This window comes from Herbiconiux daphne, assembly GCF_024979295.1.
Taxonomy (GTDB): domain Bacteria; phylum Actinomycetota; class Actinomycetes; order Actinomycetales; family Microbacteriaceae; genus Herbiconiux; species Herbiconiux daphnes.
Genome location: NZ_JANLCJ010000008.1, coordinates 56,677 through 113,941, shown reverse-complemented (window position 1 = coordinate 113,941; position 57,265 = coordinate 56,677). Strand labels below are relative to the sequence as shown.

At 64.5% G+C, this 57,265-nt stretch carries 54 protein-coding genes (2 of these 54 running past the window's edge); 18 read left to right on the top strand and 36 right to left on the bottom strand.

Features of this window, described 5'->3' with window-relative positions; all coding sequences use genetic code 11:
- From N1032_RS18605 to N1032_RS18590, 4 genes are all read right to left on the bottom strand, one after another.
- A protein-coding gene (locus N1032_RS18605) for a biotin transporter BioY (protein ID WP_259540809.1) crosses the window boundary here: on the bottom strand, nt 1-563 show its 5' portion. It extends 25 nt beyond the left edge of the window; the window shows 563 of its 588 coding nt (coding positions 1-563); the start codon lies at nt 561-563; its stop codon lies off the left edge, out of view.
- Between the two features lie 49 nt (nt 564-612).
- Nucleotides 613-4,026: a pyruvate carboxylase gene (locus tag N1032_RS18600; protein ID WP_259540807.1), complete on the bottom strand. Its 3,414-nt coding sequence runs from the start codon at nt 4,024-4,026 to the stop codon at nt 613-615.
- A gap of 72 nt (nt 4,027-4,098) precedes the next feature.
- Entirely contained in the window at nt 4,099-5,298 is a 1,200-nt protein-coding gene (locus N1032_RS18595) for an acetyl-CoA C-acetyltransferase (RefSeq protein ID WP_259540800.1), read from the bottom strand.
- 34 nt (nt 5,299-5,332) lie between these two features.
- Nucleotides 5,333-6,205 carry a 3-hydroxyacyl-CoA dehydrogenase family protein gene (locus N1032_RS18590; protein WP_259540798.1) on the bottom strand — a complete coding sequence of 291 codons (873 nt, stop codon included), beginning with the start codon at nt 6,203-6,205 and terminating at the stop codon, nt 5,333-5,335.
- 179 nt (nt 6,206-6,384) lie between these two features.
- Between N1032_RS18590 and N1032_RS18585 the strand changes: the two genes are divergently transcribed.
- Together N1032_RS18585 and N1032_RS18580 are read left to right on the top strand one after the other, a co-directional pair.
- The gene (locus N1032_RS18585; RefSeq protein ID WP_259540796.1) at nt 6,385-7,572 is read left to right on the top strand and encodes an acyl-CoA dehydrogenase family protein; all 1,188 of its coding nucleotides are present in this window, start codon (nt 6,385-6,387) and stop codon (nt 7,570-7,572) included.
- 14 nt (nt 7,573-7,586) lie between these two features.
- Entirely contained in the window at nt 7,587-8,756 is a 1,170-nt protein-coding gene (locus N1032_RS18580) for a CaiB/BaiF CoA transferase family protein (protein WP_259540781.1), read from the top strand.
- A gap of 8 nt (nt 8,757-8,764) precedes the next feature.
- On the opposite strand, the gene N1032_RS18575 is transcribed toward N1032_RS18580, so the two are convergent.
- The 9 genes from N1032_RS18575 to N1032_RS18535 form a co-directional block, all read right to left on the bottom strand.
- On the bottom strand, nt 8,765-9,667 hold the full coding sequence (locus N1032_RS18575; RefSeq protein ID WP_259540779.1) for a LysR substrate-binding domain-containing protein: 903 nt from the start codon (nt 9,665-9,667) through the stop codon (nt 8,765-8,767).
- A 171-nt stretch (nt 9,668-9,838) separates the two neighbouring features.
- Entirely contained in the window at nt 9,839-10,909 is a 1,071-nt protein-coding gene (locus N1032_RS18570) for an LLM class flavin-dependent oxidoreductase (RefSeq protein ID WP_259540777.1), read from the bottom strand.
- A gap of 83 nt (nt 10,910-10,992) precedes the next feature.
- Nucleotides 10,993-12,153 (bottom strand): FAD-dependent oxidoreductase, encoded by a 1,161-nt coding sequence (locus tag N1032_RS18565; protein WP_259540775.1) that lies wholly within the window; start codon nt 12,151-12,153, stop codon nt 10,993-10,995.
- A 37-nt stretch (nt 12,154-12,190) separates the two neighbouring features.
- Entirely contained in the window at nt 12,191-13,300 is a 1,110-nt protein-coding gene (locus N1032_RS18560) for a M24 family metallopeptidase (protein WP_259540773.1), read from the bottom strand.
- A gap of 4 nt (nt 13,301-13,304) precedes the next feature.
- Complete coding sequence (fgd, locus tag N1032_RS18555; RefSeq protein WP_259540757.1) at nt 13,305-14,357, bottom strand: glucose-6-phosphate dehydrogenase (coenzyme-F420); 1,053 nt, start codon at nt 14,355-14,357, stop codon at nt 13,305-13,307.
- Between the two features lie 37 nt (nt 14,358-14,394).
- The gene (locus N1032_RS18550) at nt 14,395-15,153 is read right to left on the bottom strand and encodes a cyclase family protein (RefSeq protein WP_259540756.1); all 759 of its coding nucleotides are present in this window, start codon (nt 15,151-15,153) and stop codon (nt 14,395-14,397) included.
- A gap of 77 nt (nt 15,154-15,230) precedes the next feature.
- Complete coding sequence (locus N1032_RS18545) at nt 15,231-16,382, bottom strand: ABC transporter ATP-binding protein (protein ID WP_259540754.1); 1,152 nt, start codon at nt 16,380-16,382, stop codon at nt 15,231-15,233.
- A gap of 36 nt (nt 16,383-16,418) precedes the next feature.
- Complete coding sequence (locus N1032_RS18540; RefSeq protein WP_259540752.1) at nt 16,419-17,543, bottom strand: ABC transporter substrate-binding protein; 1,125 nt, start codon at nt 17,541-17,543, stop codon at nt 16,419-16,421.
- Nucleotides 17,544-17,600: 57 nt separating this feature from the next.
- On the bottom strand, nt 17,601-19,367 hold the full coding sequence (locus N1032_RS18535; protein WP_259540750.1) for an ABC transporter permease: 1,767 nt from the start codon (nt 19,365-19,367) through the stop codon (nt 17,601-17,603).
- A 227-nt stretch (nt 19,368-19,594) separates the two neighbouring features.
- Between N1032_RS18535 and N1032_RS18530 the strand changes: the two genes are divergently transcribed.
- Nucleotides 19,595-21,097, top strand: coding sequence for an aldehyde dehydrogenase family protein (locus N1032_RS18530; RefSeq protein ID WP_259540748.1), 1,503 nt, complete (start codon nt 19,595-19,597; stop codon nt 21,095-21,097).
- Between the two features lie 117 nt (nt 21,098-21,214).
- Complete coding sequence (locus tag N1032_RS18525) at nt 21,215-22,312, top strand: alcohol dehydrogenase catalytic domain-containing protein (RefSeq protein WP_259540739.1); 1,098 nt, start codon at nt 21,215-21,217, stop codon at nt 22,310-22,312.
- Between the two features lie 163 nt (nt 22,313-22,475).
- On the opposite strand, the gene N1032_RS18520 is transcribed toward N1032_RS18525, so the two are convergent.
- The 5 genes from N1032_RS18520 to N1032_RS18500 all read right to left on the bottom strand — a co-directional run bounded on the left by N1032_RS18520 (nt 22,476) and on the right by N1032_RS18500 (nt 26,069).
- Complete coding sequence (locus tag N1032_RS18520) at nt 22,476-22,607, bottom strand: hypothetical protein (RefSeq protein WP_259540738.1); 132 nt, start codon at nt 22,605-22,607, stop codon at nt 22,476-22,478.
- 219 nt (nt 22,608-22,826) lie between these two features.
- Nucleotides 22,827-23,939, bottom strand: a complete 1,113-nt coding sequence (locus N1032_RS18515) for an alcohol dehydrogenase catalytic domain-containing protein (protein WP_259540737.1) — start codon at nt 23,937-23,939, stop codon at nt 22,827-22,829.
- A 45-nt stretch (nt 23,940-23,984) separates the two neighbouring features.
- Nucleotides 23,985-24,512 (bottom strand): cupin domain-containing protein, encoded by a 528-nt coding sequence (locus N1032_RS18510; protein WP_259540736.1) that lies wholly within the window; start codon nt 24,510-24,512, stop codon nt 23,985-23,987.
- Nucleotides 24,513-24,684: 172 nt separating this feature from the next.
- On the bottom strand, nt 24,685-25,386 hold the full coding sequence (locus N1032_RS18505) for a GntR family transcriptional regulator (protein ID WP_259540735.1): 702 nt from the start codon (nt 25,384-25,386) through the stop codon (nt 24,685-24,687).
- An 83-nt stretch (nt 25,387-25,469) separates the two neighbouring features.
- Nucleotides 25,470-26,069 carry a VOC family protein gene (locus tag N1032_RS18500; RefSeq protein ID WP_259540734.1) on the bottom strand — a complete coding sequence of 200 codons (600 nt, stop codon included), beginning with the start codon at nt 26,067-26,069 and terminating at the stop codon, nt 25,470-25,472.
- Nucleotides 26,070-26,177: 108 nt separating this feature from the next.
- Between N1032_RS18500 and N1032_RS18495 the strand changes: the two genes are divergently transcribed.
- The 5 genes from N1032_RS18495 (at nt 26,178) to N1032_RS18475 (ending at nt 30,573) form a co-directional block, all read left to right on the top strand.
- Nucleotides 26,178-26,939 carry an IclR family transcriptional regulator gene (locus N1032_RS18495; protein ID WP_259540733.1) on the top strand — a complete coding sequence of 254 codons (762 nt, stop codon included), beginning with the start codon at nt 26,178-26,180 and terminating at the stop codon, nt 26,937-26,939.
- Between the two features lie 108 nt (nt 26,940-27,047).
- The gene (locus tag N1032_RS18490) at nt 27,048-27,905 is read left to right on the top strand and encodes a fumarylacetoacetate hydrolase family protein (RefSeq protein WP_259540732.1); all 858 of its coding nucleotides are present in this window, start codon (nt 27,048-27,050) and stop codon (nt 27,903-27,905) included.
- A complete protein-coding gene (locus N1032_RS18485; RefSeq protein WP_259540731.1) occupies nt 27,902-28,504 on the top strand; it encodes an amino acid synthesis family protein in 603 nt (200 codons plus the stop codon). Before N1032_RS18490 ends, N1032_RS18485 begins: the two co-directional genes overlap by 4 nt.
- 36 nt (nt 28,505-28,540) lie before the next feature.
- Nucleotides 28,541-30,208, top strand: coding sequence for a bifunctional 3-(3-hydroxy-phenyl)propionate/3-hydroxycinnamic acid hydroxylase (locus tag N1032_RS18480; RefSeq protein ID WP_259540730.1), 1,668 nt, complete (start codon nt 28,541-28,543; stop codon nt 30,206-30,208).
- Nucleotides 30,205-30,573 carry a nuclear transport factor 2 family protein gene (locus N1032_RS18475; protein ID WP_259540729.1) on the top strand — a complete coding sequence of 123 codons (369 nt, stop codon included), beginning with the start codon at nt 30,205-30,207 and terminating at the stop codon, nt 30,571-30,573. The genes N1032_RS18480 and N1032_RS18475 overlap by 4 nt, the downstream gene beginning before the upstream one ends.
- A 218-nt stretch (nt 30,574-30,791) precedes the next feature.
- Here N1032_RS18475 and N1032_RS18470 read toward each other — a convergent pair whose 3' ends face one another.
- From N1032_RS18470 to N1032_RS18450, 5 genes are all read right to left on the bottom strand, one after another.
- A complete protein-coding gene (locus N1032_RS18470; protein WP_259540727.1) occupies nt 30,792-31,124 on the bottom strand; it encodes a DUF2218 domain-containing protein in 333 nt (110 codons plus the stop codon).
- A gap of 114 nt (nt 31,125-31,238) precedes the next feature.
- On the bottom strand, nt 31,239-32,099 hold the full coding sequence (locus tag N1032_RS18465) for an ATP-binding cassette domain-containing protein (RefSeq protein WP_259540725.1): 861 nt from the start codon (nt 32,097-32,099) through the stop codon (nt 31,239-31,241).
- On the bottom strand, nt 32,096-33,907 hold the full coding sequence (locus N1032_RS18460) for a dipeptide/oligopeptide/nickel ABC transporter permease/ATP-binding protein (protein WP_259540721.1): 1,812 nt from the start codon (nt 33,905-33,907) through the stop codon (nt 32,096-32,098). Before N1032_RS18460 ends, N1032_RS18465 begins: the two co-directional genes overlap by 4 nt.
- Entirely contained in the window at nt 33,904-34,845 is a 942-nt protein-coding gene (locus tag N1032_RS18455; protein WP_259540718.1) for an ABC transporter permease, read from the bottom strand. Before N1032_RS18455 ends, N1032_RS18460 begins: the two co-directional genes overlap by 4 nt.
- Before the next feature lie 102 nt (nt 34,846-34,947).
- Nucleotides 34,948-36,465, bottom strand: coding sequence for an ABC transporter substrate-binding protein (locus N1032_RS18450; RefSeq protein ID WP_259540716.1), 1,518 nt, complete (start codon nt 36,463-36,465; stop codon nt 34,948-34,950).
- A gap of 267 nt (nt 36,466-36,732) precedes the next feature.
- Here N1032_RS18450 and N1032_RS18445 point away from each other — a divergent pair, with 267 nt between their 5' ends.
- The 6 genes from N1032_RS18445 (at nt 36,733) to N1032_RS18420 (ending at nt 44,026) form a co-directional block, all read left to right on the top strand.
- Nucleotides 36,733-37,344, top strand: coding sequence for a TetR/AcrR family transcriptional regulator (locus N1032_RS18445; protein WP_259540715.1), 612 nt, complete (start codon nt 36,733-36,735; stop codon nt 37,342-37,344).
- Nucleotides 37,345-37,460: 116 nt separating this feature from the next.
- Nucleotides 37,461-39,230, top strand: a complete 1,770-nt coding sequence (locus N1032_RS18440; RefSeq protein WP_259540714.1) for a glycoside hydrolase family 3 protein — start codon at nt 37,461-37,463, stop codon at nt 39,228-39,230.
- A 937-nt stretch (nt 39,231-40,167) separates the two neighbouring features.
- Nucleotides 40,168-41,316 carry an FAD-dependent oxidoreductase gene (locus N1032_RS18435; protein WP_259540710.1) on the top strand — a complete coding sequence of 383 codons (1,149 nt, stop codon included), beginning with the start codon at nt 40,168-40,170 and terminating at the stop codon, nt 41,314-41,316.
- 39 nt (nt 41,317-41,355) lie between these two features.
- Nucleotides 41,356-42,384: an amidohydrolase family protein gene (locus tag N1032_RS18430; protein WP_259540709.1), complete on the top strand. Its 1,029-nt coding sequence runs from the start codon at nt 41,356-41,358 to the stop codon at nt 42,382-42,384.
- 54 nt (nt 42,385-42,438) lie between these two features.
- Nucleotides 42,439-43,347, top strand: a complete 909-nt coding sequence (locus tag N1032_RS18425; protein ID WP_259540708.1) for an ABC transporter substrate-binding protein — start codon at nt 42,439-42,441, stop codon at nt 43,345-43,347.
- A 1-nt stretch (nt 43,348) separates the two neighbouring features.
- Nucleotides 43,349-44,026 (top strand): 4-carboxy-4-hydroxy-2-oxoadipate aldolase/oxaloacetate decarboxylase, encoded by a 678-nt coding sequence (locus N1032_RS18420; protein ID WP_259540707.1) that lies wholly within the window; start codon nt 43,349-43,351, stop codon nt 44,024-44,026.
- A gap of 375 nt (nt 44,027-44,401) precedes the next feature.
- Here the strand turns inward: N1032_RS18420 and N1032_RS28450 are convergent, their stop codons facing one another.
- The 10 genes from N1032_RS28450 to pcaH all read right to left on the bottom strand — a co-directional run bounded on the left by N1032_RS28450 (nt 44,402) and on the right by pcaH (nt 52,119).
- Nucleotides 44,402-44,569 carry a hypothetical protein gene (locus tag N1032_RS28450; RefSeq protein ID WP_407933056.1) on the bottom strand — a complete coding sequence of 56 codons (168 nt, stop codon included), beginning with the start codon at nt 44,567-44,569 and terminating at the stop codon, nt 44,402-44,404.
- Nucleotides 44,570-44,671: 102 nt separating this feature from the next.
- On the bottom strand, nt 44,672-45,283 hold the full coding sequence (locus N1032_RS18415; protein WP_259540706.1) for a substrate-binding domain-containing protein: 612 nt from the start codon (nt 45,281-45,283) through the stop codon (nt 44,672-44,674).
- 258 nt (nt 45,284-45,541) lie between these two features.
- Nucleotides 45,542-46,711, bottom strand: coding sequence for a thiolase family protein (locus N1032_RS18410; RefSeq protein WP_259540705.1), 1,170 nt, complete (start codon nt 46,709-46,711; stop codon nt 45,542-45,544).
- A 3-nt stretch (nt 46,712-46,714) separates the two neighbouring features.
- The gene (locus N1032_RS18405; RefSeq protein WP_259540704.1) at nt 46,715-47,356 is read right to left on the bottom strand and encodes a 3-oxoacid CoA-transferase subunit B; all 642 of its coding nucleotides are present in this window, start codon (nt 47,354-47,356) and stop codon (nt 46,715-46,717) included.
- Entirely contained in the window at nt 47,353-48,090 is a 738-nt protein-coding gene (locus N1032_RS18400; protein ID WP_259540702.1) for a 3-oxoacid CoA-transferase subunit A, read from the bottom strand. The genes N1032_RS18405 and N1032_RS18400 overlap by 4 nt, the downstream gene beginning before the upstream one ends.
- The gene (gene pcaC, locus N1032_RS18395) at nt 48,087-48,500 is read right to left on the bottom strand and encodes a 4-carboxymuconolactone decarboxylase (RefSeq protein ID WP_259540701.1); all 414 of its coding nucleotides are present in this window, start codon (nt 48,498-48,500) and stop codon (nt 48,087-48,089) included. Before pcaC ends, N1032_RS18400 begins: the two co-directional genes overlap by 4 nt.
- Nucleotides 48,497-49,294 carry an alpha/beta fold hydrolase gene (locus N1032_RS18390; protein ID WP_259540697.1) on the bottom strand — a complete coding sequence of 266 codons (798 nt, stop codon included), beginning with the start codon at nt 49,292-49,294 and terminating at the stop codon, nt 48,497-48,499. The genes pcaC and N1032_RS18390 overlap by 4 nt, the downstream gene beginning before the upstream one ends.
- Nucleotides 49,291-50,757 carry a lyase family protein gene (locus N1032_RS18385; RefSeq protein ID WP_259540695.1) on the bottom strand — a complete coding sequence of 489 codons (1,467 nt, stop codon included), beginning with the start codon at nt 50,755-50,757 and terminating at the stop codon, nt 49,291-49,293. The genes N1032_RS18390 and N1032_RS18385 overlap by 4 nt, the downstream gene beginning before the upstream one ends.
- Nucleotides 50,747-51,307 (bottom strand): protocatechuate 3,4-dioxygenase subunit alpha, encoded by a 561-nt coding sequence (pcaG, locus tag N1032_RS18380; RefSeq protein WP_259540693.1) that lies wholly within the window; start codon nt 51,305-51,307, stop codon nt 50,747-50,749. The genes N1032_RS18385 and pcaG overlap by 11 nt, the downstream gene beginning before the upstream one ends.
- 2 nt (nt 51,308-51,309) lie before the next feature.
- On the bottom strand, nt 51,310-52,119 hold the full coding sequence (gene pcaH / locus N1032_RS18375) for a protocatechuate 3,4-dioxygenase subunit beta (protein ID WP_259540691.1): 810 nt from the start codon (nt 52,117-52,119) through the stop codon (nt 51,310-51,312).
- 100 nt (nt 52,120-52,219) lie between these two features.
- On the opposite strand from pcaH, the gene N1032_RS18370 reads away from it, so the two are divergent.
- Entirely contained in the window at nt 52,220-52,987 is a 768-nt protein-coding gene (locus N1032_RS18370; RefSeq protein WP_310795968.1) for an IclR family transcriptional regulator, read from the top strand.
- A gap of 112 nt (nt 52,988-53,099) precedes the next feature.
- Nucleotides 53,100-54,296: a 4-hydroxybenzoate 3-monooxygenase gene (locus N1032_RS18365; RefSeq protein WP_259540690.1), complete on the top strand. Its 1,197-nt coding sequence runs from the start codon at nt 53,100-53,102 to the stop codon at nt 54,294-54,296.
- 208 nt (nt 54,297-54,504) lie between these two features.
- On the opposite strand, the gene N1032_RS18360 is transcribed toward N1032_RS18365, so the two are convergent.
- Nucleotides 54,505-55,173, bottom strand: coding sequence for a TetR family transcriptional regulator (locus tag N1032_RS18360; RefSeq protein ID WP_259540689.1), 669 nt, complete (start codon nt 55,171-55,173; stop codon nt 54,505-54,507).
- 141 nt (nt 55,174-55,314) lie between these two features.
- Between N1032_RS18360 and N1032_RS18355 the strand changes: the two genes are divergently transcribed.
- On the top strand, nt 55,315-56,064 hold the full coding sequence (locus N1032_RS18355; protein ID WP_259540685.1) for an SDR family oxidoreductase: 750 nt from the start codon (nt 55,315-55,317) through the stop codon (nt 56,062-56,064).
- 149 nt (nt 56,065-56,213) lie between these two features.
- Here the strand turns inward: N1032_RS18355 and N1032_RS18350 are convergent, their stop codons facing one another.
- Both N1032_RS18350 and N1032_RS18345 read right to left on the bottom strand, forming a co-directional pair.
- Nucleotides 56,214-56,498, bottom strand: a complete 285-nt coding sequence (locus N1032_RS18350) for a putative quinol monooxygenase (protein WP_259540683.1) — start codon at nt 56,496-56,498, stop codon at nt 56,214-56,216.
- A gap of 646 nt (nt 56,499-57,144) precedes the next feature.
- Nucleotides 57,145-57,265: the final stretch of an ROK family transcriptional regulator gene (locus tag N1032_RS18345; protein WP_259540681.1), read on the bottom strand. Its footprint extends 1,154 nt past the window's final position; only the last 121 of its 1,275 coding nucleotides appear in the window; its start codon lies off the right edge, out of view; it ends in the stop codon at nt 57,145-57,147.

Here is a 57,265-nt window from a genome sequence, read left to right as displayed (position 1 = left end):
CGCCAGGCGAGCGGCATTAGCACCGCGGCCAAAGCTGTCTTGATGACACCACCGACGATGAACGGATAGAGCCCGGCCGCGAGGGTCTGTCCAAGGTCGAGGCCCAAAACCAAAGCCAGCCATGGCAATCCGAAGACGAAGGGAAGCGCCGTTCCCGCTGAAAATACCGCGAGCGAGGGAAGCACACGCCGGTCCCACGCCCGCTCGGCAAACCACCCGGCCAAGCCTGCGGCCGCAATGAAGCCGATGATGTACCCTCCAGTCGGGCCAGCCAGGGTCTGCCAACCCGATGCGGCGTCGCTGAACCAGGGTATCCCCAGCACCCCAGCTGCGGCGTAGAGCAGCAGGGCCAGCGAGCCCCTCAGCGAGCCGAGCGCGCTTCCGACCAGCAACACCGCCAGCGTCTGCCCCGTGATCGGCACCGGCCAAAGCGGTACCGCAATCTGGGCCGCCAAGCCCACGAGACCGGCACCTGCGGTGACCAGGAGAGTGTCGGAGGCGAGGCTTCGTGTGCGGAGCACCCGATCCGCGAATGTCACTGCGCGCGTGGTCGCGATTGTCATAAATACTCCTTCAGTGAGTGGTGAAAGTGTGGGAAATGGTGCAACGGCGTCAGGGCGTGGGGGTCACCACGGCAATCAGGTCGCCGGCTTCGACCTGCTGGGTGGTGGGGATGGCGAGACGGGAAACGGTGCCGGCGACCGGGGTGGTGATCGCCGCTTCCATCTTCATCGCCTCTATGGTCGCGACGGGCGCCCCGGCGGCGACGGTGTCGCCCACCGCGACCTTCACGGTGACGACGCCGGAGAACGGAGCCGGCACCTGCCCGGGCTGGGCCGCATCCGCCTTCTCGGCCGTCTTGGTCTCGACCCTCACCGAGCGGTCGCGCACGTTCACCGGGCGCAGCTGGCCGTTCAAGGTCGTCATGACGGTGCGTTCGCCCTTCTCGTCGACCTCGCCGATGGCCTCGAGGCCGACGAACAGGCGCACGCCGCGGGCGATCTCGACCACGTGCTCGGTGCCCTGCTGGAGGCCGTACAGGTAGTCGACGGTGTCGACCACGGAGAGGTCGCCGAACAGCTCGCGCAGCTGCTCGAAGGTGCGGGTCGGGGCCGGGAACAGGAGCCGGTTCAGGGTCGCGCGCCGTTCGGGGCCGGCCGCATCCGGAGCGATCGCGGCCAGGTCGGCGTCGTCGACCGGGGTGACCCCGACCTTCACGTCGCGGCCCGCGAGCACCTTGGTGCGGAACGGCTCGGGCCAGCCGCCGGGCAGCTCGCCCAGCTCGCCGGCCATGAAGCCGACCACGGAGTCGGGGATGTCGTAGTTGCCCGGGTTCTCTTCGAAGTCTGCCGGGTCGGCCTTGACCGCGGCGAGGTGCAGGGCGAGGTCGCCGACCACCTTCGACGACGGGGTGACCTTCGGGATGCGGCCCAGGATCTTGTTCGCGGCGGCGTACAGGTCCTCCACCCGCTCGAAGTCGTCGGCGAGACCCAGCGCGATCGCCTGCTGACGCAGGTTCGACAGCTGCCCGCCCGGGATCTCGTGGTTGTAGACACGGCCGGTGGGGCCGGCAAGTCCCGACTCGAACGGGCGGTAGACCTGGCGCACGGCCTCCCAGTACGGCTCGAGGTCGCTCACGGCCGCAAGCGACAGGCCCGTGTCGCGCTCGGTGTGGGCGAGCGCGGCGACCAGAGCGGATGCGCTCGGCTGACTCGTGGTGCCGGCCATCGGTGCGCTGGCCACGTCGACCGCGTCCGCGCCCGCTGCACTGGCGGCGAGGAGCGTCGCGAGCTGCCCGCCTGCGGTGTCGTGCGTGTGCACGTGCACCGGTAGATCGAACCGCTCCCGGAGGGCAGACACGAGCTTCGCGGCGGCGGCCGGGCGCAGCAGCCCCGCCATGTCCTTGATCGCCAGCACGTGCGCGCCGGCCCCGACGATCTCGTCGGCCAGGCGCAGGTAGTAGCCGAGCGTATACAGGTCTTCGGCCGGGTCGAGGAGGTCGCCGGTGTAGCAGACGGCGACCTCGGCGATCGTGCTGCCGGTGGCGAGCACCGACTCGATCGCGGGGCGCATCTGCGCCACGTCGTTCAGGGCGTCGAAGATGCGGAAGACGTCGACGCCGGTGGCGGCGGCCTCACGCACGAACGCATCCGTCACCTCGGTGGGGTACGGGGTGTAGCCGACCGTGTTGCGGCCGCGGAGCAGCATCTGGATCGCCACGTTCGGCAGGGCCTCCCGCAGCACGGCGAGGCGCTCCCACGGGTCCTCCCCCAGGAAGCGCAGCGCCACGTCGTAGGTCGCGCCGCCCCACGCCTCGACGCTCCACAGCTCGGGGGTGAGCCGAGCCACGTAGGGCGCGACCGCGACGAGGTCGCGGGTGCGCACGCGGGTCGCCAGGAGCGACTGGTGGGCATCCCGCATCGTCGTCTCGGTCACCGCGAGGGCGGTCTGCGCCCGCAGCGCCTGAGCGAACCCGATCGGACCGAGCTCGAGCAGCTTCTGCCGGCTGCCGGCGGGGGCCGGGATGGTGAGGTCGACGGCGGGGAGCTTGTCGACGGGATGCACGGTGACCGTGCGGGGCCCGTTCTGCTGGTTCACCGTGACGTCGGCCAGCCAGTTCAGGACCTTCGTGCCCCGGTCTTTCGACGGATGACCAGCCAGCAGCTGCGGCCGCTCCTCGATGAAGCTCGTGCTCAGGTCGCCGGCGGCGAACGACGGGTCGTCGAGCACGCCCTGCAGGAACGGGATGTTCGTCGACACACCCCGGATGCGGAACTCCGCCAGCGCACGCCGGGCCCGCCGCACCGCGGCCGGGAAGTCGCGGCCGCGGCAGGTCATTTTGGCGAGCATGGAGTCGAAGTGGGGGCTGATCTGGGCGCCGACGTCGACGGTGCCGCCGTCGAGGCGCACGCCCGCGCCGCCGGGCGAGCGGTAGGCGGCGATCTTGCCGGTGTCGGGTCGGAAACCGGCCGTGGGGTCCTCCGTGGTGATGCGGCACTGCAGGGCGGCGCCGTGCAGCACGATGTCGTCCTGGTGCATTCCGAGCTCGTCGAAGGTGCTGCCGGAGGCGATGAGCATCTGCGACTGCACGAGGTCGACGTCGGTGACCTCCTCGGTGACCGTGTGCTCGACCTGGATGCGAGGGTTCATCTCGATGAACACGTGCTCGCCCGCCCGCTCCCCCACGGTGTCGACCAGGAACTCGACCGTTCCCGCGTTCACGTAGCCGATCGACTTCGCGAACTTGATCGCATCCGAATGTAGCGCCTCACGCAGCTCGTCGCTGATGTTCGGCGCCGGCGCGATCTCGACGACCTTCTGGTTGCGGCGCTGCACCGAGCAGTCGCGCTCGAACAGGTGCAGGGTCTCCCCCGTCGAATCGGCCAAGATCTGCACCTCGATGTGACGCGGCCTGAGCACCGCCTGCTCGAGGAACATCGTCGCGTCGCCGAAGGCGCTGTCAGCTTCCCGCATCGCGGCCTCGAGCGCGCCGCGCAGCTTCTCACGGGTCTCGACCCGGCGCATCCCCCGACCGCCACCGCCCGCGACGGCCTTCGCGAACACGGGGAAGCCGATCTCGTCGGCCGCGGCGATCAGCACGTCGAGATCGGTCGTCGCTGGAGACGACTTCAGCACCGGCACTCCCGCGGCTATCGCGTGCTGCTTCGCGGTGACCTTGTTCCCGGCCATCTCGAGCACGTGCTCGCCCGGGCCGATGAAGGTGATGCCGTTCTCCGCCGCCGCCTTCGCCAGCTCGGGGTTCTCCGACAGGAAGCCGTAGCCGGGGTAGATCGCATCCGCCCCCGCTTCGAGCGCGACGCGGATGATCTCGGAGACGTCGAGGTAGGCGCGCACCGGATGCCCGACCTCGCCGATCTGGTAGGCCTCGTCGGCCTTCAGTCGGTGCATCGAATTGCGGTCTTCATAGGGGAACACCGCGACGGTCTTCGCACCGAGCTCGTACGCGGCCCGGAACGCCCGAATCGCGATCTCCCCACGGTTTGCAACCAGTATCTTCTTGAACACGGTTCCTCCTATCGATCGGGTCTACACAGTGGCGCGGCAACGCACCACTTCGGTCGCTTATCGCCCTACGGGTCACACTTCGAGCAGGAGGGCCTCGCCCTGCCCGCCGCCGCCACAGAGCGCGACGGCGGCACGACCGCCGCCCCGGGCACGCAGAGCGTGCACGGCATGCACGACGAGGCGTGCCCCTGACGCGCCGATGGGGTGGCCCAATGAGATGCCACCGCCCTGGGGGTTGACCTTGTCGTTGGAAACGCCGAGCTCCCTGCTGGAGAACGCTACCACCGCGGCGAAAGCCTCGTTGATCTCGATGTGATCGAGATCGGCCACCGACCAGCCCTGTCGGGCCAGAGCCGCGCGGATCGCCCGGTACGGTTGGGCCAAGAGCGACGTGTCAGGTCCCCCGACCTGGCCCCAGGCCCGGACGGTCGCCAGGATCTCCGCGCCCATCGACGCCGCTCTGGTTCGGGTCGTCAGGATCACGGCGGCCGCGCCGTCGGTGAGCTGACTCGCATTGCCCGCTGTGATGGTCCCGTCCGGTGTGAATGCGGGCCGGAGCCGAGCCAGCGTCTCGATCGTGGTGTCGGGTCTGATGCCCTCGTCCTCGAGAACCGTGGTCGTTGCTCCACGCGACCCCGTGACCACCACGGGAGCAATTTCTACCGTGAAGCCCCCCGAGGTCCTGGCTTCAGCGGCACGATGATGTGAGAGCGCGGCGATCTCGTCTTGCTCGACTCGGGTGATGTGGCCACTGCCCAGGTTGTCGGATTCGGTCGCGAGACCCATCGCCCGCCCATCGAAGGCGTCAGTCAAGCCGTCGCGGGAGACGGTGTCGACCAACGTGACGTCGCCGTAAGCAAGACCCTGCCGAGATGCCACGAGGGCGTGCGGCGCGTTCGTCATGGACTCCTGGCCACCCGCGAGTGCGACCGCACACTCCCCCGTGCCGATCATTCTCGCAGCATCGATGATTGCGGTGAGCCCGGACAGGCAGACCTTGTTGATTGTCACGGCCGGTGAGGTCAGGGGGATTCCCGCAGCAACACCGACCTGCCTCGCCGGGTTCTGGCCGGCTGCGGCTTGGAGCACCTGGCCGAAACTCACCAACTCGATGTCGGACGCGTCGAGCCCCACCGCTCGCTCGATCGCAGACCGAGCGGCCACGGTGCCGAGTTCTACCGCGGTGAGCGATGCGAGCGACCCCTTGAATCGGCCGAACGGTGTGCGGGCGGCGGACACGATGACGACGTCGTGTGGTGAAGGTGCGTTCATGATTCAGGCCTTAGTTCGATGGGGGAATGGATTTTCACGATGTGTAGTCGAACCAGCCGCGCCCGGACTTGCGGCCGAGACGCCCGGCGCGGTAGAGGTCATTCAAGGCTTCGGGAGGAAGATCCGCCGGGTCACCCGTCATCTCGTACGTGGCTTGGTGCATGAGGTAGATCACGTCGAGTCCGACCAGGTCCATCAGCGCAAACGGGCCGAGCGGATGACCAAGAGCAAGGCGCGCGGCCAGGTCGATATCCGCTGGCGTCGCGACGCCTTGCGAGTAGAGGCGAATCGCCTCGTCATTCACCGCGGTCATAAGACGGTTGGCCACGAATCCCGGCACCTCGATTGAAAGCGTCACAGCGCTCTTTCCGATGCCTTTGATGAGCGCCAGAACGGTGGCGATCGTCTCGTCGGAGGTCTCCGGATTGGGCACGACCTCGACCGCCTCCATCACCAGAGCCGGATTGAAGAAGTGGACGTTGCAGACCCTGTCGGGGCGTCCCGACGCCTCTGCGATCCGAGACGAGGGGATGGTGGAGGAATTGGTAGCGAGAATCGTCGTGCTGGGCGTGTGGCGGCCAAGCCGCCCGAAGATGTCCTGCTTCAATTCGAGGCGCTCTGTGGCCGCTTCGATGACGAATCCGGCGGCCGTCGCAGCCGCTTCCAGATCGGTCGTCCATGCCAGTCGCTCGATCGACGACGCAGCCTCCGCTGCGGTCATTGCGCCCTTCTCGCCGAGCCTAGTGAGGCGGGTGGTTGCTTCAGTGCGCGATCTCCCCAAGGCATCCGGCGTGACGTCGCACACCGTCACTCGGTGTCCAGCCCGGGCGAAGACGGCGGCAATCTGTGTTCCCATCGCACCGGCACCCACCACCAGCACCGATTCGGCGGTGTCGCGTGAAGTCATCTGTCGTCCTCCCGTTTCCAGCACAGATCTTGTCCCTGCTCAGGATTGCGGCTGGTGCCTGCACTCGGTACCGGTTGCGGCGACTGATACGGATCCAGTATCAGTCGAACCTGATTTAGGTCGGTCAGCCGTCCACGCGGTGGGACAGACTCGATAGCAGCCCAAGAAGGAGACCTTCCATGACTAGCCCCGCGTTCAATCCCGCCGATCTTCTTGACCTCGATGACGAGTTCGCCGCCGACGAACTCGCCGTGCGCGATCGGGTGCGCGAATTCGTGCAACGCCGCATCCGCCCCAACATTGCCGGATGGTATGCCGACGCGACCTTCCCCCGCGAATTGATCACGGAGTTCGCCGAGCTCGGCCTCCTCGGCATGCACATCCAGGGGTACGGCTGCGCTGGCCGGTCGGCGGTCGAATACGGCATCGCGATGCAAGAGCTCGAAGCAGGCGACTCCGGACTGCGCACCTTCGTCTCCGTGCAAGGGTCCTTGGCGATGTCGGCGATCGCTAAATGGGGGTCCGAGGAGCAGAAGCAACAGTGGCTCCCGTCGATGGCCGCAGGCACGAAGGTCGGCTGTTTCGGGTTGACCGAGCCCGAAGCGGGCTCCGACCCAGCTAGCATGACCACCCGCGCGGTCCGCGACGGCGACGATTGGGTGCTGAACGGGGCCAAGCGCTGGATCGGTCTTGCGTCGATCGCTGACGTCGCGGTCATTTGGGCGAAGGTCGCCGACGACGAAGGGGGTGACCGGGTTCGAGGGTTCCTTGTTCCCACGGACACGCCCGGTTTCACGGCCACTCCGATCGAACCCAAGCTCTCGATGCGCGCCTCGATCCAGTGTGACATCGACCTGGTCGACGTGCGATTGCCGGCCGTCGCGGTGCTGCCCGGTGTCGTCGGGTTACGTGGTCCGTTCTCGTGCCTGAACGAGGCGCGGTACGGAATCGCGTGGGGCGCGATCGGCGCCGCGCGCGACAGCTTCGAGGCCGCCCTGGCCTATTCTTCGAACCGGACCCAGTTCGGCCGCCCGATTGCTTCCTTCCAACTGACGCAGGAGAAGCTCGTCGCGATGGCGCTCGAGATCACGAAGGGCCAGATGGTGGCTCTGCGCCTCGGGCGCCTGAAGGACGCCGGCAAGCTCGAGCACCACATGATCTCGGTGGGTAAACTCAACAACTGTCGCATTGCCATCGACATCGCCCGCCAGGCACGGACGATTCTGGGAGGAAACGGCGTCACGCTCGACTACTCACCCCTCCGGCATGCAAACAACCTGGAGTCGGTCCGCACCTACGAGGGAACCGACGAGGTGCACACCCTGATCCTCGGAGAGCGCATCACCGGTATTCCCGCCTACTTCTGATCCGGGAGATCTCGATGAGCACGCAACCGCCCCGGGCACCCGGGTCCCCTCCCCTGTCCGGACTCGTCGTCGCCGATCTCTCCCGGGTGCTCGCCGGGCCGTACTGCACGATGCTCCTGGCTGATCTGGGTGCCCGGGTGATCAAGATCGAAAGCCCGTCGGGCGACGATACGCGGGCCTGGATCCCGCCCGAGAGAAATGGCGAGGGCACCTACTTTCTTTCGGTGAATCGCAACAAGCAATCGATAGCCCTCGATTTCTCAGATGCCGCCGATCTCGCGACGGCGAAGCAGATTGTCGCGCGAGCCGATGTCGTCGTCGAGAACTTCAAGGTTGGTGGGTTGAAGAAGTTCGGGCTCGACTACGCCAGTTTGAGCGGGAACCGCCCTGAGTTGATCTACGCGTCCATTACCGGCTTCGGCTCGGCGGACGGGGCCGATCTGCCGGGTTATGACCTGATCGCACAAGCGGTGTCAGGGATCATGGACCTCACCGGCCAGGCTCTCGGAGAGCCCACCAAAGTAGGAGTGGCGCTCGTCGATGTCATCACGGGGCTGCACGCTCTGTCGGGGGTCCTCGCGGCCGTGTATGCCCGTGATGCCACCGGGAAGGGTGATCACATCCAGGTGGATTTGCTCAGCTCGGCACTCTCGGGTTTGGTGAATCAGACCGCTGCCTACGTCACGGGAGGCGTGGTACCCCGGCGGATGGGCAACGCCCACCCGAGTCTCTATCCGTACGAGCCGTTCCCGGCCCGCGATAAGGACATCGTGATCGCCGTCGGTAACGACGGACAGTTCAGTCGGCTTTGTCACGTGCTCGGCACGCCGCAACTGGCTCTGGATACGCGCTTCGCGACAATGTCTGCTCGTAACGGCAACCGGCAGGTGCTCCGCGAACTCCTGTGCGAACGTCTCGCCACACGCGACGCTCAGCACTGGTTCGAGGCGTTGAGCGAAGCGCAGGTGCCGGCTGCGCCGATCCTCACCGTCGCGGAAGGCGTGAATTTCGCTGAGAGCCTAGGTCTCGACCCCGTCGTCGAGACCGGCGGCGCCGGGAGGCGAATCCCGACGATCCGACATCCCGTGTCGTTCGCCAGAGCCTCGGTGGATTACTCGAAGGCACCGCCCCGGCTCGACGAAGATCGAGTCGCCGTGCTCGATTGGCTTGGCTCGGGACGATAGGGCCTCGCTCAAGTCGATCCGGGGGCCTCGGCGGAATTGGCGACCAGCCCGGCAACCGCGGCCAATGCCGGGCTAGTGTCCGAGTGCCGCCACGCTAAACGCACTTCTACGGCTCCGGGGGTCGAAGCGAGGCGTCGGAAAACGACTCCCTCGGCCGGAATGTGGTCCCGCACGCCGGAGAAAGTGAGAGCCACCCCGGTTTCCGCCCCTACGAGCAGCATCAGGGTCGACGAATCCGGCGCCACTTGCACGATTCGCGGGATGAAGCGACCTTCCACGGCAAGCGCATTGAGCCGGTTCGGCAGCGTCGCCGCGCTCCCTCCCGGAAGCACGATCCATGCCTCGTCTGCAAGTTCCCGCGCCTCGATCGTTTCCTTCTTTGCGAGCGGGTGACGCTCGGGGAGAGCGAGAAGCAGCTGCTCACGCTCGATTACCCGGGAGCCGATCTCAGCCGGGAGGAAGTCCCAACGTCCGATGACGAGATCCAGCGACCCCTCGCGCAGCTTGTCCAGGGCGCGATGGGAGAACTGTGAGCTGTAGAGCTCCAAGGCCAGGTCAGGCCGCTGGATACGTACTCGCCGGGCGAGCACGCCGACCAGATGGCCAACGCTGGGACCGGCGTACCCCAGTCGAACACGGCCGGTGAGACCGCCTTGCGTGCGTCTCACGATCTCGGTGATCCGGCGCGACAGCATAACCAATTCATGCGCGGGTTCCATAAGCGCCTCGCCTTGCACGGTGAGCGCAACACTCCGGGTGTTTCGCTCGAACAGCACCGCCCCGAGGTCTGCCTCGAGCTGACGGATCAGCCGAGTAAGTGGAGGCTGAGCCATGTGCAGCCGTTCTGCAGCCCGCCCGAAATGCAGCTCCTCCGCTACCGCGAGGAACGCCTGAGCACGGTGCACGTCCATAGGTACCCGGTTTCCATACGACGACGTCAGCATTCGCGGGTCCGCTCGTCATGCCCTCCGTTGATGCCGCGTCTGCCCTCCGTGGACAACGCGCCCGGCATGTCTGGCTGGTCGGATACGTCTGTGATGCGCAACATCATGCCTGGTGATCGATCAGAATGCGGTTGTCCACTAGAGCTTGGCCAGCACCTGCCGGGCGAACCGTTCCATCTTGTTGTCGAGAGCCGCTTGGGTCCCTGAGACTGTGACGTGCGTCACGCCCGCCGAGTCCCACTCCCGGATGCGCTCAATAACCTCCTCGGGGCGACCGACGAAGTGTGTCATTCGAATCATGGCGGGTGTAACGAAGCGACGTTCCTCCGGGTGGATATACGTCTGGTGGCCGGCGAAGGCGCGGTAGTGAAACGTGTCGCGTTCGGGCCAGGACCGCATCATCCGGCGATAGTCGTCCCAAATCGGCGCGACAGCCGGGGGCATCTCATCGGCGGACTTGTGCGCCGAACTCTTGTACATCTCGTGAAGGACGATGCAGACGAAAGCCCCCGTCTCCTCGATCGTCTGATCGGAGGCCAGATCGTCATCGGCATCGACCAGGTGAATCGTCTGAGGCGTAAAGTACGCGAAATCACTCACGTCTCGTCCGCTCTTCGACGCGCCCGCCTGAACGCGCTGCTTCACCTCGTCCATGCTCTTGAACGTCCCCCAGCCCTCAACGAGCCCGTCCGCGATCTCGCCTGCCAGAGTCTGCCCCTTGGGGCCGTGAGCCGCCAGGTAGATCGGTGTGGACGCTTCGACGTCGATGTAGCCACGATCGGGCATCACGAACCGGGTCTTCTGCGAGACTCCTCTGTGCTCGAACTCGACCTCGTCACCCTTGAGGAGTCCTCGGACGACCCTCACGTAGTCCGCCAGCTCCTTGAGCGTCGCGGGCGTCTGGATGCCCATGAATCCGTAGGAGGTCGTTCCCGTACCGAACCCGGCGAAGACACGACCGGGAGCGATCTTGTTGAGCGTGGCCAGTGAATTGGCCGCCACCGTGGGAAGGCGGATGCCGGCAGCCGCGACACTGATCCCGACGGTGAGCGTCTTGGTGGCTTGCGCCGTCAGCGCAGCGGTCGCGAAAACATCGGAGAACGCCATCGGGCTGTCGCTGAACGACACGAAGTCGTAGCCGATCTGCTCTGCTCTGACGGACCGCTCGATAGTACTGACGCTCGCTGGTCCATAGACACCGAACTTCATTTCACACTCCTTCTATTGAAATCACATTGCATGACGGCGTTGCGACCGGGGACCGGTTCGCTGCCGCACTGCGGCTGGGTTGTTCAGGATCCGGACGCGGGCGGACCCTGGAGCAGGGCGACGTAGTCCGGCCGGAATTCGCGTGCGGCGCGTGCGATTGCCTTGACGAAGGGAGCTCGGGCTTCCTCGTACACGTTCAGCGCCTCCTCTACCGCAATGGGGTCTGCGAGGCAGCGGGCGAGTTCATAGGCGTCCTGGATCGCCTGATTCGCGCCCTGCCCGAGCAAGGGGCGCATCGCGTGCGCCGCGTCTCCGACGAGAGCGACACGGCTCGAAGTCCAGCTCTGGACCTCGGGCAGATCACGCAGCGGATACGCTCGGATCTCCACCACGCTGGCGCGGAGAGCATCCAGCACCACGGGATCCGCGTCATCGGGGAAACAACTGAGAAGTCGTTCGAGCGGGACGATGTTTCCCACCTCCAGGTCGAGCAACTGATCACCCCCGTAGAGGGAGACGTCTACCCCGACGTAGCGTCCACCGCGCGTCGGCGCGAAGAGGGCGTTCACGGAACCTCCGTCGTCGGTCTTGTGCTGCCAGCGACGCATCCGGTCATTCGCCCAGTCGTCGGGCAGAACGTCGGCTGTGGCGAGGCTACGGCAGATGACCACTCCTGCCGACTCGGCCTCGACGTCGACCAGAAGCCTGCGCACTGCGGACCGGATGCCGTCCGCACCGATGAGGACATCGGGGCGGATGATTGTGCCGTCCTCGAACTCCGCTTCCACGAACGATCCCTGATCCAAGACCCGCACGAGCTTTTTGTTCGTGTGGGTGCGCTCGTCGGGCAAGTGGCGCAGGAGCACTGCGTGCAGATCGGAACGCTGGATGCCAAAGAGTTCGCGGAATCCTGTGCGGCCCTGCACATCGACGCCCAGGTCAGTGACGTCGGGAATCTTGGACTTCAGGATGAACTCGCCGTTCATGTGGCGCATCTCAACCTCGTCTACCGGAGCCGTGACCGCCAGCACCTCCTCGGCCACGCCCATCTCCCGGAGAACGCCGACTGTGTACGAGTCGATCAAGATCGTGCCGCCGACCTCGGCGAAGGCCGGAGCCTGGTCATACAGCTGAACATCGACGCCCGCTTTATTCAGCGCGAGGGCGGCCGCAGCGCCTCCGATACCGGCACCTATGACGGCGACCGTCCGAGACGTATGTGCAACGCTGGTCAATTCTTGCATCAGCACTCCTCTATACGTGTTGCGATCCATCGGAAAATCAAACCCTGATCTCGAGGGGCTCTATAGGCAAGTTGCTGAGCCGCTGGGTTCCTGTGTCCGTGACCAGGAAAGTGTCGGCTCGTAGCTGACCGGGATACCCGGCGACCAGGGGATGGAAGATGAAGGTCATCCCGGCCTGCACCTCGAACGAGGTGGAGCCGGCCCGCAGATCGTCGAGCTCCAGTCCGCAGAAGTGGCCGATCATCGGCGAGCTGAGCTTGCGGCCTTCGGCGCTGAGCTGCGCTTCGACCGCGTGCCTGACGTCGAGAATGTCGACACCGGGTTTCATGACGGACAGTCCGGCCTCCCTCGCACGATCAGCTGCATCGAACCCTTCACGAATCGCAGGGTCAACCCGTCCCAGTGACACAAGCGACGTGAGTTGGCTGTAGTAACCCTGGAATCGAGGCGAGACCTCGATGCTGAGGTGGTCCCCTTCTTCGATTCTCCGTTCGGACGGAAGGTTCTGGATCGCATATTTGAGCCTCGGAACTCCGATGACGAGATTGAACGAGTCCTCGCAACCGTTCAATCGCAGGATGTGCTCGAGATCGGCGAGCACTTCATATTCCCGTCGGCCTACGCGCACGATGTCCGTCATGTGGCTCCATGCCTCGTCAGCGATCCGCGCGCTCTCGCGGGCGAGATCGAGTTCGTAGGAACTTTTGACCAGTCGAGCATGGCGCAATTCCTGGCCCAGATCCCAGAAGGTCGCCGACGGTACGGCTGAGACGAGGTGGTCCCGCCAGGCAGACGGCAGCAGCGAGAGATCAGCCACTCCGATCCGGGACGCGGCTTTTTGTTTGAGCAACCGCGCGAGCTCGGTACCGAAATCTTCCTCATCGACCGCTAACGGTTCATCGGCCCAGGAGAGTTGCTTCGCATAGTGCGCGACGACGACGCTAGACGCGATGAGTACGAAGCCTCCGTCACGGAACAAGACGCTAGCAGCACGCCCAAACATGGATCGGTAACCGCTCAGGTAGCGCAGGTGCGCTGGAACATCTCCCGGGTCGCCAAAGGCGATGAGGGCGTCGAGATCGTACGCGGCCATGAGCCCGTTCGCTGACGCCCACCGGGAATCGCGCTCGTCGACGAGAAGCGCCATGGCGTCAGACCGTCCTAGATATGTGATCGGTGAGCGAGTTCGAGGCGAGCTCCCGCAGTCGTGGCGCCAGGTCCCGTTCGAATAAGGTCATGAAGCGCTGCTGATCGTGACCCGGAGCATGGAAGACGAGGTGATTGAAGCCCCAGTCGACATAGTCCTTCACCTGGGCAACGATCGCCTCGGGGTCGGTGCCGACAATCCACCGCTTGGCCACCTGGTCGATCGGAAGGGCATCCGCGGCCCGCTCCATCTCCATCGGGTCGGTGATGTCGTGCTTCTGCTCCTTCGAGAGCGAAAGCGGCGCCCAGAACCGGGTGTTCTCCAAGGCGGCCCGCTCTGTCTCCTCATAAGAGATCTTGATCTCGATCATGCGGTCGATCTGCTCGAACTCGCGACCGGATGCAGCTGCCCCCTCCTTGACCGCGGGCACCAGAGCATCCTCATACAGCTCCCTCCCCTTACCCGAGGTGCAGATAAACCCATCCCCGACACGGCCGGCGTACTTTGCCATCTGCGGGCCGCCCGCAGCAATGTAGATCGGGATTCCGCCGTCGGGCACGTCGTAGATGGACGCGTCATGGGTCGAGTAGTACTCACCGTCGAAGGAGATTCGCTCCCCCGTCCACAATGCCCGCATCAGTTGCACCGATTCGCGCAGCCGCGCGTGCCGCTCGCGGAACTCGGGCCACGTCTGTTCTCCCGCTCCCTGGAACCCGGTCGCGATCTCGTTGAGTGCCTCACCCGTTCCGATTCCGAGGAACACGCGATCAGGGGCCAAGCATCCCAGCGTTGCGAATGCCTGCGCGATCACCGCGGGGTTGTATCGGAACGTCGGTGTCATCACGCTCGTGCCGATTCGAATGCGCTCGGTTCGTTCACCCACCGCCGCCGCCCACGCGACCGAGAATGGAGCATGCCCACCCGTGAATCGCCAGGGTTGGAAGTGATCGCTCACCGCCACCGATTCGAACCCGTGCCGCTCGGCCGCGACCGCGATCTCAACAAGTTTGCGAGGCGCGAACTGCTCAGCGGATGCCTTGTACCCGAGTGTCAACATAGGCAATTGCCCTTTCATAACGTACGACATGGACTTGTTACTCGGTCAGCAGGACAACTCGGAGTGGTGAGCCCGTGCCGTTCTTGATCTTCAAGGGAAGCGCCAGAAACAGCCCGGTCGCCGGCACCTCGGCCAGATTGTGCAGACCCTCGACGATCAGAATTCCGCGCGGCAGGAATGCACGAGCGTGACCGTCAGCGGCGAGCACGTGACCGTCACGAATGGCGAGATCGCAGGCTCCGGTGTCAGAGGCAACGGCTACCACTCCGGCCTCGGCCAGATAGTTGCACGCCTCGGGTGAGAGGCCAGGTTGGTTCCGGCCCCACCAATTGTTGTCGCGGGGATCAGTGCCGCCCGGCAGGAATCGGTCCCAGCCCGTTTCGATGATTGCGACATCGCCTTGCCCGAGCTCGAACCCGAGGCGCTCCTGCGCCGCGACGAGATGGTCGACCCCGATCAGGTCACCGGGCTGATGGTTGTACTCCGTCAGATCGTATTTGCAGAATCGGGGCAGCAGCAGCACCTCGAGCGGCACCTGATCAATCGTCGCTCCGGAGGGATCGGTGTGAAACGGGGCATCCACGTGCGAGCCGGTGTGTTCGGCGATGTTCAGTCGATTCGTCGCGGACGGACCTTGGCCGTGCATCGAGGTCGGAGTGATCTCCGGCTTCTCGTGCATCATGAACATCGCCATGTCAGCACCGATTGTGGGCGACACGTCGTGGGTCGTGAGCCGTTTGATCGCCGTCGAAATCACATCGAGGTCATGCCACCCGGCTGAATTGTTCTCTGGCACTGCATACTCCTATCGTCGGATGCTGCCCGCATTTGGTCTGTTCCGAGCGCCTTAAGGACTCCGTATCCGGCGATCTACTACGCGACCATGTTCACGGCCTCGGTCGCGTAGGCCTGGCGCTGGCCTTCCCGACCCTTGACGACTAACGCACCGCTAGCCCGCACCCGGAACTCGAGAGTGTCACCCGCCGATGGGTGGCCGAGTCCCAGGCGCTCCAGCTCAGAACGCTCAATACGAGCCTGAACGGACGCGCCGCGGGCATGGACGACGAGGTCCACCGAGCTGCCGACAAAGGTCGAATGGACGACCTCGCCCCGGAACAGCCCCACTCCGGTGGACCCGGCAGGCTCCACGTGTACGTGGGACGCCCGGAACGCGACTGTCACGGTGTCCCCCATTCTCACAAGCTCGGCGACTTGCGCGCGGAGGATCAGACCCTCGGCCACCTCGACGTCCGCATGTCGCGCGCCGGCCTCGACGACGACACCGGTGAGGATGTTCTGGAATCCCATGAAGTCGGCGACGTAGGCCGAGCTGGGTCGGTCGTAGAGATCTTCCGGCGTGCCGTCCTGCTCGATCAGGCCATGATTCATCACGATGATCCGGTCGGACAGGGTGATCGCCTCCTCTTGATCATGGGTGACGTACACCGACGTCATCCCGTTCTCGTCGTGAAGGCTCCGCACCTGGCGCCCCATTGTGAAGCGGAGCTTGGTGTCGAGGTTGGACAACGGCTCATCGTAAAAGATGATCCCCGGGCGGGCGGCCAGAGCGCGCGCCAGCGCGACCCGCTGCTGCTGCCCGCCCGAGAGGGCCGTCGCCGAACGATCGCCGTATTCCGCGAGCCCCACGGCGTCGAGCACTTCAGCGATGCGTTCGCGACGCTCCACGCCGCGCATGCCCCCGACCCGTAGAGGGTACCCGACGTTCTCAGCCACCGTCAGGTGGGGCCATAGTGCGTAGCTCTGGAACACCATGCCGATGTGCCGCTTCTCCGGCGGCACGAACACGCGGCGCTCCGTGTCGACTACAACTCGATCGCCCATCGTCACGATCCCCGCGGTCGGCTTCTCCAGACCCGCGAGGCATCGGAGCGTCGTGGTCTTGCCGCACCCAGAAGGGCCTAACAGCGTCACGAACTCACCGGACCGGATCCGCACGTCGAGTCCATGCAACGCAGCCTTCGCGCCGTACTTCTTCGTCAGTCCGGAGACAACGACCTCAGTCATCTTGGTGCTCCCTCTTGTTGCACTGCGGCCCCCGAGTCACTTCGCGAACGCCTCGTTGATTTCGGCGAAGTAGGGCTCGTTGAAGCCGGGGGTGGGGTTCGCCCGCGGCAGGTACTTGAGCTGATCAAAGCTGGGCGCACCTTCCGGCCCGGGAGCTCCAGGCACGGTGCCGTACGCGTCGTCTAGCTCAGCGATGGCGGTCTGACCTTCGGATGAGAACAGCCAATTGCTGAACAGCAGTGCGGCATCCTTGTGGGGAGCATCCTGCACGGAGCAGATGGAGGAGTCAATGATGTAGCTGCCACCGTCGTCCATCGGGAAGACGATCTCGATCGGAGCTCCCTTGGCCTTCTGTGATGTGGCGTAGCCTGAGAACACGGCGACTCCGACGTCACCGCGTCCGGATGCCACATCAGCAGGCACGGCAGCCTCGGCCGTTCCGTAGACAATGTCCTGGGCAGCGAGCTTGTCGAGGTAGTCCGTCCCCCAGGTGTCTGCGGTCTCGGGCACCAGAAGTCCGGTGAGCACATAGCGCACTCCTCCGGCGATGGTCGGGTCGCCCATCACCAGCTTGCCCTTCCAGCGCGGATCGAGCAGGTCGTCCCAGGTGCGGGGGGCCTCTTCGGCGGTGACATTGTCCGTGTTGTAGATGAGCGTCATGTACCGCAGGGAGTACGGCAGCACGAGGCCGTCGGCAATGGTTTCTACCTGCCAGTCGGCGGGCGCCGTCTGGATGTCGGTCGCCGTACAGACATCGGGCACTTTTGCCGCCTGCACCACCGCGCCGGTGCCGGACATGAACAGGTCGGCGATGCGGCTACCGGCCTCCGCCTCCGCCTGGAGTTTGGTGATGGCCTGCGAGTCCGGAGCATCCTGCGGTACCACGGTGATGCCCGGGAACCGCGCAGTGAAGGCGTCGTACAGCGGCTTCGAGGTGCTTGGGCCGGGGCCATAGATCACAACGTCGGTGGCACCCGCCTCGAGTGCGGAATCGTACAGCTCGTTCATGAAGGCGTTGCCCTCGGCGGTCGCGCCGGGCACCTCGACCGGCCCGTCGGACGGAGGCGGCGTAGTTCCGCCGGAGCAGGCGCTGAGGGCGAGAGCGCTGGCGGTGAAAAGGGACAGACCGACCGCGATGCGTCGTTGCTGCGATGTGGACATTGTTTTCCTCTCGGTGTGACAGTTGGTGGTGCGAAGTGGGTCAGGGTGTATGGCAAGTCAGGGTGCGTGATTAGTGGCGGACGTGCGGGCGCTGATGCGGCTGCCGAGCAGTCTCGAGAGACCGACGAGACCGATCACAATCGCCGCGGCGAACAGGATGATCATGAATAGGGCCGCCGCGCCGGAGTAATCGCCGTTCACGTAGAGAGTCAAGGCTGTGACGGCTACTGGCTGGAAACCCGGAGGGGCGAGCAGCATCGGAACGGCGAGGTTGCCTGAGATGAACAGCGCCGCGAGGAACCACCCCGTGAGGAAGCTGGGGAGAATCAGGCGCAGCACGATGGTGAGGAACACCCGGCTCTGACTCGCACCCGAGACTTTGCCGGCTTCCTCGAGCTCGGGTGATAGTTGCGCGAGAGCCCCTTCGATGAGACGGACGCACAGCGGGATCGTCGCGACGACGAGAACGATGCCGAGCAGCAGCGGTGTGCCGTACAGGCCCGACCATCCCGGCACCGCTAGCACAGCGAAGAGGAACGCCAGGGAGAGGACGATTCCGGGAAGCGCCCACGGAATCCACATCGCCAGGGAGACGTATGCCCGGAGGAAGCCACGCCGACGGAGCACGATGTAGGTGGTCAGGAAAGCGACGCTCATCGCGATCAGCCCGCCGACCACCGACACCCATGCTGTCTGAACGAGGCTCGAGCGCAGCAAGGGATCGGCGAGCACGGCGGTGTAGTTGTCCAGCGTGAGGCGGTTCAACACTCCGAAGGTCGGCTGCAGCGAACCGAGCAGCACCGCGCCGAGCGGGATCACCAGGTTGAGCAGCAGGAAGAGCAGGATGAGCGCCGCGAACACCCAGCGCACGGCGCCCAGGCGCACCGGGTCACGACGGGAGGTCTTGCCCGTGAGGGTGGTGAAGCTCCGCCCTCGGAGTAGCCCGCGCTGGATGCTGAACAGGACGACCACCAACAGGATGACCATCAGAGAGAGGGTGAACGCCGAGGTGTACTGAGCCGGCGTCGTGTCACGGATGTAGGCGTATATCTGCGTCGCGAACACATCAATACCGGCGGGCTTGCCCAGGAGGTACGGGTTCTCGAAGGACTGAAAGATCAACACCATGATGAGGATTGCGGCGCCGGTGATCGCGGGGCCCACCGAGGGGATCGTGATGGTGAAGAAGGTGCGGAAGGTGCCCGCACCCGAGATGCTGGCCGCTTCGTCAAGCGACTGGTCGCGATTGCGGAATGCACCGAGCATAAGCAGATAGGCAAACGGCACGAAGCCGAGCGAGATCGTGAAGATCAGCCCACCCCAGGACTGAATATTGATCAGGCCCTCGACGCCCCACAGGTTGCGCAACACCTGGTTGAACAGTCCGTTCTGGGCGTTGCCCAGCATGATCCAGCCGAAGGTGTAGAACAGCGGCGGGATGAAGAGGTTGATGATCATAAGCGGCGTCAAGGCGCGGCGGAACGGCACATCGGTGTTCGTGCCGATCCATGCAAAGAACGCGCCGCCGGCTGTGGAGATGGTGCCGCCCGCCGCGACCAAAATCAGGGAATTCAATAGGGTGGTCCAGGTCGCGGGATTACTCAGAGCCGCTACGAAACCGTCGAACGTCCACGGCACGTCCGCCGCCGTGGGAAGGCCGTCCCGAAACACTCCGATGACGATCATCGTCGCCGGGAAGATGAAGACTATTCCAAGGCCGACGACGAAAAGCGCCCACAGGGCTCCACGTAGTAGCACGCGGAGCCGAGTGGCTCGAATGTCGGAATCGATACCGCCGTCTGTCACGGGAACCCTCTCGGTCATGCGGAATCTCCGCGCGGGTCTGGACCGTCATAGCGGGAAGTGCATGGGCTCATACAACACTCCTCCTCCATTGGCGGTGCTTTGAACACATCGTGCGTGATGAGCCACATTCAGTATGCATAACTCTTAGATCATGCACAACTCAAGAATGCCTAATACCGTATGGGTATTGCCCAACGGTCTAATTGGTACCTTGGAGAGACGCCTTATCAGCGACGCTTAACAGTATGAGCACGAGCAGTTATGCACCGAGAGACGGCAGCGTCGTCGCGACAGCCGAGGACACGAGCGCAGATGAGGTGCTTGCGCGAGTTGATGCCGCTACGCGCGTCGCCGCTCTCGCCGCCGAGTCATCGCCGGCAGAGAGGCGCCGCTGGCTCGACGCGATCGCGAAGGCTGTCGAAGATCACCGAGGAGAACTCGTAGAGATCGCCGATCGTGAGACCGCGCTCGGCGCGACGCGGCTCCGGGCCGAGGTCGCACGCATGGCTGATCAGCTCCGGTTCTACGGCCGGGTGGCGATCGAAGGCGGATACCTCGGCGTGGCCATCGACGACGCCACGGATACCGCTCCTCAGCTGGTACGCGTCAATCGTCCCCTGGGCCCGGTGGCGGTGTTCGGTTCGAGCAATTTCCCGTTCGGATTCGGTGTGCTCGGTACCGATACCGGATCTGCAATCGCAGCCGGCTGCCCGGTCGTCGCAAAGGCACACTCTGCGCACCTGTCGACCTGCCTGCGCCTCGCCGAGATTGCTCGCGACGCCCTCGAAGCGGTGGGGGCGCCGCGGGACATCCTGTCGATCATCGTCGGACGTCAAGCGGGTGCCGATCTCGTTGCGGCGGCCGGCATCAAGGCCGTGGGTTTCACAGGCTCCCAGGCGGTCGGTGTGAAACTGTGGCATATCGCGAACCAACGTGAAGAAGTTGTTCCGGTCTACGCAGAGATGGGGACCGTCAACCCCGCTGTGGTGACGCGCGCCGGAATCGACCGCATCGACGAGATCGCGCGAGGCTTTGTCGGATCTTTCACTCTGGGCGCGGGTCAGTTCTGCACGAAGCCGGGGGTGCTTTTCGCACCCGCGGGGCGGGGCGTTGCCGAGGCAGTCGCAGAGTCGCTGCGCGCCGCGGCACCCGAGCCGACGATGCTCACGAAGGCGATCGCAGCCGACGTCCTTTCCGGGCTCGACGAGATGGTCGCCGCGGGCGCACGAGTGGTTGTCCGTTTGCCCGGATCAGGTGCGGGATGGTCGGCAGATTCGGCCGTGCTGTCTGCTCCTATCAACGCGCTGATGCCGGGAAGCCGTCTCCTTGAGGAATGCTTCGGTCCTGTCGCGCTCGTGGTGGAGTACGCGACCGATCACGAGCTCACCGAGGGTATCCGCTCGCTGCAGGGAAGTCTGGCGGCGGCCGTGTTCGGCGCCGACGCAGACGACCCGGATCTCGCACACGTCGTGCAGGTGCTCTCGGGCCAGGTGGGTCGCGTGACCGTCGGCGATTGGCCCACGGGCGTGGCCTGGACCTGGGCTCAGCAGCACGGTGGACCCTGGCCGGCCACGTCACGTCCGGAGTCGACATCGGTCGGTGCCGCGGCACTCTCCCGCTTCGTTCGTCCGGTGACCTTCCAGTCGGTGCCGAACGCGGCCCTGCCCCCCACCGAGCGCGCTGCAACCGCACCGGAGAATCCCTGGAAGATCTCCCGCCGCGTCAACGGCGAAATGGTGTCGCCGTAGATCTGCGTCCGTTTCCCGGTCAGCGGGATCTGGTGATCGTACCGGGCTGATACGGCCGGTTGAGGAGCAAAGGTTCGCGAGGAACCATGGAGGCATGTCGATGTGGGGAGCAGAACTATGACCGAGCGGATCCGGCTGCCATCATCGATGAGCGCGGTCGTGATGAGGGAATTCGGTGGACCGGAGGTGCTCCGGGTCGAACGGGTAGCGACCCCGTCGCCGCGGACAGGGGAGGTCATCGTCCGAGTTGCTGCGGTGGAGGTGTCCCGCACAAGGGATTCCGCCACACGCAGCGGAAATCATCCATTCTCTCGGATGGTCGAACTCCCCCACATCCTCGGAGGCCACTTCGCCGGCACCGTCGCAAGCGTCGGATCCGGTGTGGATCCCGAGTGGATCGGGCGTCGGGTCGGCGTCATGAACTACCGCCCATGCACCAGGTGCGAACGATGCCGGGCCGGTGCTCCGGAAGACTGCGCACGGCCCGACATCCTCGGAATCAATTGGTGGGGGTCTTACGCGCAATTCGCCGCTGTGCCCGTGACAGCTCTGCACCACGTTCCAGAGGACCTCGACCTCGTGGAGGCGGCAGCGCTTGCGGCGACGGGCCCGGTCGCTCTCGCGCAGTTGCGCGCAGCCGGTGCAGAGCAGGGGAAGACGATCCTCATCACGGGAATCACCGGCGCCCTCGGATCGGTGATTGCCGAACTCGGCATAGCACTCGGCGCACACCTGGTCGGACTGAGCAGACGGCCGGACGCTCTTCGTGGGCGGGTAAGCCTGGCCGTGGTCGATGCGAATGCGCCTGATTTGGGAGCAGCCATCAGTGCGAGTACTGGCGGGATCGCTCCGCACGCTGTCATCGATAATGTGTGTGCACCCGATGTATTCATGGGGTACTGGCCGATCCTCGGGAGCGGCGCTCGGGTCGTGATCTCCGGAGCGATCGGGAATCCGGAACTCCCCGTGCTCCCGGTGCCAGCAAGAGACCTTTACTCGAGGAATTTGTCGATACTCGGTGTCCGTAGCCACTCTGCAGACACCGCACACGAATTCTGGGACTTCGTACGATCAGGGTTCCGACTCAGGCAAGACCTCATTCAGGAATACGCCCTGGAAGACGCCCGGGCCGCCCACCTGGCGATACAGGACGGTTCATCCATGGGGCACACCGTTCTGCGGGTGGGGACGGCCGGTAGCACCGTCATCGCGTGATCCGCCGGTATCGCGGCGGGAGGCGCGTCAACTCCGCCGCGAAATCCGAGGCGGACCCAACCGTCTGACGGGACGCTGGCCCCCGGAATGCCTCACTTTCATTGCGTGCCCGCCCCAGGAGTAACGATCTCCGGTGCGGCTTCCCTCGCGCTTCGGGTATTGCTCAATAAGTGATCATGAAGTCGACGCTCTCCTCGAAGGTGGACAGTTCGAAGGTCGACGCGTAGTCGGGTAACGGCGAGACGTCGATCAGGCTTGGGTGGATCCCGGTCTGCTCGACGATGAAGTCGCGCACCTCTTCTGGGTTCTCCTGAGAGAACTGGACCGCTTGCGCGATCGCGGACTGCCAACCCTTCCAGGCCTCGGGCTTCTCGGTGACGAATTTGCTTGGACATCTAGGCGACGACCCATGTGCTCGTCGGTTCCGAAAGCCTCGGGGGTCATCGGGCCCAAGCAGGGCCGCACCCGGACCGATCATCGTGGTCAGGAACGGCTGGGTGTCCGTGAACCCGGTTCACTCGCCGCTCGGCGAGATGATGTAGTTGCTGAACCCGGCGTTCCGGCTGGCGACACCACTGATCGCCTGGTTCACCGCGCTGAGGGGGTACACGGAGTGCTCCAACGGTGACAGGTCCAGCGTTCCGGCGGCCACCATGTCGGCGAGCTCCTGCGACTCTCCGGGCGTGGACCAGAGGGAGCCGATGATCGCCTTCTGCTGATCCATCATGTCGTGGATGTCGATGACGAGGTCACCCATCATGGCGCCGATATTGACGCATCGGCCGCCGCGCTTGAGGCTCCGCATTCCCTCGCGGAAGGTCTCGTGATCCGCACCGGGCCCAAGGGCGTCGACATAGATGTCGACACCGCCGCCCGCCACGCTATGGACCCACTCGTCCACCGGTCCGTCGGCCAGCGAGTGCACTTTGATCCGGCCGGGCAAGAGAGCCTCTACCGCACTCAACGCCGCGGGGTTTCGCCCCGTTCCGTAGACCTCCGTCAGCCCCATGGCCGGGGCCAGGAGCGCCGCGCCCAGACCGAGCGTCCCATTGATGCCGTTGACCAGAAGCGACTTCCCGGGCGCGGCATTCGCCTTCTTGAGCGCGGAGTACATCGTGCCCAGATATCCGAAGCGTGCAGCGCTGTTGTAGTCGAGGTTGTCGGGCAGTTTGACGAGGCTGTAGCTCGGAGCGACCATGTACTCAGAAAGCCCCCCTTGGTACCGGTCGAGGAGCTGCACTGAGCTCGGGCTGAAACCGAAGTAGCCCGCGAACGCGTAGCTCGAACAGTTCACCATGTCGCCGTGACGGCACGCGTTGCAGTTGAGGCAGTAGCGGCCGGGGTTGACGTACACCCGGTCACCGACGGACCAGCCGATCACACCCTCACCAACGGCTTCGATCTCACCGGCGGGGTCGAGGCCGAACGTAGCGGGCAGCGTCGGCAGAGGATCGCCCGGGAACCAGGTCGTCCACATGCTGAGGATGTTGCTCAGGTTGGGAACGATGTTGACGGCGTGGACGCGTACCCGCACATCCCCAAAACCGGGGGTGGGAATGGGAACTTCTTCGACGCGCATCTCTTCTGCGACGTTGTACATACGGGCCGCAAGCATGGTCTTAGACATGGAAGGGGTGAAGCCTTTCTTCGACGGGAAAAGTAGAACTGGCGATTACGCCGCGGCGCCCATGAGGACGACGAAGATTGTGGCCGGCTTGTCCCCAGGCACGCGCCAGGCGTGACGGGTCGACTGCTGCACCAGGATGTCGCCGGCGTGGAGCGTGTGGGTGGTCACACCGTCGTCGATTTCCAGCACCAGGCTCCCGTCGAGCACCACGACATAGTCCACGGTGGGCGTCGTGTGCATTCCCGGAGCGTCAGGCTCGAAGAGGTCGGCGAGGCCCGGCAGGTTGTGCAAGTTCTCTTGCACAGCCGACAGCCCGTCGAATTCACCCGAGACGAAGACACTATCCGGCGGGAAGGTCACGGTCAGGGCGATGGTCTCGCCCGGGGCGGGCACGAACGTCGCGAGCGGCTCGGCTGTCATCTCCTCGCGCTCCGCAGGCGGCGCATCAGTACGCCAGATCAGCGACGACTCGAACCCTGGAGTGTGCTCGTATTTAACCGTTGGATGGTCACTGTCGCTTAAAATGACAGATTTGCCCTCGGCATTGTGGCCAGTTACAACTCGTCGAGTCATGCAATTCTCCTCCGTCGTTGGCGGCGAATAACCACATCAGCGTGGCAGCCGTGGTCAGTCTATGCACAAAAAGGATCTCATGCATAGACTTCGGCGGAGGTGCATCCGTGCCGACCGGTCGAAGCACGGGGGAACGCTGTGTCTCGCATCGCCCGGAGGGCACCGACCCCGGTCAGTCGGTGTGCGACTTGATGAAGGTGACGCCCTGTTGCAGGATTAGTGTCAGGTTGTTCTGCGTGCGCAAGATGTGAGCAGTTAGTAGCGATCGGGCATCCGCGGGGTTCTGCGCGACCGCGGCATCCAAGATCGCCTGGTGCTCGTTCGCTTTGGCCCGGGCCGTAGGGCGATGGCGAGCGGTGAACCTGCGGTAGCGCTCGGCCTGGTCGAATAGGCTGGAGCACAGATCTAGCAGCCTCGGGGAGGTTGCTCCCGAAAGCAAAGCAATGTGAAATTCCTTGTGCCGCAGGCTCCACTCGGAGTTCAGGACCAGCGGCCCATCGGGGAGCCGGGACTCCACCTGCTGCAGGCGATAGAACGCCGCCACCGAGCGCACTTCCCACTCGTCGTCATGCAGATCGATGGACTGCTCCAACGCCTGGACGTCGAGCAGCAGCCGGAGGCGCGTGATGTCGGTGAAATCCTCGAAGGACATCGGCGCCACCCGGAACCCGCGCCGCTGGTCGGCGATAACAAGCCGCTCGCGGGTCAGCCTGTTCAGCGCCTCGCGCAAAGGGCTGCTCGAGTAGCCGTAGCGGGTTTGCAGAGCGTCGATCTTGAGCTTGCCGCCGGGAGCAAGTTCGCCAGACAGTATGTCTTCGCGCAGGCGTTCAACTGCGATTTCGACCAGCGGAGGAGTCGGCGCAAGAATGCTCATGTTGAAACTATATGCACAAAATGGCGCGCGTGCACGGGCGCTGCGTACTCTCGAGATTGCCTCCGAATGAGGAGGCCAGCCCGTTAGTTCTCTACGGGGTGGTTGACAGCCACGTAAGTAAAGGCCGAACCTTTGGCGCGAATCCATCCCTCGATGTCAAATGTCTCGATGTCTATCTCCTCGACAGGGGCGTATTTGCGGGTGGCGCCGTCCCAGCCGATCTGGTCCATCGCCCAGAAGAGTTCAATCAGGTTATCCTCCGGATCCCAGAAGTAGATCCTGAGCTGGCTTCCCGGTCCGCCCTTGCGGGTGCCCTGGATCTCCACGTTCTCCTCACGGCACAGGACGGCCGCCCGGCGGAGGTCTTCGAAGTCCGACAGCTCAAACGCGATGTGGTGCAGGCCCGCGGCAGCGGTGCGCTTGTCTTTCTCGTTCGACCATGTTCCCGGCTGCCCCTTCCGTTCACTCGATCCATCGGCGCCGTCTTTCAGGCCGAAGATCGACATGACGTGGTGCTCGGTGTTGCAGCGGATCCACGCACCCTTGCTGTAGGGCGAGGCCTCGGGGAAAGTCATCCAGTCGGACACCTCCATGCCAAGGATCTTGCAGTAAAAATCGACCAGACGATCAACATCGTTGGCGACCAGACCTACGTGGCCGATTGCTGCGGGACGAATACCCATGCTGTCTACCTCCATGCTCCATTGCGAATAGACGCTACTCAAGCAGCTGGGTGCCGCCGGTACAATTGCCATATCCCGCTCAGCGGGACGGATCCAATAGGAGGCATCGTGGCCGACGCGGGACGGCGTAATCAAGATCAGGGCGGGCCGTCGTCGGTGGAGCGCGCCCTGCTGGTCCTCGAGTCCTGCGCGAAGAATGGGTCGGTGACATCGATCAGCGAGATCACCCGGGACACCGGCATCCCGAAGAGTTCCGTCCACCGCCTCTGCTGGAATCTGACGCGGCTCGGCGCGCTGACCGCCTCGGAGAACGGATTCACAATCGGCGTGCGGATCCTGGCGTTCGGTGGCTCTAACCCCTGGCTTCGCTTCCTGCGCACTGCGGCCGCACCGGTGCTCCACGGGATCGCCGCCGAGACGGGGTTGGTGAGCAATCTGGCAATCCTGGCGGGCAACGAGGCCATGATCGTCGACGAGATCTTCACCTCGCAGCACGGCGTGCCCAAGGAGGTAGGGCGCCAGCTGCCCGTTCACGCGTCCGCCATCGGGAAGGCCCTGCTCATGGGCCGGCCCCGCACCGAGGTCGAGCGGATACTCGGCGCTCAGGACCTGAGCTCGGTCACAGCCTCGACGCTGACCGATCGGGATCCGCTCTGGGAACAGTTGCAGCAGGCCACCGAGCGAGGGTTCGTAGTGAGCCTCGGCGAGTGGCGGGTGGGTCGCTTCGGCGTCGCGGCTCCGATCACATCCAACGGCCGCACCGTCGCGTCCGTCGGCTTGATCGGTCTCAGCGCCACCCCACCGGCGGAGGGCATAGGTGCCAGCATCCGCCTGGCCGCCTCGGAGATCTCGGCACGGCTGGTCAGCTGAGTCGGCCCTTAGATTATGCAGACTCTATGCTTTATGCACGAAGCGATGCTACCGTGATGGCCACGTACTCGTCCGCGCAACCGGATCGACGCATCGATGAGGAGCAACATGAAAATCGTGTCCTACCGACAGAATGGCCGAGACTCGTTCGGCGCCATTGAAGGCGACACCGTCGTCAGCCTGAGCGAGGTGAGCGGACATCCTTCGCTGGCCTCGTTCGTCGGAAGCCCCGAATTCGCCCAGCGGGATGAACTCGTCAAGCAGGGGCAGACCGTGCCCTTCAGCAAGGTCGAACTCCTCCCTGTCATCCCCGAACCAGAGAAGATCGTCTGTAGCGTCCGCAACTACATGGACCACCACCAGGAGGCAATCGCCTCCGGACTGAAGCGCGAACTGTCCGAGTTCCCGCCGATCTTCTTGCGGGTGTGGCGGTCCCAGGTCGCCCACAACGCCCCGATCATCCGCCCGCGCGCATCCGAAAGCCTGGATTGGGAGGGTGAACTAGCGGTCATCATCGGTCAGGGCGGGCGCGACATCGCCGTCGAGGACGCGTGGGACCACGTGGCCGGCTACAGCTGCTACAACGACGCCTCGGTGCGCGAGTTCCAGTTCCACGCCCAGCAGATCGCGGCGGGAAAGAACTTCGAGTCGACCGGTGCCTTCGGACCGTGGATGGTGACGGCCGACGAAATCGAGCCGGGACGGGCCCTGACCGTGCAGACCCGCGTCAACGGTGAGACGGTCCAGTCCGGCGACACCAGCATGATGATCTTCTCCGTGCCTCAGCTGATCAACTACGCATCGACGATCTTCACCCTCTCCCCCGGAGACGTCATAGCCACCGGCACGCCCGCCGGCGTCGGCTTCAGCCGGAAGCCTCCGCGCTATCTTAAAGACGGCGATGTCGTCGAGGTCGAGATCGAGGCGATCGGCACCCTGAGCAACCCCGTGAAAGACCAGGCGTGAGCGCGCCGATCGCGTTCGGTGATCTGATCACCGTGCGCAAACGCGCTCTGACTGTCGAGACAACCTTTCACGAGTTCGGCCCGGCACCTGCGCGGCCCGTTCGCACGGCAGCAGCGCTTGCAGTGATCGAGAACCCCTACGCGGGAATCTACGTGGAGGACCTCGGTGAGTTCATGAGCCAGCTCCGTGCTCTGGGCACTGTGCTCGCGAAGGAACTGGTGGATGCCCTGGGCGGGGTGGCCGACGTCGAGGCCTACGGCAAGGTCGGCATTGTCGGAGTGAACGGCGAGATCGAGCACGGTGCCGTCTGGCACGAAGCCGGAGGGTGGGCCATGCGCGAAGCGCTCGGAGAGCCCAAAGCCATGGTGCCCGCGTCGAAGGCGGTTGCGTCGACCGGGTATCGCCTAATGGTGCCGCTGCATTACATCCACGCTTCGTACGTCCGCAGCCACTATTCGGGCATGGAGGTCGGTCTGCAGGATGCCCCGCGACCGAACGAGATTCTCTTCGGCCTGGTGATGGCCGACGGCGGTCGTGTGCACGCTCGCCTGGGCGGGCTCACGAAGGAAGCAGCGACCGGCCTGGACGGGTTGCGATAAGCCGCACGACGTCGTGCGCAGGAAGATACGTGAACCATGTTCGATGAAGAACAGAACGTCGTCGATACCGACGTCCTCATAGTAGGGATGGGGCCGACTGGGATCGTTCTCGCGGCACTGCTCGGTCAGGCGGGCATTGATGTCGTCGTCGCTGACCGCCTGCCCGGCCTCTTCCCACTCCCCCGGGCAATCGGACTGGATAGCGAGGTGATGCGGGTGGCGCAGGAGCTGGGGATCGCCGAACAGCTGCAGCCCCATGTCATTCCGTACGCCCCCACCGAGTATCACGGCGTGGACGGCCAGATCATCAAGCGACTCGACTCCCCACCGCCGCCCCATCAGTTCGGCTGGCCGTCGATGTTCGCGTTCAACCAGCCGGTGTTCGAGGAAGTGCTCCGCGCTCGGGTTGCACAGCTGCCTTCGGTGCGAGTCCGTCTCGGCGCGACGGTCGACTCGGTGGGGCAGGACGATCAGTCGGTCTGGGCGGATGTGCACACTGACGACGGCGCGGCGCCGCTACGGTACCGCGGGCGCTACCTAGTGGCGTGCGACGGTGGTGCCAGCCGTATCCGCCAGGGGCTCGGGATCTCGATGACCGATCTGGGCTTCCATGAAGGCTTCTTGGTGGTCGACGCCGTCATCGATGAGCCCGCTCTCGCGAAGCTGCCGTCGTCGAACATTCAGTATTGCAACCCGAAGCGGCCATCGACGTACGTGGTGCTGCCCGATCGCCATCGGCGCTGGGAGATCTCTCTCGAGCCAGGCGAGCTCGCGCCCGGCCCTGTCTCGGACGATGAGGTCTGGCCTTATCTCGCGCGCTGGATCCAGCCAGGGGAGGCCAGGATCTGGCGATCGGCGTCATACGAGTTTCACGCGCTGATCGCTGACGACTGGCGGCAGAAGCGGATTCTCCTCGCCGGAGACGCCGCGCACATGACGCCGCCCTTCATGGCCCAGGGTCTGGCCCAAGGGGTGCGCGATGCGCGCAATTTGTCGTGGAAGCTGGTGGAAATCTTGCGCCAAAGAAGCGCCGCTGACTCATTGCTCGACAGCTACCAGGAAGAGCGGCGACCCCACGTCGTTTCAACTACGGAACGCACGATCGAGCTCGGACGCATCATCTGCGAGCGCGACGAGGACGCCGCGAGGCAGCGCGACCGAACGTTGGTCGGCTCCTCGGGTGCCGCGGTGCCCGTCACGATCAGAACATCCCTCCTACCCAACCTTTCGGGTGGTCTCATCGCCTCGTCGCCGGCTGCAGGAACCCGTTTCCCGCAGCCGCTGGTGCGTCGAGACGACCGGTGGGAGCGGCTCGACGACTACACAGGCGGGGGCTTCCGAGTGCTGGTCGACGCCACGATCAGCACGGCTGAGATGCTTGACTTGCAGCTCTCGGCCGACGCACTCGACGCTCGCGTGGTTCGGGTGCTCGGTGCGACAGGCGGTGCGGATGACGACAAGAACGCAGTCACGGAGCAGGACGATTTGCTCACCGCCTGGTTTGGCGAGCTGGGTCAGGCCCTCGTCGTCGTGCGCCCCGACCACTACGTCTACGGAACCGCCTCAAACGCAAACGAAGGCCGCGCGCTGATCAACGGCCTAGTGCAATCCCTCCGCCGAGCGCGCACGTCTGACAGCGCTCGGTGCACTCCATCGTCCTTCCCACACCGAACCCTCACCTCACCTCACCTGGAGTCGCCATGAATGACAAGCAGACCATCCTCGAGCTCGATCTCAAGCGTCGAGAGGCGATGATCAGCGCAGACGTCGAATCGTTGTCCCAGTTGCTCGGCGACGAACTCGTCTGGATACATGCCACGGGAAAGCTCGACGACAAGGGGACCGTGCTCAAGGCCATCGGCGAGGGCGCAACAGTGTACGAACGAATCACCGTGGAGGACGAAACGGTCCGCTTCTTCGAGGGCGTGGCCCTCGTGACCGGCATGGCTTCGATGACACTGGTGAGCCGCGGGGCCCGCAAAGAACTCGAGAACCGCTTCACCATCGTCTGGGCCCCAGCGGGTGACTCCTACCAGGCGGTCAACTGGCAATCCACAAGCCTCCGCTAAGGTCAGAGCGACAGTCATAGCGCCGGTATGAGTACCGAGAATGCGCGGCGATCCGAGTGCCTCGAGATTGAGTGCGATTTCGGGTCGCTGAGCAAGCAGCAGGGTGGTGGAGTGCATGTGCCGAGCGAGCTCAAGTTGACCAGAGCGCTCAGCATGGCGTCGCACAAACTGGGGCTCCGGTTCAGCGCCAATCCTTGCGCTATCAGACGGCCGTCGCGTCAGTCGCCCGTTTGTCGAGTGCCGGGCGTTCCATTCGAGCGATTCCATTGCACGACGAGACCATCTCGGCTACCGAAGCGGGCGAGATGACTGCCAACGACGAGTTCGAGATGCCCGATCGCCTCAGAAGAACCTTCCAGTGTGAGCAGCAGATCAGTGTCTTCTGCAACGACTGAAGCTCGCACTCCGGCGATAACCACCCATCCTGCGTGGATGTCATTGTCCCACTCGCCACCCTCGCGCCTACTGAGATGCTTGACCAACTGGCGACCATACCGATCGGGGCGAGCCGTCTCTACTCGCGCCTGACTCGTGAGGCGTTCTTCAGTCATGTAGTGACCTCCCACTGTCTAGAAATCAAACGCACGCCACATTGTGGCGTCCTCAGGGTGAGATCGGCGGCTGAGTGATTGTCCTGCACCATTATTCCAGCGGGGATACCCACGTCAGCTCTTCGACGCATGGGCCTTGCGGGCGTTGCGGCGCTCTGCCTGCCGCACCGGGTCGGATACGGGCGACGCTAAGAGAAGCCTCTGCGTGTACGGGTGTTTTGGATCTTGGGTCACCTGCTCGGCTTCTCCTTGTTCGACCAATTCGCCGCGATAGATGACTGCAACCCGGTGACTGATGTGGCGGACGACGTCGAGGTCGTGCGAGACGAAAAGGTAGGAGACTCCCGTGTCGAGTTGAATGGTGAGCAGAAGGTCGAGGATGCGAGCTTGAGTGGAGAGATCGAGCGCGCTCACCGGCTCATCGCAGACGATGAGCTTTGGGCGCAGTGCAAGGGCTCGGGCGATCGCCACGCGCTGGCGCTGTCCGCCGCTGAACTCGCGCGGAAGTCGGTCAATCGCGTCGCGGGGTAGCCCGACCTGTTCCAGCAACCCGGCAACCCGGCTGCGTGCAGCGTTGCGACTACCGCCGGCAATTCCAATCGGCTCGGCGAGGATGTCACCCACCGTCATCGAAGGGTTCAATGACGTATAGGGGTCTTGAAAGACGACCTGCAGGTCGCTGCTGAGCTGCTGGCGTTTCCGTCGGCTGGCATGCGAGATGTCCTGCCCGTCAAAACGGATGCTTCCCCGACTCACCGGCGCGAGGCCGAGGATGGCCCGACCGATCGTGGTCTTGCCAGAGCCGGATTCGCCGACGAGGCCGAGCGTCTCACCATGGCCGATCCAGAGATTGGCATCCTGTACGGCATGGAAGACCTCCTTGCCGAAGCCCTTCCTCGGGTAATCGACAGTTAAGCCGCTGACCTCGAGAAGGGGGCTCTCCGGGTTTGCGAGTGGCCCATTTGATGTGGTCATGCGGTTTCTCCCGCCGAGTCCGAGAGGAGCAACGTCCTCGGTGTCTTGCCTTCAAGCGTTGAGGCCAGAAGAGTGCGTGTGTAGTCCTCGCTAGGTCGGCTGAGGATCGTCACGACGTCTCCGCTTTCTACGATCCGCGAGTCCCGCATGACAACGACTCGATCGCACAGGTCGGCGACAACGCCGAAGTTATGCGTCACCATGAGAACGCCCATTCTTAACTCGGATTGAAGGGTGCGGAGCAGTTCGAGCACCTCCGCTTGCACGGTTACGTCCAGGGCGGTGGTGGGCTCATCTGCGATGAGCAGATCGGGTTCGCAGCTGACGGCGCCTGCAATGAGAACCCGCTGCGCCATGCCTCCTGATATCTCGTGGGGATATGCCGCGTAGGTGCGCCCTGGGTCTGGAATGCCCACAGTCGCGAGCAATTCCAGCGCGCGCTTCTTCGCGGCCGCTCTTGACAAGCCGAGTCGTTTCACCAGCGGACGGCTGAGCTGGTACCCGACTGTGAAGGCAGGGTCGAGATTGGACATGGGCTCTTGCGGGACGTAGGCGATACGGGTGCCGCGCAGCGGGTCCATCCGGCTTCGCGATACGGCGCCGCTGGTGCGACTGACCAGCTCGATCCCGTCGAAGACGATGTGGCCCTCAGCGATCGATGCCGTTTCGGGAAGTAGCCCGAGCACCGAGAACGCGGTCTGAGTTTTTCCGGAACCGGATTCACCGACAATGCCGACGACTTCGCCTCGATCAACGTGGAAACTGACGCCGTCGACTACTCGCTTTGTGGTGCCATCGGCCCTGGGATACTCGACGCTGAGGTCCCGGACGACGAGTAGGTGGTCTGTATCGGCCGCTGCTACAGAACCGGTCGGGACGAGCCCGGCTTCACTGTGCGGGATGTGCTTGATCGCTCTGCCCTTGGTTCTCGGTGTTATCTCGTCATCTTCGAGCGCGTCGCGGAGTGAATTGCCGAGCACAGCGAAGGCTGCGGTGACGAGAGTGATAGCCAGAGCGGGCCAGAGTAAGAACAACGGGCTCAGAAGGACGTTACGGAAGCCCTCATTCAGCATCATCCCCCAGGTTGGCGCACTTGAGTCGCCAAGGCCGAGGAATTCAAGTCCCGCCTGGATGCCGATTGCGATGCCAGCGATGATCGCCGCTTGAATCACGATGGGTGCGCGCACCACGTACAGTACGTGCCGACTAATGATGCGCGCGTCCGAAAGGCCCGAGACCCGAGCGGCGTCGACGTAGAGTTCGCCGCGGACCGAGATGACCGAAGTGCGAACGAGACGGAAGAAGCTCGGTCCCAGGAGCACCCCGAACAGCGCCATTGAAATCCACACGCTTGGGCCCAACGCGGCGCGGGCTGCGAGCAGCACGACGACGGCGGGTAATGACATAAGCATGTTGGTGATCCACGAAGTTCCTGCGTCGAACCAGCCGCCGTAGTATCCGGCGATGAGGCCGCTCGGTACGCCGGCCGCTAGAGCGACCACTGTTGCCAAGGCGGCGGCAGCGAAGGTCGACTGGCCTCCCCAGAGCAGGCGGGCAAGAACATCCCGGCCTGCGCTATCGGTGCCCAGCGGGTGGGCACCGCTGGGCCCAGCGAGCACGCTGGACAGGTCGGTAGCGTTGGGGTCGATCGGGGTGATGAAGCCTGCGAGGTAGCTGGCAGAGATCGCGACGATGAGGATCGCGAGAGCGGTGATGCCTACCGGATCGCGGAGCACCCGCCGAACGATCCGCGTGCGCGACCTTGGAGCGGGAAGAGACACCGGGCTGGCGATCGTCGCTTCGGTCATGAGATGCGTGCCTTCGGGTTCAGCCAGCCGACGAGCACGTCGATGGCGAGGTTAATGAGGATGACCATGATGACTGTGAAGACGACCACGCCAAGCACGACTGGAAGATCCCCCCGGGTCGTGGACTGCACGGCGAGGAATCCTATGCCGGGAAGCGAGAAGACCTGCTCGACGATAACCGTGCCGCCGAGGAGACCGACGAATTGCAGGGCGAGCACCGTCAGGCCGGGTGGCGACGCGGAACGCAGCACGTGCTTGAGCAGAATCTCCCGTTCGCCTAGTCCGCGGCTGCGCAGGGTTCTCACGTAGTCGCGGCGGAGGACGTCGATGATCGAGCTGCGAATCTGCTGCGCTGACGCGGCGACCGTCCCGACGACCAGCGCGGCGACCGGCAGAAAGAGTGACAGCGCCCAGGCAGCGGGGTCTTGTCCGAAGGGTACGAAGCCTGTTGCGGGGAATATCCTCGCCTGCAGCGCGAGCGTCGTGACGAGAACGATTGCCACGATGAATCCCGGGACTGCAGCGCCGAAGATCGCAAGACCCTGAGTGGCTCGGTCGACCAAGCCGCGCTTTGTGGCGGCGAGGAGGCCAAGGGTAACGGAGAGCACCACGGAGATGGTCATCACGAGAAACACGATCGACAGCGTTACAGGTAGGCGACCCATTATGGCCTGCGTAACGGGCTCGCTGGTGAACCAGGAACGGCCGAAGTCACCGGTGACCGCGTGGGTGAACCAGTTGACGAGCTGCTCAACGAGTGGACGGTCGAGGCCGAGCTCCTGTGCCTTGAGTGCAACCTGGCCGTCGGTGGCGTAATCGCCGAGCAACGTGCGTGCGATGTTTCCCCCGGTCGAGAAGATCAGCGTGAACGTCAGGGCCGAGATGACCACGAGAAGGATGGCGCCGGAGAGGATTCGGCGCCCAAGAAAAACGAGCATGGTGCTCCTGATTGATGGGTATTTCGGTCCGCCGCACGGGGGCTGAGAGAAGGAAAAGAGGGGCGGGGCTGGCACCGTGATGCCGGCCCCGCCCGGGGCCGGTTAGTCGACAGGCATGTAGTTGTAGATCGAGGGTGAACCCTGTTCGATCTGTGGGACGATCTTGACCTTGTCGTTGCCGTAGAGGAGCTGGTCGGTTCGGAAGAACGGCGCGAACCAGGCCTGGTCGACCACGTAGGCGTTGAGTTCCTTCGCCGCGGTATCAGCAGTCGCCGCATCACCGGTCTGTATCGTGGAGATCAGCTTATCGACGGTGTCGTTTTCGGATTTGAGGAGGTTGAACAGCGCGTCTGGGGCGATGACTTGGTTCACGTTCACCCAGGTGCTGGGCTGAAACAACGAGATCAACGTCAGGGGGTACTTGCCCGAGGTGAGCTCTGGGATGAAGTCGTTGATAGGCACCTCGAACACGTTGATCGTGATCCCGATCGCCGCCAGTTGCTCTTTGAGGACGGCAAGGAGGGCCGGGTCAAAGAGGCTGATCGTGGGAAAGTCCACACTGAAGCCATCGGCATAGCCGGCTTCAGCCATCAACGCTTTCGCCTTCTCCGGGTCGTATGGGTAGGACCCTTCGAGGCTCTCGTCATAGGCGGTCGAGGCCGGGTTGAACACTTGATCGGTAACCTCGCCCCGCCCATTCTGAATGCCGACAAGGATTGCCTCCTTATCGATCGCGTAGTTGATGGCTTGGCGCACACGGACGTCGGCAAGAGCAGGAACGATGGCTCCGTCGCGGTCGTTGATCAAGATTCCCTGCCAATCGAGCTGCTGGATCGCGGGGTTGAGGCCTGCCGCATCCGCCTGGTCCGCGGTCTTCGCATCAAGCACGGCGGTATCGACCTGTCCGCTCACGAGCGCGTTGTAACGCGCGGTCACGTCGGGAATCGGTTTGATGACGATCGTGTCGTAGTGCTGCAGCTCGCTATCCCAGTAGTCGTCACGCTTCACGAAGGTGTATTGCGAACCCGTGACCGTACGGCTCTTATCGAGAGTATAAGGACCCGAGCCGACCGGCGTCGTGGAGATCTCGTCGGTGCCAAGCGCCGCGGGGCTAGCCATGAGGCCGGCAGCGTTGCTCAGGTAGATGAGCAACGCTGGATCGGGTTCGCTGAGCGTGATGGTGATTGTGTCGTCATCGACCACGTCCACAGCCGAGACGTGCGCAAGAGTCGAACCCTGCGGACCGGTCCCGCTGCGGAAGTGGTCCAAGTTGGCCTTAGCCGCATCGGCGTCGAAAGCGGCTCCATCGCTGAATGTGACATCGTCGCGGAGGTCGACGGTGAGTACCGTGTTGTCCTGATTGTATTCCCACTGGGAGGCGAGCATTGGCTCCAGTTCGCCATCGGGAGACCGGCGGATCAGGCTGTCGTAGACGGCCTGGTAATACTGCATGTAATGGCCCTCCTGGGCCTGGCTCGGGTCATACGAAGTGGGCTCGGTGGTCTGCCCGATCGTAAGCGTCGTACCGGCGCTGCTCGAACCCACCGCGGTGCAGCCCGTCAGCGCGATCGCTGTGACGACACCGGCAACGAGGGCTGGTGCCAAATTTCGAAACTTCATTGTTTCCTCCGGAGAGATTCCAGTCGCCAACCGGTCCACAGCCTGGATGCTGAGGTGGTCAAGATCGCGTCACGCGGGTGCAAAGTCTGATGCGACACGTCTTCGAGGTTCGCCGTGATGCGCGATTTGCTCGGACGAGGGGACAGTATCACAAATCCAGACACGCGTGTCTGTTTTCATGTGAGACTGAGACCTGAACTATTTCTATGCGCGAGAAGCCACAATGGAGCGACGATGAGACCTCGAGATGTTGCAGGTGCGGTGGGCGTGGAACGCGAAGTGATCGGCGGAGGGTATGCCAAGGGCATCGCTCGCAAAGAAGAAATCATAGAAGCTGCGACGGCGTACTTCGGCCGCGTGGGTTTCCACAAAGCGACCATGATTCAAATCGCGGCGGATTGCGGCATATCTCGCGCCGGGCTGCTGCATCATTTCGGCTCGAAGGAAGAGCTGCTCGCGGCAGTGCTCGAAACCCGGGAGCGCGTGGATTACGCGCGTTTCCGTGCACACATCGAGATGAGCCCACCAGGTTTAGGCGTGCTGCGCAGCTTCGTCGCGGGTGCTCTCGAGAGCATGACCACCCCTGGTCTGGTTGGCCTATACGTCGTCTTGTCCGCAGAGGCTACCGACTCGGAGCATCCTGCCCATGACTACTTCGCGGCACGGTACGAACGGGTGCGCTCCGGAGTCACGATGGCACTCGAGCAGGCGAAGGAAGCGGGGTCGCTGCGGGACGACGTGAACATCGATGTGCTCGCCGCCGAGCTTCCAGCGCTCATGGACGGCCTCCAAGTGCAGTGGCTACTTGCGCCACACAAGATCGATATGGCCGCCGTCATGCGTGGGCGTCTGCAGCAGATTCTGACCGTTCCGCTTTAGGCTCCGAGCCGTGGCGAAAAACCGACACTCCTGTCTGTTTTGGTGTTAGGGTCGTCACAGCCCTCTGCCGGCACTTCCGGCCGGTCACCAAATCCTGGACGAAGGAGTCTCGAGCCATGCCTCGTACGATCGATTACCCCTGGCAGGACGCACTGCTGAGCCCGGAGCAGCGGGCGGATGACCTTGTCGCCCGGCTGGACCTGGCAGACAAGGCTGGGCAGCTGTTCCACCAAATTACGGCGGTCGCGGATATCCACGAAGCACACCCGGTCTTCGAGTTCCCCTCGCTAGCGTCGATGATTACAACTCGGAGGATGACCCACTTCAACCTCTCGGGGGCCGCTCCGACCGGTCGCGAATTCGCCGCTTGGCATAACGCCGTCCAAGAGTTCGCAGCACGCACCGGCGCGGGCATCCCGGTCACGTTCTCGACCGACCCGAGACATGCCTTCACGGACAACCCAGGCACAGCAATGATCGCTGGCCCCTTTTCGCAATGGCCTGAGACACTCGGCCTCGCGGCGACGCGGGACGAAGAGCTCGTTGGCCGATTTGCTGACATCGCCCGCCGGGAGTATCTGGCGGTCGGCATCCGAACTGCTTTGCACCCGCAGGTCGACCTTGCCACGGAACCGCGTTGGTCACGCGGTTCCGCAACCTTCGGGGAAGACGCTGAACTGACCATGCGGTTGACGCGGGCGTATATTCGGGGTTTCCAGGGCGATGTCTTCGGAGCGGCGTCCGTTTCGACGATGACGAAACATTTTCCAGGCGCCGGGCCGCAGAAGGATGGCGATGACGCGCACTTCGCCTACGGTCGCGAGCAGGTCTACCCAGGCGGCATGTTCAAGCACCACCTTGAGCCCTTCGGTGCGGCGATCGACGCGGGAACACGCCAGATGATGCCGTATTACGGAATGCCGGTCGGCACCGAGTATGAGGAAGTCGGCTTCGCGTTCAATAAGACGATCATCACGTCGCTGCTGCGCGAGCAGCTCGGCTTTGAGGGAGTCGTCTGCACCGACTGGGGCTTGATTACGGACGCCGTCATTTTTGGCCACCCGTTTCCGGCACGAGCCTGGGGCGTCGAGCACCTCAGCCGTGAGGAGCGGATGCTGAGGCTGCTGGAGGCTGGTGTGGACCAATTCGGTGGGGAGTTGTGCACAGAGATCCTGCTTTCACTTGTCGCCGACGGCCGAGTCGCTGAGTCCCGTCTCGATGTCAGCGTGCGCCGCCTGCTCATCGAGAAGTTCGCCCTGGGTCTGTTCGATGCACCGTTCGTCGACGTTAATGATGCTGTGATCGTGGGCAGTGAAGAATTTCGTGCTGCTGGCTACGCCGCGCAGCAGGCCTCAGTGACCGTGTTGCGCGACCGACCCGTAGGAAATGAAGTGTCGACCCTGCCACTGAAACGGGGCATCCGTCTGTACGTGGAAGGATTGGCGCCCGAGTCCGTCGCCGCATATGCGGAGCTCGTCAAGGATCCGTCAGAGGCCGATGCCGCGATCCTCAGGTTGAGCGCGCCCTATGAGACCCGAGGCGAAGGCTTCGAATCCTTCTTCCACAACGGATCCCTAGACTTCGCGCCCGAAACCGTGAAACACGTCGAGACTGTTGCTCGATCCTTGCCAACGATCGTTGACGTGTACCTCGACCGTCCAGCAATCTTGGCACCCATCGACGCGGTCGCTTCGGGACTCGTTGCCACCTACGGCTGTGCCGATTCGGCCCTGCTTGACGTGCTCTTCGGTGCGGCGCCCACGCGGGCGCAGCTGCCATTCGACCTGCCCCGCTCGATGGCAGCGATCGAAACAAGCCGCGAGGATGTACCCTTCGACACCGAAAACCCCCTCTATCGATTCGGGCACGGCATCGCGCTCAACTAGGACGCGTCTCCGACCCTTCAGGTGGTCGTGCGCAGGCTGGCGATCGTACCGCCTCCGACTGTCACCTGTCGCCTGTCGCCTGATTCTCATCGGGAGCGGTTTGCATCGCCGTGGGGTGGGCACCCCATCGGTGACATCGGCTCGTGGACCGGGCGATCGGCTCTGCCCCGCACGCCGCCGATGCCGTTCGCGGCGACCAAGCACTGCAAGGAAGGAGGCGGCGCCGGCACAATTCGACGCGGCCAACTGCTGGGGCTGGAGCGCCATGGAACGGGCCTCCTACGACTCCAACAACGGCGCAACCAGGCGACCCGCGACCGCAGCGCGGAGCACGGTGAGTAGGAGAACGAAAAACTACGGGATTCGGTACATTATGTGCACAATTGCGACCTCGTGCACGGAAGGGAGGCTCTTGCATAACTTCTTTGGTCGCAATAGCCTCTTGTCGAGGAGAATGCACGTGGCCGTCGCCGTGGGCGATATCGATCGTCCAGCCAACTCCCTAAAGCTCAACAACACAGGAGAAGACGATGGCGTCTAAAGGACTGGCAATCAGCGGTCGTCTCGGGGTAGGACCGCCGGTTGCGTTGCTTTCCGCGCAGGCAAGGGTTAGGTGCGTTCGACGGGGACGATGAAGATGCATGAGGTGCACTCCACTGGCCTATCAGCGATGTCGAGTTTGTCTTGCTTCTCGACTAGCCGAGCGAACCCCTACTTCGAGCCCCTCCCCCGGCGTCCGGGAGCCATAAGTTATGCCCGTGGCCGACCTTCTGAGCTCGGCGACGAAGTGCCCAAGTCAGCCAAGGGTCCAGCCCTTCCGACCGCAGCGTGACTCAAGCCGAGTAACTCTGACTAACCGAACCTCGACACGACCGACCTATAGAACGGTTCCGGTCAAATAGTTTTATTCCAACCCCTCCGAGCATTGGAGATCCTGATGACAGACCCTAAAGACAACGCAAGTGCAGAAGTCTCCGTCACCGTGATTGGGGCCGGGATCGGCGGAGTCGCTTGCGCGGCGATCCTTCACCGTGCGGGTTTCACGGTGGACCTATACGACCAGGCTCTCGCCTTCGGCGAGGTTGGCGGGACGATCACCATCGATTCATTCTCACTAGGCGTTCTCCAATCGTGGGGCCTGGCTGACGGAGTTCGTCAATACGCGTCGGATTGCAGCAGCATTGAGCTGAGAAAAATGTCTGGTGAATTTGTCAGACATTCGAAATTTCCGGGCCTCAGTGATTTGGGAATCGACGTAGAGGGCCGAGAGGGATACCGCGAGCTTTTCGGAATCCAACGATCCGACTTGCATGCTGAACTCTTGAAACACATCCCCGCTGAGCGCACCCACACCGGGATGCGACTGAGCCACGTTGTGGACCGTGGAGATCGTGCGGAAGCACACTTTGACAGCGGTGAAGTCGTCATTTCATCGGCACTGGTCGGCGCCGACGGCATCCGCTCGACGGTTCGAAGGCTGTTCTCAGACGTCAAGGCGAAACCGGCCGATGCCACTATCTGTCGGGGCATTGTGCCGGTAAATGTGCTGCCACCTGGCTGGCCAAACGACCGGATGCGCCGATGGGAGCATGTCAGGCCCGACGGCTCTTCCACGAACGCTCTGTTTGCGCCTACTCGCGGGGGAGGCCACGTAGGCGTTGACACGTCTCTGTACCAAGGCGATCTATTGGAAGATTTGGGCGATGCCCCTGTGCCCGTAGAACGAATCCTCGCGACCTACCCGGCAGACACCGACCCTGTAGTTCTGAATGCTATGCGCATCGGAATGGTCAACACGCGAGCATATCGCCTTTTCGATCTTCCGCCGATTGATGAGTGGAGCGGTGACAGCGTCACTCTACTTGGGGATGCAGCGCACGCGATGAGGCCTCTACTAGGGCAGGGGGCCAACCAGGCCATCCAGGATGCGGACGAGCTCGCGCGTTGTCTGTCGAGACAAGAGAATGTCACTGCGGCACTACGAGCTTACGAAACGGTGAGGAAACCCTTTACTCAGGCGCTGGCGCGGGCGGCACGGAATGTGAGCCCCGAATATAACCGCCACCTGACCGGTACAACCATCTAGCACGCCTTAGCGGCTGCTGCGTATCAGAGGGGTCTTCTCTTGCCCGGGTTAGCTATCGATTGCCATGGCCACTTCACGACCGAGCCACCAGAATTTGAAGCCTTCAGATCGGCTCAACTAGCTTTCGCCGACCGGCGAGGTAAGCGGCTACCTACGGCCCCTACGGTCGGCGATTCGGCGTTGGCTCAGATTGTGTCTGAAAACCAGTTACGGCTCCAACAGGAGCGTGGTTTGGACTTCACACTGCTTTCACCGCGCGCATCCGCGATGGGTCATCACGTTGCAAACCTAGATTTGGCGCTTGGTTGGGCGAGATTCTCCAACGATACTGTCCTGCGGATTGCTCAGCTCTTCCCCCGAAATTTTGCGGCAGTCTGTCAGCTACCACAAACGGTCATGGGAGGAATCGAACCGCTCGTCAATGAGCTTCGACGCTGTGTGGAGGCGGGCGCCGTCGGATGCAACATCAATCCCGATCCCTCGGGCGGGCGTTGGGTGACGCGGCCGCTTCATGACCCGTGGTGGGATCCCTTATGGGAGGCAATGATTGAGCTGTCAGTGCCCGGAATGATCCACGCTTCAGCTTCTTGCGATCCTGCAGTCCACACAACAGGAGCCCACTACATTGCTGCCGACACCATCGCATTTATGCAGCTTGTCGAGGGTGACCTGTTCGAGCGATACGAAGCGCTCATGCTTGTCATTCCGCATGGTGGAGGCGCGGCGCCCTTTCACTGGGGTCGCTACCGAGGGCTTGCTTTGATGCTCGGCAAGCCGCCGCTCGATCTCCATGTAATGCGCAACGTGTCATTTGATACATGCGTATATCACCAGGCAGGAATCGACTTGCTCGTGAGAATAGTCGACCCCGGGAGCCTGCTATTTGGATCCGAGCAGCTAGGGGCTGTTCGTGGCCCGGACCCCGAGACAGGTCAGGAGTTCGATGACACCAAGCGCTACATCGATGCGGCTGACCTCGAGGAGCATGCTCGGCACAAGATCCTCGAGGGCAACGCACGCCGCGTATACCCGAGGCTCGATGCCCTGCTTTCAGGACAAGGACGCTGAGGTGCGGATTACTCGATCACGCCCAGCAACTACGACGAACGGATTGAGAGAGAGATGACCGGCACCACGACAATCAAAATGGCTGGCGGCGCCCAGGGCTTCAACTGGCTCCCGGTGTTCATAGCCGTGGAGCAGGGAATGCTCAGTGACCGACGTGTCGAGATCGAATTTCTGCGCTTAGGAAGCGTTGAGAAGGCCACGCAAGCCGTCCAGTCTGGCACTGCGGATCTGGCAATCACTCCGCCAGAGGGAGCAATCGCGAATTATGTTGCCGGTGGCGATTTGCGCATTATCGCGGCGAACTCACTTCGCCTGCCGATGTCACTGGTTGCAAGCAAAGGTGTCGGAAATGTGGCAAATCTGCGCGGCAAACGAATTGGAACGTCATCGCTGACTGAAGGCACCGCGGTCTACGTCCGTGAGATGCTTCAACGTGATGGGCTGACCTATCCGGCCGACTATGAGTTTGTGCTTTCAGGAATTCACACGACCCGGTGGACGGCGCTGCGACAAGGCGAGATCGACTGTGCTCCTCAACCAGCCCCCTGGAATTTCCTTGCGGAACGCGAAGGCTTTGATCTCATCGCGGAGGTGTCCGACGTCATACCCGAGGTGTTGTTCGCCGCCCTCGTCGGTGCCGACAACTGGCTGCGCGCCAACACCGATTCCGTCAGGCGCCTAGTAGCCGCGCTCAGAGATGCGCACGAGTTCATCAACGACCCGCAGAACGATCGGATCACGCTTCCAGTCTACGAGCGCATAACCACCCCCGGTGACGCCGACTTGGCAAAGAGGGGGTTCGACTACACGCGCGCTCTAGGAATGTGGCCCACACGATTGGTGGTGCCCGACGCCGCGCTGAGGACATCCGTCGACCTGATGGTAAGGGCAAACCTCTTGAACTCCGATCAAGTCGCCATGACAGGCGGAGTGTTTGATCCCCAGTACGTAGGTGTCGCCTGACATGGCCCGTGTGGGCACGGGGGTCGTGCGGGCACCTGAGGACATCTGTACAGGGCTGGCGCAATTGGGTGTAGCCACAGTTCACGAGGCGCAGGGCCGAACCGGGCTTCTTGCAGGTCGAATTCGTCCCCGTCAAGAGGGTCCAGCTATAGCCGGCACTGCACTCACATGCTCGGTGCCGCCCGGGGACAACTGGATGATTCACGTAGCGATTGAGCAGGCCGTCCCCGGTGACATTTTGATCGTGTCTCCGATCTCGCCGTGTGATGACGGCTACTTCGGTGATCTACTGGCGACATCTGCGGCGGCACATGGCATTGTCGGACTAATCATCGACGCGGGCGTCCGAGACGTAGCTCAACTCCGCGTAATGAACTTCCCTGTTTGGAGTAAGACTGTGAGTGCACAAGGAACGGTCAAGGAGACTCTTTCCGATGTTCAACTCCCCTTGGTTTGCGCAGGGGTCGCTATTGTTCCAGGCGACGTCCTCGTCGCAGATGACGACGGTGTGTGCGTGGTACCGAGATTGGATGCTGAGAGGGTGCTGGCGGCAGGGAGGCAGCGGGCCATGATGGAGGAAGAGAAGCGTTTACTCTACGCCGAAGGTCATCTTAGCCTTGATGTCAATTTGATGCGTTCGCGGCTAACCGCGAAGGGTCTGGTTTACGACGAGCGATAATTTTCCATACCGGGTGCGATAGTCGGGCGGCTCGACTCTCATCGCCGCCAACGTACCTTCATGGCTTCGACGCCTTCACTTTTACTTGGGCCAGAGATGAAGCAGGTACGGCGTCACTCGACGAACGAGGTGAAACCCCGACTGCCTGACGAAAGCCAGCTCACCGACCCTCCTCGCCGCCCGGCAATACACCAGCACGCACTCGAGTTCCTCCGCTTCCTCCACACGCGGAACACAGCGATCAAGGACTGCAGCCAGCACGACATCGACGCCTGGCTCGCCGGCGGAACCGCCACCCGCTCACTTGCCCGCGGCTTCTTCCGCTGGGCCATCAAGAACGGCCTCAGGCTAGCACCACTGCCATCGGCGTCGACTTCAATCGCTCTGCGATCGCTGCAGGGGGGTAAAGCCCCCGAGGGGAGGAAGGGAATATAGGCCACTTGCTGCGCGGCGAGCTGATCGACTAGATCGTATGTTCTGCACGGACACCATCGGGGCGATGGACAGTGCCACTTCGACCTCGTTGTTGGTGGCGTTGCTGATGCCGAGGTGCCGAATCAGTCCCTGCTGCTGCAGGTCGGCGAGGGCTTGCCCACGCCCACCTCGCCTACGACTGGTCTGAAGGAGTATGGCCGCGGCACACGATCACGCAGAGCTGCGCGCAACTACCTCCAAGTATTCACCCTCCAAGGTCGGTCTCTCATTTCCCAGAAGTATTGAAAGCGCACCATCGGCCACCGCTCGACTCCACGCATCTACGTCTACTCGTACAGTGGTGAGATTTATCCGGGCAGCAGGGATATCGTCGACGCCAATAACGGATAGGTCAACGCCGGGGCGTAGACCGCGCTCGTAGAGACACTCCAGGATCATGAGCGCTATTTCATCGTTGTGTGCGCAGACCGCAGTGACGCTGCTGCCTGGGGCCGTCCAACGATCGACCGCTCGCGCAACAGTGGTCGGCTGACGCGGATCGATTTTCTCCACAGAAAGGTCCGGAAGTGCGAAAGCAGAAGCAGCGCGGGCCGCGCCACCGTGGCGTTCTCGTGCCACTAGCTCCACGGCACTGGCCACGCTGTAGGCGTATCCAAGCGTTCGGTGACCCTTTGCGGTGAGATATTCGACTTGCAGGCTCCCGGCCTGCTCGTGGGAGATGAAGCCGTTTGTTCTTAGGAGCCTTGTGTGTGTGCCACGGATGGCTCGCTCGTCCGGCCCGGTCATGCCACCCATTACAACGACGAGTTCGGGGCTGACCATGCCCCACAGCTCTGCAATAGTTCTAAGAGACTCATCGAGACGGTGAGCTAGGAGCACATATCCGTGCGCGGCCAGAGCAATGTCCAGATGGTTGGCACAATTCCTCAGGCTGCCATGTAGACGTCTGACCGGTGATTGACCCGAAAGATTACTATCGCCGTAGCCTAGGTTTCTCTTTGAGGTCGGTCCCGCGAGTCGGGCTGCGCCCAACACCGCCTGTACTCGGCCGTGACGCGGATGGGACACCCAAGCTACGATTTAGCGCTCGAGCACCACGGCCAGGCCCTGGCCGACTCCGATGCAGATGGCGACGACTACGACGCCGCCGCCGCGTCGGGCGAGCTCGTGGGCGGCGTGCCCGATGATGCGGCCTCCCGAGGCGCCGAGCGGATGCCCGATGGCGAGTGCCCCGCCATGGATGTTGAGTCGCTCGGGGTCGAGCTCGGGCCAGCCCTTGAGACAGGCCAGGGACTGAGAAGCGAAGGCCTCGTTGAGCTCGACGAAGTCGACGTCCGCCCAGCGACGGCCGGCGCGAGCGAGGGCTTTGTTTGCGGCTTCGATGGGGGCGATCGGGAAGTCCTGCGGATCGACCCCGTGGGCGGCGCGGCCTGCGATGCGCGCGAGCGGATCACCATCGAGGGCGCCTTCGGCGGCCACGAGCACGGCGGAGGCGCCGTCGTTGATGGAGGAGGAGTTGCCGGCGGTGACACTCCCGTCGGCGGCGAACAGCGCCTTGAGCGCGGCCAGCTTCTCGACGGTGCTGTTGTCGCGGATACCCTCGTCTCGCACGAGTGGCGCTCCGGGAACCTGCACAGTCTCGCTGTCGTAGATTCCGGATGCCCAGGCCTGGGCGGCGAGGCGGTGCGAACGCACCGAGAATTCATCCTGCTCTTCGCGGCCGATACCCCAGGTGCGGGCGATGTGCTCAGCCGACTCTCCGTTGCTCACGGCCCACTCCCGCGGCAGCGCCGGGTTGATCATGCGCCAGCCGATCGAGGTGTTCCAGAGGGTCGGATTGCCCGACGCAGGCCAGCCCTTCGGCGACTTCTCCATGACATAGGGGGCCCGGCTCATCGACTCGACTCCGCCGGCCAGCACGATGTCGGCGTCGCCCGCCTCAATGGCGCGGGAGCCCTGGATGACGGCGTCGAGGGATGAGGCGCAGAGCCGGTTGATGGTGGTTCCGGTGACGGTGGTCGGGAAACCGGCGAGCAGGGCGCCGAAGCGGGCGATATTGCGGTTGTCCTCCCCTGCCTGGTTGGCGTCGCCGAACACCACGTCGTCGATGCGGGCCGGTTCGAGTCCGGTGCGCTCAACGATCGAAGCCATCACCAGGGCGGCCAGGTCGTCGGGACGCACGCCGGCGAGTGCGCCGCCGGCGCGGCCGAAAGGGGTGCGTACAGCGTCGTGGATGAAACTCGCGGTCATGAGTCAGTCCTTATTCCGTAGGTCGAGGCGGATGAGCTGCTCGAGTTGATCGATGGTGGTGCCTCCGAAGAGTTCGCGCACTCGGAAGCCGTCGCCGGTCACGTCGAAGACGGCACGGTCGGTGTAGACGCGGGAGACGCATCCCACTCCGGTGAGCGGATAGACGCACTCGGCCACCAACTTCGACTCACCCGATTTGGTGAGCAGGTCGGTCATCACGAACACGTCCTTGGCGCCGATGGCGAGGTCCATGGCGCCGCCGACAGCCGGGATGGCGCCGGGGGCGCCGGTGGACCAGTTGGCGAGATCGCCGGTGGCGCTCACTTGGAAGGCGCCGAGTACGCAGATGTCGAGGTGGCCGCCGCGCATCATGCCGAAGGAGTCGGCGTGATGGAAGTACGCCGCTCCGGCAAGGGCGGTGACGGGCTGTTTGCCGGCGTTGATGAGGTCGGGATCGATCAGCCCGGCGTCGGGTGCCGGACCCATGCCGAGCAGGCCGTTCTCGGTGTGCAGGATGATCTCGAGATCGGCCAGCAGGTAGTTCGCCACGAGCGTCGGCGCGCCGATGCCGAGGTTGACGTACGCGCCCTCGGGGATGTCGGCGGCGATGCGCGCGGCGAGCTCCTCGCGGCTGATGCGGGTCACGAGCGCACCTGGCACGAGCGGCCCTCGATGTCGACGCCGCCGACGAAGGCGCCACCCTGAACCCACGGCCGGCTGCCCACAGGCACCACCCGATTCACGAAGATGCCTGGAGTCACGACGGCCTCGGGGTCGAGCGCGCCGAGTTCGACCACCTCGTCGACCTGCACCACCGTGGTGCTGGCGGCGGCGGCCATGATAGGCCCGAAGTTGCGGGCGGTCTCGCGGTAGACGAGGTTGCCCCAACGGTCGCCGCGGTAGGCGGAGATGAGGGCGATGTCGGCGCGGATGGGGTATTCGAGCACATAGCGGCGGCCGTCGATGGTGCGCTCCTCCTTGCCCCCGGCGAGCTCGGTGCCGACGCCGGTGGGGCTGAAGAACGCGCCGATGCCGGCGCCGGCGGCCCGGATGCGCTCGGCGAGATTGCCCTGAGGCACGATCTCGAGCTCGATCTCGCCGGCCCGGTAGAGGCCGTCGAACACCCACGAGTCGTGCTGGCGGGGGAACGAGCAGATCATACGGCGCACCCGCCCCTTCGCCAGCAGCGCGGCCAGACCGGTGTCGCCGTTGCCGGCGTTGTTGCTGACGATCGTGAGGTCGCCGGCGCCCTGCTCGATGAGGGCGTCAATGAGCTCGACAGGCTGGCCGGCGCGGCCGAAGCCGCCGATCATCACGGTGGAGCCGTCTTCGATGCCGGCCACCGCAGCGGCGGTGCTGGGGAGGGTCTTGTCGATCACGGGGCGACGTCCTCGGGTTCGGCGAACACGGCGGTCGCTATGCGGAAGGCCGTGTTGGCAGCGGGCACGCCGGAGTAGACGGCCGATTGCAGGATGACCTCGCCGATCTCCTCGACAGTGAGGCCATTGCGGAGGGCAGCGTGGAGGTGCATCGCGAGCTCCTCCTGGTGTCCGTGGGCGATGAGGGAGGTCAGCACGGCCACCGAGCGTGAGCGGCGGTCGAGGCCAGGTCGCGACCAGACGTCGCCCCAGGCGGTGCGCGTGATGAAGTCCTGCCAGGCGGCAGTGAGGGGCGTGGTCGAGGCTGCGGCGCGGTCGACGTGCTTGTCGGACAGCACGGCGCGGCGCACGGCCATGCCCTGCTCCCACCGCTCGGCGTCGGTCAGACCGGTTCCGTCGGGTCGGGTCATGGGCTGGCTCCCTCGGGGTAGCGGGCGAAGAATTCCCGCAGCGCGTCAGCCGTGGTCTCGGGCTGCTCGGCGGGTGGGAGGTGGGCGGCGCCCTCGATCACGGCGGCTCGGCCGTCTGCGACGCCCTCGGCTATGTCGAGCGCCTTGGGCTCGGGGGCGACGGCGTCGTGGCGGCCCCAGAGGGCGAGCACCGGCGAGGTCACTTCCGCGAGTCGGTCGCGCACGTCGTAGGCGGCGAGGGCTTCGCAGCAGTAGGCGTAGGACTCGTCGTCGGCGTCCTGCAACGCGTGCAGCAGGCGGCCGGTGAGATCAGGATGCGCGGCCATCGACTCGGGCGCGAACCAGCGCTGCGCCGACGCGATGATGATGCTCGAGGTGCTCTCGGCGCGCACCTTTGCCGCGCGCTCCTGCCAACCGGCCGGGTCGCCCAGTTGCGCACCCGAGGCGACGATGGCAGCGGCACGCACGCGATCGCTGTGCCGGAGCAGCAGCTCGAGACCGGTCGCGCCGCCGAGCGACACGCCGGCGTAGAAGAAGGACTCGTCGCCGGCGCCCGCCTTCCCCACCGCGCCGACGACGGCGTCGGCGAGGTCGGCGACAGCGAACCCCTCGGTGGCCGCCGGCGACTGGCCGTGTCCGGGCAGGTCCCACGCCAATAAGCGGTAGTGCGCGGCGAGCGCTGGTGCGGTGGTCTCCCAGAGGATGGTCGACGTGCCGAGCGAAGGGCCGAGCACGAGCAGCGGCAGCCCTGCCGCTCCGCCGAGCTCGAGGGTTGCGAGGGTGGGAAGGGTCACGAGCGCGCCTCGTCGGTGGGGTGAGGGGCGGAAGGGCGCTCCCCAGCGGTAGCGCTATCGACGGTGGCCGTGGCATCGCCCGTGTAGTTCGCGGGGTCGAGTAGGGCGGGGATGTTGATGTCGGCGGCCTCGGGCAGCGCGGCGACAAGCGCGGCCAGATCGGCACCGGACGCGGCCTCCGCCACCAGGGTGGCCACACGTTCGGCGCCGATGAGGGGCGCCAGCACGATCGAGAGCCGTTCGGACAGGATGAGCCCGCGAGTGAGGTCGAGGTTGCGCGCCGCGGCGTCGCGATCGACGCGCAGGGCTGCGGTGAGCTGCGCGGCATGGGCGCTCGCGGCTAGGGTGAGCCGAAGCAGTTCGCGCAGGGTGGGCCACTCGGCGTGCCACGCTCCGGCGGGGCGCTCGTCTTCGGCCAGGGTCGCGCACAGGTGCATGGTTGCCGCAAGCTGCGGGGCGCGGAGGGCGGCCGCGCGGATGAGCACCGCCGCCACGGGGTTGCTCTTCTGCGGCATGGCCGACGATCCGCCGCCGACACCGGCCGAGAGCTCGGCGATCTCGGTGCGCGTGAGGGTGATGACGTCGCCGGCCAGCTTGCCCAGCGCATCCGTGGTCTGGGTGAGGGCGTCGGCCAGCTCGGTGACGGGCCAGCGGCTGGTGTGCCAGACCGCGCCGGCATCGTCGAGGCCGAGGGTCTCGGCGTAGCGGGCCGGCAGTTCGGTCGCGCCGGGCCCGCCGAGCGCGAGGAAGGAGGCCCGGGTGCCGGCGGCGGCGCCGAGCTGAACGGGCAGGGTAAGCTGCCGCAGCCGGGTGCGGGCACGGCGGATTCCGGTCAGCCACACGGTGGCGCGGAGTCCGACGGTGGTCGGCACCGCGTGCTGCGCGAGCGTGCGGCCGACCGCGACCACGTCACGATGCTCGGCGGCGAACGCGGAGAGGGAGGCTTCGGCAGTGCCCAGCTCAGAGAGCACGGCGTCGACGGCCTGGCGGGAGACGAGCATGATGGCGGTGTCGAGGATGTCCTGGCTGGTGGCACCGCGGTGTACCCAGGTGCGGTCCGCCGGCGGGACCGCCTGCTTGAGGCGCGACACGAGCGGGATGACCGGGTTACCCCCGTCGACCGCGGCCGCGGCGAGCCCTGCCACGTCGATCGCGAGCGAGCCGGCACCCCAGGGCGCCGCGTCCGGGCCTGGATGACCGACCTCAGCACCCGCGGTGTCTCCGTTCGCGGCACCATCTCTCTCGGCGTCGGTACCCGCATCCATACCCCAGGCCGTGGCGATCGCGTCGGCCGTCTCGACCTGCACGGCGCCGAGCAGAGACCACGCACGCACGAGGCCGAGCTCAGCGCGCACCAGAGCGGCGAGCACGGCCTCGTCGGAGACGAGCCCATCGTGCCCGACCGCCACCGGCGTCAGCAACCCGCGGTCGAAAGCGGGAGAGGCTACGGGTTCAGAAATCAAGGAAAACCGTCTCCCCCTCGCCCTGCAGGCGGATGTCGTGCTGGAGCGCGCCCGAGGGTGTGCGCGACGCGATCAGACTGGCCCGCTCGCCGGGCGAGAGCGAGGCGAGGAACGCGTCGTCGGCCAGCGCAGCCTCGTAGTCGGGCAGGTAGATGCGAGTGTGCAGCTTGTCGGGCAGCCCACGGGCGTACACGATGGCGGCGAAGAACGCTGCCCTGCCGGTCGCCGCGCCAGGCTCGAGGGTGAAGAACTCGTAGTGCCCGTCGTCGTTCGTGAATGCCCGCCCGAAGCCGGTGAACGTGTGGTCGTCGCGCCGGAACGCGCCCCGCTCCCGCGGCACCCGCCCGTCGGGGTCGGCTCCGAAGATCTCCACGAACGCATCCGGCACCGGCGCCCCGGCCCCGTCGTAGACCGTCCCGCCCAGCAGCGCGGCGCCGGGGGCGTAGGGGTCGACGACCTGATGCATCCGGTCGTAGGAGACGCCGTAGGCGAAGAACGGGCCGACCGTCTGCCCGGGTGTGGGCCGCAGGGTGCGTGCGGGAACTGCCATGGTCACTCGCTCTCGTTCTCGAACCAGGTGGCATCCGGCCCGTCGACCACAATGTCGAAGCGGTACCCGGTGGCCCACTCGGCCGAGGTGAGGTCGTGGTCGTAGACGCCGATCAGGCTCTCCCGGTCCTTCTGCCGCCAGATGGTGTTGAAGATTGGGTCGAGCGCGAACAGCGGGTCGCCCGGGAAGTACATCTGCGTCACCAGCCGCTGGGTGAAGGAGCTGCCGAACACCGAGAAGTGGATGTGCGCCGGCCGCCAGGCGTTCACGTGGTTCTTCCACGGGTAGGGGCCGGGCTTGATCGTGGTGAACGCATACTCCCCCGAGGAGTTCGTGATGGCCCGTCCCGCCCCGGTGAAGTTCGGGTCGAGAGGAGCCGGGTGCTGGTCGCGCTGGTGGATGTACCGCCCGGCCGAGTTCGCCTGCCAGATCTCGATCAGCTGATTCGCCACCGGGCGCCCCCACGAGTCGGTCAGCCGGCCGCGCACCGTCATCCGCTCCCCGAGCGGCACGCCCGCGTGCTGAATGGTGAGGTCGCTCTCCACCGCCGCCACATCGCGCTGCCCGAACGCCGGCGAGAGCAGCTCGATCGTCTCGGGGTCGACCAGCTTGAGATTCTTCGTGGGGTGCCGCAGCACGCTCGACCGGTAGGCCGGAAAGTCGTGCACGGTCAACCGGATGCGCTCCCCCGCCCGCTCCCGCCGCTCCAACTCGGCATGCAACGAGCCGATCTCGACGGTGATCTCGCGCTGCGAGGCCTGGTCGGGCGCGGCCAACAGGCTCTCCGGAGCCACGGCGGTCTGTGGGGTCACGGTGTCTCCTTCGACGCCTCGGAACTGGGACCCTCCATGGTGCGCCACCGCGACCATCGGATGCGCCTACTTCCTGATGAATGGGAACTATGCTCGGCGGGTGCCATCATGGAGCATGGCCAACTCCCCCACGGGCGACTCCGCGACCGACCGCCTGGTGCGCATCCTGGACACCTTCACGCCCACTCGCACCGTGCAGACCGCCACCGAGATCGGCCGTCGCTCCGGCCTGCCGAGCTCCACGGCGCACCGCATCGTGAACGAGCTCGTCGACACGGGCCTGCTCGAGCGGGACGAGGATCGCCGGGTGCGCATCGGCATGCGCCTATGGGAACTCTCCACCCGCTCCTCGCACGCGCTCCGGCTGCGCCAGGCTGCCATGCCGTTCATGGAGCGGGTGCAGTCGCGGGTGCGCGAGCACACCCAGCTCGCCATCCTGGAGCAGGACGAGGCCCTCTTCCTCGAACGCCTCAGCAGCCCCGACTCGGGCTCGAACATCACGCGTGTGGCAGGCCGGCTGCCGTTGCACGCCTCGAGCTCGGGCCTCGTGCTGCTCGCCTTCGGCCCGCCCGACCTGCAGGAGCGGGTGCTCTCGTCGAGACTCGCGCCTCTCACCCGGGCCACCCTCTCCGACCCCGAGTCGGTGCGCCGCAAGCTCGCCGAAGTGCGCCAACTCGGCCACGCCATCGCGCCCGGGTACATCGAGGAGGTCTCCATCGGAATCGCCGTGCCCGTGCGCGACGAGACCGGGCGGGTGATCGCCGCCCTCTCCGTGGTGCTGCCGCGCGACGCCGAGTCAGACTTCGCCGTGGTGGAGCTGCACCGGGCCGCCAACGACATCGCGCGGTCGCTGGGTTACCGGTCCTGAGGCCTTTCCGCGCGCGCTTCGATGTCCTCGCGGATTCCCGATCATCGGGAATCAGGGCATAGGGATGCGCGCCGAGCTCCCACAATGGCGTCACCCCGTCGAAGGAGACGCCATGCCCACCACCGTCCGCACCCGTGTCGCCATCGTCGGCGCCGGCCCCGCCGGGCTCATCCTGTCGCAGCTGCTGGCCGACGCCGGCCTCGGCTCGATCGTCGTCGACTCCCGCTCTCGCACCGAGATCGAGTCGACCATCCGCGCCGGCATCCTCGAGCAGAACACCGTAGACCTGCTTCGCACCATCGACCCCGCAACTCGCGTCGACACGGTCGGCCATCGCCACGATGGCATCGAGCTGCGCTTCGGCGACGTCGGCGAGGGTCACCGCATCGACTTCCCCTCCCTCGTGGGCCGCAGCGTCTGGCTCTACCCGCAGCACGAGGTGCTCAAGGATCTGCTGGCGCTGAGGCTGGCCGCCGAGCAGGACCTGCGCTTCGGCGTCACCGTCGAGGGCGTCGACGACGGCGACCCCGTGCATCCGGCGATCATCGCCACGGATGCCCACGGCGACCCCGTGCGCATCGAGGCCGACTTCGTGGTGGGCGCCGACGGTTCGCGCAGCATCGTGCGCGCGGCCGTGACCGGGTCGCGCTCCGGCGGCTACTTCCGGGAGTACCCGTTCGCCTGGTTCGGCATCCTTTGCGAGGCACCCCCGAGCTCCGACGAGCTCATCTACAGCAACTCACCCGACGGCTTCGCCCTGATCTCCCAGCGGAGCCCCGACGTGCAGCGGATGTACTTTCAGTGCGACCCCACCGCCGACCCCGCAGCACCGAGCGACGCCGAGATCTGGGACACCCTGCAGGCACGGGTGCCAGGCACGACCCTCAACGAGGGCCCCGTCATCCAGCGCGACGTGCTGCGCTTCCGCAGCGTCGTGGCGCACGAGCTGCGCCGCGGCCGGGTGGCGCTCGTCGGCGACGCCGCCCACACCGTGCCGCCCACCGGCGCCAAAGGCATGAATCTCGCCATCGCCGACGTCGTGCTGCTCGCCGACGCGCTGCGAGCCCTGCTGACCGAGGGCGACGGGCAACTCATCGACACGTACGCCGACCGCGCCCTCGACCGCATCTGGAAGGCCCAGCACTTCTCCTGGTGGATGACCAGCATGCTGCACGTCGCCCCCGACGCCAGCGACTTCGACCGCCGCCGCCAGCTCGGCGAACTGCGGACCGTCCTGGAGTCGGAGGCCGGCCGCACCTACCTCGCCGAGGCGTACACGGGGTGGTCGATAGAGCCGCCGAAACGGTGAGGTCGCGCTCACCGCCACGTTCGCGCGAACATTGCCACTGCGAATTCGTGCAGGCTGCCGCCGCCCTGATGATCGTGCCACGGCGTGCGGAGAATTCATCCATACCCGGGACTTGACTCGGCAGCAACAGGCCCGCGCGGGCGCCGATGGTGTATCACCGATCTCATCAGGATAAGGCGTAGGTCACGGGAGAAGCATCCGCTCGCGCTCAGCTGAAATCGGAGGTCCGGCAAGCGAGGCCGGCGATGAGCGCGGTGAGTTGTGTGGAGAGCGCGGAACGAAAATCGACACCGATGTGAGCCAAGTTCGGCTCCTCCTGGTAGAGGCGGATGACGTGTACCGAGGGATGCCCCGCCTGCCAGAACGTCGCCGCCAGAGCAACGGTAGCGCTGATCACCAGTCCGGCAGATAGTGAGTTCATGTCAGTTGCGTCAACGATCGCTTCAGTGAGGTCGAGGATGTTTCGATGTGCGCTCTTCTTAAACCCTCGGACAGCCTCGAAGCTGACCTCGTGTTCCAGGCTGAGGGTGGAATGAGTGAGCAGGTCGCAGAACAGTGGATGGTTTTCAAGCGTGGAGACCAGCACTTCGACCAATTCTGCCGATTTCACAAGGTGGCCCTGCAGGCGATGGATCACCTCGTCACTCCAGCCCTGATACCCCTCAGTGGTGAGAAGGATCAAGATCTCTTCACGAGAGGCGTAGTAGCGACGCACCGCAGATACATGGACCCCTGCTTCGTGCGCGATCGCAGTCAGAGTCAAGGAGCGCACCCCGTCTCTGCTCCCTAATCGACGAGCAGCATCGAGCAGATCGGCGGCGCGCTGAGCTTTGGCGTGTGCCGAGTACGCACGCTGAAACTGACGCCCATCGCTCATAGCATCATTCTAGCGCAGTAACGCACGGCCCTTGCGTTGACAACGCAAGGGCCGTGCGTTACGTTTGGTGCTGTCGCGGTGGCGCTTCACAACGTCCCCGCTGCCCGCTAAACCACCACTATGAAAAAGGAATAAGCACACATGACAGACCTTCACGGGATGATCGCCCTTGTGACCGGAGCCTCTTCCGGAATCGGCGAAGGAACTGCTCGCCAGCTCGCCAAGGCCGGCGTCACAGTCGGCCTCGTCGCCCGCCGCAAAGACCGCCTCGAAACTCTCAAGGCTTCCATCGAAGCCGACGGCGGCACGGCCCGCGTGTTTGTCGCGGACGTCACCAACGTCGCCGAACTGAAGGATGCCGCTCAGGCGCTCCGCGACGAGTTCGGCAGTGTCGACGTGCTATTTAACAACGCCGGCATCATGCCCATTTCCGACATCGACGAGTTCAAGACGGACGAGTGGGACCAGATGGTCGATATCAACATCAAGGGTGTCCTGAACGGTATCGCCGCGGTGCTGCCGATCATGATTGAGCAGCACTCCGGCCACATCTTCAACATCTCCTCGATCGCCGGCCGCCGCGTCTTCGGGCAGGGCTTCAGCGTTTACTCGGCCACGAAGTTCGCCGTCAGCGCCCTGTCCGAGGGTCTGCGCATGGAGGTCGGTGGCAAGCACAACATCCGCGTCACCACCATCGACCCCGGACAGGTCAGCACCGAACTACTCGAGGGCACCAGCAATGAAGAGCTGAAAGCAACCATCCGAGAGGCCGGGGCAGACGTAAAGATGGTACAACCGTCCGAGCTCGGTGAGGCTGTCGTGTTCGCGCTCCAGGCACCCGAGCACGTCAACCTCGCCAACCTGTTCATCCTCCCCACCAGCCAAGCCTAGAAACGCTTATAGCTGGCCCCTGTACGACATCGCGACCGGGACACACCTCGGTGTTGTCAGACCCGGCGGCGACGCACCAGGATGAATGCGCCGAGCGCCAACACGGCAAACGAGCCCGATGCGATGCCGACTGCATCGCAGCACGAGCCTCACACCTCGAGCTCGGTCTCGTGCATGACGGGGACCTCGACAAGAACTCCCTCCAGGTCCGCGAGGAACTGCCGCGTATGGTCATGGTTCATGTGGGCAGCAAGCGCCGCACGGTCGCGCCACAACTCGACACTGATGATCTCCTCCCCGTCGAGGGCGGCGGCGAACGTGTAACTGATACAGCCGTCGTCCTGCTGGGTGCTCTCGCTGACCGCAATCGCTGCGGCAATCAGCTTGTCGCGCGCGTCGGGCAGGGGACTAGCGGAGCCGGTAATCAAGAGCATGAGTAATCCTGACGTCGTTGTCATAAACACGGTAGCGGACACTACGGCTCAATTCGTATGTCCCCCGCTGCAGTCAGGTGCGCCGGCGAGCCAGCTGGGCCTTCGCCAGCCACCCTCTTCGGAGCGCGACTGGCGGATAGTCCCGCCCGAGCCAGTGCGAGAGCTTCGTGGCTTATTCCCGCTGGAATGACAGCGGCCCGATCGGCGTCGGTGAAGTGCAGCCAGTTCGTGGTCTCGACGCTGTTGTCCGTACCGAGCCATCGGAGAAGTCGGCCTCCCAGCGTTCGATCAGAACAAATGGATCGGCCTTGTAGGCGTCAAGCAGGCCCGGGTCGCCATCCATTAGGTAGAAACCAGCTCATCGGCGTAAGAGGCGTCGATCGGCCCCGCGATGCCAAGCATCAGGATGAGACCCACGAACCCGGTCTTTCACCTGATAGGTCAATGGAGATCCAGATGTCCGCGTTCACCTCATTCCGTCAACTCTTCGCCACCCCCGTCCTTCCGTTTCTCGAAAACGGTGCGGCGGACTGGGAGGGCTGTCGACGCCTCCTTCGGGTGTTCAGCGCACCAGAGAACATCGAGGCGGGCATCGCAATCATCGAGATCGGCAGAGGGGGTCCTGCTGGGCCACGAGGCTCGCGACCTAGGACGAAGGCAGCCGCAATGGCGGCACCAGGTTGATGAGCCCATCGTTGCGGCGGGGCAGAGAATGGCCCTCCGACTCGAGTCTCATCTCACGCGCAAAAACGGAATGGGTGGCGCGC

Excerpts from the sequence above, each read along its gene's own strand:
- N1032_RS18595 (WP_259540800.1), bottom strand. The coding sequence starts at position 5,298 with ATGAACGCACCTTCACCACACGACGTCGTCATCGTGTCCGCCGCCCGC.
- N1032_RS18590 (WP_259540798.1), bottom strand. The coding sequence starts at position 6,205 with ATGACTTCACGCGACACCGCCGAATCGGTGCTGGTGGTGGGTGCCGGT.
- N1032_RS18585 (WP_259540796.1), top strand. The coding sequence starts at position 6,385 with ATGACTAGCCCCGCGTTCAATCCCGCCGATCTTCTTGACCTCGATGAC.
- N1032_RS18580 (WP_259540781.1), top strand. The coding sequence starts at position 7,587 with ATGAGCACGCAACCGCCCCGGGCACCCGGGTCCCCTCCCCTGTCCGGA.
- N1032_RS18575 (WP_259540779.1), bottom strand. The coding sequence starts at position 9,667 with ATGGACGTGCACCGTGCTCAGGCGTTCCTCGCGGTAGCGGAGGAGCTG.
- N1032_RS18570 (WP_259540777.1), bottom strand. The coding sequence starts at position 10,909 with ATGAAGTTCGGTGTCTATGGACCAGCGAGCGTCAGTACTATCGAGCGG.
- N1032_RS18565 (WP_259540775.1), bottom strand. The coding sequence starts at position 12,153 with ATGCAAGAATTGACCAGCGTTGCACATACGTCTCGGACGGTCGCCGTC.
- N1032_RS18560 (WP_259540773.1), bottom strand. The coding sequence starts at position 13,300 with ATGGCGCTTCTCGTCGACGAGCGCGATTCCCGGTGGGCGTCAGCGAAC.
- fgd (WP_259540757.1), bottom strand. The coding sequence starts at position 14,357 with ATGTTGACACTCGGGTACAAGGCATCCGCTGAGCAGTTCGCGCCTCGC.
- N1032_RS18545 (WP_259540754.1), bottom strand. The coding sequence starts at position 16,382 with ATGACTGAGGTCGTTGTCTCCGGACTGACGAAGAAGTACGGCGCGAAG.
- N1032_RS18540 (WP_259540752.1), bottom strand. The coding sequence starts at position 17,543 with ATGTCCACATCGCAGCAACGACGCATCGCGGTCGGTCTGTCCCTTTTC.
- N1032_RS18535 (WP_259540750.1), bottom strand. The coding sequence starts at position 19,367 with ATGACCGAGAGGGTTCCCGTGACAGACGGCGGTATCGATTCCGACATT.
- N1032_RS18530 (WP_259540748.1), top strand. The coding sequence starts at position 19,595 with ATGAGCACGAGCAGTTATGCACCGAGAGACGGCAGCGTCGTCGCGACA.
- N1032_RS18525 (WP_259540739.1), top strand. The coding sequence starts at position 21,215 with ATGACCGAGCGGATCCGGCTGCCATCATCGATGAGCGCGGTCGTGATG.
- N1032_RS18515 (WP_259540737.1), bottom strand. The coding sequence starts at position 23,939 with ATGTCTAAGACCATGCTTGCGGCCCGTATGTACAACGTCGCAGAAGAG.
- N1032_RS18510 (WP_259540736.1), bottom strand. The coding sequence starts at position 24,512 with ATGACTCGACGAGTTGTAACTGGCCACAATGCCGAGGGCAAATCTGTC.
- N1032_RS18505 (WP_259540735.1), bottom strand. The coding sequence starts at position 25,386 with ATGAGCATTCTTGCGCCGACTCCTCCGCTGGTCGAAATCGCAGTTGAA.
- N1032_RS18500 (WP_259540734.1), bottom strand. The coding sequence starts at position 26,069 with ATGGGTATTCGTCCCGCAGCAATCGGCCACGTAGGTCTGGTCGCCAAC.
- N1032_RS18490 (WP_259540732.1), top strand. The coding sequence starts at position 27,048 with ATGAAAATCGTGTCCTACCGACAGAATGGCCGAGACTCGTTCGGCGCC.
- N1032_RS18480 (WP_259540730.1), top strand. The coding sequence starts at position 28,541 with ATGTTCGATGAAGAACAGAACGTCGTCGATACCGACGTCCTCATAGTA.
- N1032_RS18475 (WP_259540729.1), top strand. The coding sequence starts at position 30,205 with ATGAATGACAAGCAGACCATCCTCGAGCTCGATCTCAAGCGTCGAGAG.
- N1032_RS18470 (WP_259540727.1), bottom strand. The coding sequence starts at position 31,124 with ATGACTGAAGAACGCCTCACGAGTCAGGCGCGAGTAGAGACGGCTCGC.
- N1032_RS18465 (WP_259540725.1), bottom strand. The coding sequence starts at position 32,099 with ATGACCACATCAAATGGGCCACTCGCAAACCCGGAGAGCCCCCTTCTC.
- N1032_RS18460 (WP_259540721.1), bottom strand. The coding sequence starts at position 33,907 with ATGACCGAAGCGACGATCGCCAGCCCGGTGTCTCTTCCCGCTCCAAGG.
- N1032_RS18455 (WP_259540718.1), bottom strand. The coding sequence starts at position 34,845 with ATGCTCGTTTTTCTTGGGCGCCGAATCCTCTCCGGCGCCATCCTTCTC.
- N1032_RS18450 (WP_259540716.1), bottom strand. The coding sequence starts at position 36,465 with ATGAAGTTTCGAAATTTGGCACCAGCCCTCGTTGCCGGTGTCGTCACA.
- N1032_RS18440 (WP_259540714.1), top strand. The coding sequence starts at position 37,461 with ATGCCTCGTACGATCGATTACCCCTGGCAGGACGCACTGCTGAGCCCG.
- N1032_RS18435 (WP_259540710.1), top strand. The coding sequence starts at position 40,168 with ATGACAGACCCTAAAGACAACGCAAGTGCAGAAGTCTCCGTCACCGTG.
- N1032_RS18425 (WP_259540708.1), top strand. The coding sequence starts at position 42,439 with ATGACCGGCACCACGACAATCAAAATGGCTGGCGGCGCCCAGGGCTTC.
- N1032_RS18420 (WP_259540707.1), top strand. The coding sequence starts at position 43,349 with ATGGCCCGTGTGGGCACGGGGGTCGTGCGGGCACCTGAGGACATCTGT.
- N1032_RS18415 (WP_259540706.1), bottom strand. The coding sequence starts at position 45,283 with ATGGTCAGCCCCGAACTCGTCGTTGTAATGGGTGGCATGACCGGGCCG.
- N1032_RS18410 (WP_259540705.1), bottom strand. The coding sequence starts at position 46,711 with ATGACCGCGAGTTTCATCCACGACGCTGTACGCACCCCTTTCGGCCGC.
- pcaC (WP_259540701.1), bottom strand. The coding sequence starts at position 48,500 with ATGACCCGACCCGACGGAACCGGTCTGACCGACGCCGAGCGGTGGGAG.
- pcaG (WP_259540693.1), bottom strand. The coding sequence starts at position 51,307 with ATGGCAGTTCCCGCACGCACCCTGCGGCCCACACCCGGGCAGACGGTC.
- N1032_RS18365 (WP_259540690.1), top strand. The coding sequence starts at position 53,100 with ATGCCCACCACCGTCCGCACCCGTGTCGCCATCGTCGGCGCCGGCCCC.
- N1032_RS18360 (WP_259540689.1), bottom strand. The coding sequence starts at position 55,173 with ATGAGCGATGGGCGTCAGTTTCAGCGTGCGTACTCGGCACACGCCAAA.
- N1032_RS18355 (WP_259540685.1), top strand. The coding sequence starts at position 55,315 with ATGACAGACCTTCACGGGATGATCGCCCTTGTGACCGGAGCCTCTTCC.
- N1032_RS18350 (WP_259540683.1), bottom strand. The coding sequence starts at position 56,498 with ATGCTCTTGATTACCGGCTCCGCTAGTCCCCTGCCCGACGCGCGCGAC.